The following is a 57,084-nucleotide window of genomic DNA, read 5'->3' on the forward strand; positions in this document are numbered from 1 at the left end:
TTCGCCCTTGTGCTCGCCGAAGGCGATCTTGCGGTCCGGATCGCGTTCGGCGAGGAAGATGCCCCACCGGTAGTCGGGCACGTTGACGTGGTCGAAATGCGCCCAGCCCTCGCGGCCGACGCTCACCGCCGTGCGCAGGTAGACCCCCTGGTTCTCCAGTGCCGGGCCCATTTCGCCCCACCAGTTCAGGAACTTCGGCTGCCAGCCCTCCAGCGCGCGCTGCAGCCGCCGGTCCGAGGAGAGGTCGACGTTGTTGGGGATCTTGTCCTCGTAGTTGATGGATGTCGTCATACCGGCCTCACACCCGCTTCCTGTCGAAGATCGCTTTCGTTCCGGTGCCGTACCGGCGCAGCGCGCCCTCGGGCCCGGAGGCGTTGGGACGAAGGAAGATCCAGTTCTGCCAGGCGGTGAGCCGCCCGAAGATCTTGGTCTCGATGGTCTCCGGGCCGACGAACCGGTGGTTGGCCTCCATCCCGGTGAGCGCGTCCGGCGACAGCGCCGCCCGGCTTTCGATCACCAGGCGGACTTCGTCCTCCCAGTCGATGTCGTCCGGGGCGTCGGTGACCAGCCCGAGCTCCTTGGCCTCCGCCGGGGTGATCGGCCTGCCGGTTTCGTTTGCGCGCAACCAGTCCAGGTGCTCGCCGTGGCCGTAGAACCGCGACTCCAGCCGCGAGAGTCCGTTACCCATCGGCAACGCACCGAAGTTGACGGCCGTCAGCCGGATCGACGCGCGCTCGTCGGAGTCTTCGTCGCCGATCGGCGGGCCGTCCAGGATGTACTGGCGATCGCACGCCAGTGCCAGCTCCGTCAGCATCCCGGTGAAGCAGCTGCCCGGTTCGGCCAGCGCGATCAGGCTGCGGCTGGTCACGTCGAGCCGTTTGAGCGTGCGCTTGTAGTACTGCACGACTTCGCCTGCGAGCCAATGGGTTTCGGCGTTGCCGAGCAGCAGCCGCTCGTAGCCCTCGACCAGGTCCGGGTCGCCCTCGGTCCGCAGCACCCAGGTACCGAGGTCCGTTTCGTTGGTCCGCAGCCGCAGGATCAGGTCGTCCAGCTCACGGGTCATCGCCAACGGCCAGAAGGCAGCGTCCAAACCGTCCATCGTGGACGGTGCGGGCTCGCCGGGCGCCCGGACGGTCACCGTCACCACGGAGTTCCCGCGGTCGAACTCGGCCGTCACATACTCGTAGCGGATCCCGTCCGCCGTGCTGACCCGGTTCAACGGCCGCAGCTCGACGCCCCGCGCACCCGCGGGACGGTTCGACCGCTGCGCGAGCTCGGCGGCGCGGTGGCGCACCGTTTCGTCGAACCGGCGTGGTGGCGCCAGCTCGTCCACCAGGCCCCAGTCCAGAGCGGTCTTGCCGCGCACTCCGTCGGACCGGGTGGCGAAGACGTCGGCGCGGTCCTTGCGCACACCGCGCTTGTCGACCACCCGGGTCAGCCCGCCGGTGCCCGGCAGCACGCCCAGCAACGGCACCTCCGGCAGCGAAACGGCCGAGGAGTTGTCGTCCACCAGGATGATGTGCTCGGTGGCCAGCGCCAGCTCGTACCCGCCACCGGCACACGCGCCGTTCACCGCCGCCAGGTACGTCTGTCCGGAGTGGAGGGTCGCGTCCTCCATCCCGTTGCGCGTCTCGTTGGTGAACTTGCAGAAGTTCACCTTCCACGAGTGCGCCGACCCGGCCAGCATCCGGATGTTCGCGCCGGCGCAGAAGACCTTGTCCTTGCCGCTGGTCAGCACGACGGCCCTGACGCCGGGGTGCTCGAACCGCAGCCGCTGGGTCGCGTCGTAGAGCTCGATGTCGACGCCGAGGTCGTAGGAGTTCAGCTTGAGCTCGTAACCCGGTACCAGGCCGCCGTTCTCGTCCACATCCAGCACCAGCCAGGCGACATCCCCCTCGACGCGCAGCTTCCAGTGCCGGTAGCTGTCCGGGTGCGCGTCGAAGGACACCTCGGCGTCCGGTGCCTCGCGCGCCTGGGCATCCAGCCCGGTCGCGGCCTCCACAGTGACTGTCATGCGCTCTCCTCAACGTGGCCTGTTCCCACCGGACGAACGAAATACTACAAGCTCATACAGATACGTCAATATTTCGTAGCATATTGGTCCCGGAAAATAGATGTATGATGCATGTGTCAGCATCGCGGCCGACCGTCACGAGCCGGCGGAATCGAGGAGAAATGCGCGCGATCCAGTACCTGGGCGTGAACACCGTCAAGCTCACCGGCGTCGCCCGGCCCGTTCCGGAGCCCGGCCACGCCCTGGTGCGGGTGCAGGCCGCCGGGATCTGCCAGACCGATGTCCACGTGCGCGCGTCCTCGGTGGAGATGATCCCGGCGGGCACCATCCTCGGCCATGAGATCGCCGGCACCGTCGCGGAGATCAACGCCCCGGACAGCTTGCTCGCCGTGGGCGGTCAGGTGGTGGTGCATCCGGTGTGGTCCTGCGGTGTGTGCCGGATGTGCGTCGCAGGGCGGGAAAACGCGTGCCGGAACACGGCGGGCCGGTCGTCTCCCGCGCCGACGCCCGGCGTGTCCGTGAACGGCGGGCTGGCCGAGTACGTTTCGGTTCCCGTCTCCGCGCTCGTCCCCGCCGACGGCCTGGACCCCGCGTTCGCGGCCGTGCTGCCGGACGCGGGCCTGGTTCCGTTCCATTCGCTCAACGCCGTGCGGGACCTCCTTCGCCCCGGCTCGACCGCCGTGGTCATCGGGATCGGCGGGCTCGGCCAGTTCGCGGTGCAGTTGATCCGCGAACTCACCGGGGCACGGATCATCGCGATGGACGTGCGCACCGAGTCGCTCGACGTGGTCGCCGGTCAGGTGGACCGAACGCTGCTGAGCACGGACCCGGATGCCGCGGCCAAGGTGCTCGCCGCGACCGGTGGGTACGGCGCCGACTTCGTGCTGGACCTCGTCGGCAACAGCGCCACCCTGCGCCTGGCCGGCGCGATCGTGGCTCCCTACGGCGCGATCCGCGTGCCCGGCCTCTCCGACGGCGTGTTCGAGTTCGAGACCTCGCAGCTGCAGACAACGCTCCCCTGGGGCGCGTCGCTCACCCGGCCCTACAGCGGCACCCATCAGGAACTGCACGACCTGGTCGCGCTGGCGCAGGCCGGCCGCATCTCGGCCAACCTGGTCCGCTACAGCTTCGACGACGCACTGAGCGCGATCGACGACCTAGAGCAGGGCAAGGTGCGGGGCCGCGCCGTGGTGGTCCTCGACAGCTGAGCAGGACCGGCGAGGGCGGTGCTCAGCCCGGCACGAGCACCGCCTTGACGATCCGGCCGGACTCCGCGTCCGCGACGGCCTGGTTGATCTCCGCGAAAGGGTAGGTGGTGACGAGGCGGTCGACCGGGAACCGGCCCTGCCGGTGGAGTTCGAGCAGGCCCGGGATGAGCTCGTCCGGACGGCCGTCGCCCATCGTCACGCCGGTGATGGTGCGGCCGGTGGTCAGCAGCCGCGTCATATCCGCCGACAGCCTGGTGCCCTGTGGGCCGAGACCGAGGATGGCACAGGTGCCCATCGGCGCAAGGCTTTCCAACGCCTGCGCCGCGACAGCCGGAACCGCGCTCGTCTCCACTGTGTACTGCACGCCGCCCGCCACGATGTCGCGAACAGCGCCCACGACGTCGCCGGTGGCCGAGGCGTCGATCGTGTGGGTGGCACCGACCTGCTCGGCGAGCGCGAGCCGGGAGCGGTGGATGTCCACCGCGACGACGGTCGCGCAGCCGGCGACCCTGGCCGCCATGACGGCGGCCAGCCCGACCGCTCCGGCGCCGAACACGGCCAGGGCCGACCCGGGGCGCGGGGCCAGCCGGTTGATCACCGTGCCGGCGCCGGTCTGCAGCCCGCAGGCCAGTGGCCCGGCGATCGTGAGATCGGCGTCCGCGCCGATCTTGACGACGTTGCGTTCGGTGGCGATCGCGTGGGTGGCGAAGGACGACTGGGCGAAGAAGAACCCATGCACCGGGCCGTCGCCGTGCAACGCGTTGGTGCCGTCGGGTCTGCATCCGGCCGTGGTCCACGCCGCGTGGCCGACGCAGTAGGCCGGGTGCCCGCTCGCGCAGTACCGGCAGGAACCGCAGTGCCAGTAGGACATCACCACGCGGTCCCCCGGCACCACCTTCGTCACCGATCCGCCCACGGCGCGGACGATGCCGGCCCCCTCGTGGCCGAGCACGATCGGCAGTGGCAACGGCATCCACTGATCCCGCACCGCGATGTCGGTGTGACAGATCCCGGCAGCCCCGACCTCGACGAGCACCTCCCCGGGGCGCGGTTCGTCGAGGGTCAGGTCCTCGAGCACGAACGGCGCGCCTTTTTCCCTCGCGACGGCAGCACGGATACGCACGGCAGAACCATCCCTTCGAAAGCGGTCCGGATAGCGCGGAAATCGCCGGCGCGTCACACTTCCGGCAGCCAGCGGGCACTCGCGTAGACGGACTTGTACTCGGTGTAGGCCGCAAGCGCCTCCGGCCCCAGTTCGCGGCCGAGGCCACTCGCCTTCATGCCACCGAACGGTGCGCCCGGATCGAGCGCGTAGTAGTTGATACCTATCGTCCCGGTACGCACGCGACGCGCGACGTCGAGTCCACGGGCCTCATCGGAGGTCCACACCGAACCGCCCAGTCCGTAGTCGCTGTCGTTGGCGATGCGGACCGCCTCGTCGTCATCGTCATACGGGATCACGACGACGACGGGGCCGAAGACCTCCTCCCGCGCGATGGCGTCGGAATTCGAGACACCGGCGAACACCGTCGGCTCCACGAACCAGCCGCGATCGCGGTCGCCGGGCCGCCCGCCGCCCGTCACCAGCCGCGCACCACCCGCCAGGGCACCGTCGATGTGCGCCAGTACCCGGTCCCGGTGCGCGGCGCTGACCATCGGGCCGCAGGTGACCGACTCGTCGAGCGGATCGCCGACCACGAGACCGCGAGCGAACTGCCCCACGGCGCCGACCACCTCGTCGTAGCGCCGGCGCGGTGCGAGGATCCGGGTCTGCAGCGCGCAGGTCTGCCCATTGTTGCGAAAGCTGGACTCGCCCAGCCCGGCGGTGAACACGTCGAGGTCCGCGTCGTCGAGCACGATCGAGGCCGATTTGCCGCCGAGTTCCAGCGTGCAGGGCCGGATGAGGCGGCCGGATTCGGCGCCGATCGCACGGCCTGCCGCCGTGGACCCGGTGAAGGCGACCTTGTCGACGCCGGGATGCGACACCAGTGCCGCGCCGGCTTCCCGGCCGCCGGGCACGACATTGACCACGCCACCGGGGAAACCGGCCGCCGCCGCGGCTTCCCCGAACACGAAGGCGTCCAGTGCCGTTTCCGGTGCCGGCTTCAGTACCACGGCGCACCCCATGGCCAGTGCCGGGGCGATCTTCATCACCGCCAGCGTCTGCGGATGGTTCCACGGCGTGATCGCACCGACCACGCCGGCCGGCTCCCGGCGGACGATGGTGGCACCGTGCGGGCTGGGCCGTACCTCCTCCGTGCTCAGCCCGGCGGCGAGCCGCGCGTACATGCGCACGGTCTCGCCCGGCCCGATGCCGTTGGCGACGCGGGAAAGCGCGATCGGTGTGCCGTTCTCACGGCTGACGAGTGTCGCGGTGTCCTCGGCCGCGGCGTCGAGCCGGTCGGCGAAGCGGAACATCAGTTCGGCCCGCTCCGCCGGGCTCGTCCTGCCCCAAGGACCGTCGTCCAGCGCGGCACGGGCCGCCCGCACGGCGCGATCGATGTCGCGCGCGTCGCCGAGTGCCGCTCTCCCAAGGGATTCCTCCGTGGCCGCCTCGATGACGTCGACCGAGTCTCCACTGGCCGACTCGGCCCAGGTGCCACCCACGTGGATACTCCGGCTCCGGTTCACGGGTTCATCTCCAGGACCGAGCCGATGTGCGCGGAGCCGGGCAGCGTGAAGCCGGCCTGCCGGAACCAGGAGGCCTCGCGGCCGACCTGCCGGGCGGCGAGATCCGCCATGAGTTCGTTCGCGCCCGCCACACCGTCGGCCGAGAGCCGCCGGTAAAGACGTTCGACGAGGACTTTCATCGTGCGCGTCCGCTCGGTGAGCTCAGGCAGCGGAATCACCGCGTCCGTCTCGCCGGGTCCGCTCTCGTCCAGCGCGTCGAGGACGGGGCGATCCGTGGTGCCGCCCAGCCTCGCCAGCTCGCCGAGCACGGTGCGGTAGTCGTGGTGTTCCACGACCGCGTAACGGTATTCGTGCTCATGGGTCTCGATGAGGAACCCGAGCGCGGCGTCGATCAGCAGCACCTGCTCGTGCGCGAACTCCGCGCTCTCGGGCAGCTCGGGTACCACGGTCTCGGCGAGCCTGCGGCGGATCGCTTCGAGCTGCTGGGTCACAGTGGGGATCACGCGGCGGCTCCGGACACGAGGCGGTTCAGTTCACGCGAGAAGTAGGCACCCAGCCCCGGATAAACGAAGTTGTACATCACGTCGAGCTGCGTCATCCGGAGATCGGCGTTGCGGGGCGCGGTGCCGATCAGCGAGACGACCGACCAGTACAGGGCATAGACCAGGTAGTACCGCAGGCGTTCGGGATCGACGTCGAGCCCGGAGATCCGCTCGTACTCGGCGATGAAACGCTCCCGCTCGACCAGGCCCGAGTCGAGGAACTCCCCCGACTCACCGGTCGAGCCCCAGGCCGGGAGCATCGCGTATGCCAGGTCCGAATGCCGGTCACCAAGGGAGCACAGTTCCCAGTCGATGACGGCCGTGATCCGGCCACTGCGTTCGTCGAAGAGGAAGTTGCCGTTGCGGTAGTCGCCGTGCAGCAGCGAGACGCGGTCGACGACCGGCCGGTGCCGCCAGAGCCACTCCCGCGTGAGCGTGATCGTCGGGTGCGGTTCGACGGCGTCCTCGTCCCATGCACGGTCCCAAAAGGACAGTCGCCAGTCCAGAGCCTCCGTCGTGCCCGCCCGTGGGATGTCGAAGCCGGCGAGTTCCGCGGCCGACCAGTCATGGGCGTGCAGCCGCGCGAGGTGGGTCACGAACTGTGGCGCGAGCAGCTTCCGCAGCCGCGTGCCGTAAACCGTGCCCAGGCCGGTGGCGAGCGGAACCGACTCGGCAGGAGACGAGACCCCTTCCGCGAAGCCGGTGATCATGGCGGGCGATCCGAAGTCGTCCCCGTCAAGGGAAAGCCAGTACGGGACGGGCGCCGGCAGCACGGACCGCACGGCGCCGAGAATCGAGAACTCCCGCTCGACATCGGTTTCGCAGCAGGCACCCTGGGACTTGATGCGCAGCACGAGCCGCTCCGACCCGCCCGGGCGGGTCAGCCGGAACGCGTAGCACTCGTTCGCGCCGCCGCCGGAAAGCTGCACGACCTCGGTCACCTCGAAGTCCGTGTCGAGCTGTCGCGCCAGAAAACGGGTGAGGCGGCGGTGCGCGCCGGCCGGGGTCAGGCCGGGCCGGTCCTCTGCTCCCCTGGCCCGGCGGCGGGCGCGCTCGTCGAGCGCCGCCTCCAGGTTGCGCTCGATCCTGCGGGTTTCGGTCTTCACCAGTTGACTCCTCGTCGAGTTGGCTTCGCGCCTCAGACTTCTTCCAGACTGCGGTTCGAGGTCTTCCTGCCGAAAAATCCCAGTGCCACCGCGAAAATCAGGGCGCACGCGGCCATGTAGCCGAACACCGGGGTGAATCCGAACGCGCCGTAGATCCCGGCCACGATGAACCCCTGCGCGAGCCCGGCGACCCGCCCGATCCCGTTGCCGACGCCGGCACCGAGACCACGAAGGTTCGTCGGGAAGATTTCCGGCGCGTAGGTGTAGAGGACCGAGAGCGCGACGTAGGAGAACGCGGTCAGCAGGAAGCCCGAAACGACAAGGAGTGTGGTGTCGCGCGCGACGGCGAACACCACAAGGAAGATCGCGACCGCCACCATGCTCCCGGCACCCACGACCCGGCGTTCCAGCCGGTCGATGACCGGATAGGCGAGGAAGGAACCGGGCACACTCGCCACCGAGATCACGAACGCGATCCGCAGCGCGCTCTTCTGCTCGATCCCCCGTTCGACGAGCAGGGTCGCCACCCAGCCGTTGAAGCCGTAGTTGATCAGGATGAAACAGATCATGCAGACCGAAAGCACGACAAGGCGGCCGAGATACCTGCGGGTGAACAGATCACGCAGCTCGCCCGGGGCGACGGGGGCCGCGACGACCGGCTGGGGCAGCTCGGTACCGGTCTTGTCCCTCGCCTCCTGTTCGAGCTTCGCGATCAGCAGTTCCGCTTCGGCGCCCCGGCCGTTGTCGGCCTGCCACCGCACCGACTCCGGCAGGATCCGCAGACCCAGCAGCGCTCCGATCGCGCCGAGCGAACCGATCACGAAGACCCAGCGCCACATGCCGTGCCCGAGCGGAATGAGCAGGCTCGAAATCCCGGAGACGACCGGAATCCCGATGCAGCCGAGGCCGAGCAGGATGGCCTGGTACCGGCCGCGCAGGTGTTTCGGGTACATCTCGCTGACGAACACCAGCAGCACACCGGTCATCGCCTGGAGCCCGACGCCGGTGAGGATCCGGGAGACGCCGAGAAAACCCACGTTGGGCGAACAGGCGGCGGCCACGGAGAACACGGAGTAGAAGACGACCGACCCGAGGATGATCCGGCGCCGGCCGACCCGGTCGGCCAGGCGGCCACCGAGCACGGCGCCGATCATCATGCCGGCGAACGTGATGGACGACAGCGCGCCGATCGCCGAGAGGGACAATCCCCATTCGGCCCGCAACGCCGGGGCCGTGTAGCCCAGCATCGCCGCGTCCAAGGTGTCGAAGAGAAAGAAGAACGCGAGCAGGACCATCCAGCGCTTGTGCGTGGACGTCGCCACCGGCAGCCGATCGATCCGGGCCTTGAGGACGGCGGACACGTCCTGCCGCCCAGTAGAAGTCGTCATTGATCTTCTCCCGCGGTGATCGCGTTCGGGGAACGCGGCTGGTGGCCGGCCGGCTGAAGGAGCTCCGGCACAAGTGGCTCGAAGGTCATCGGCCAGTGCTTCGCTGCACGAACCATATACAGAACTATCATGGGTCGCGAACTAACTGTCAAGTGTTGGCCCGCGGGCCGGGAACTCGGGGGGAAACTAGGGTGAGGCCCATGAACGGCGAGCGCGGCATGACGGTGGACACCCCACCGATCCCAGGGCTGCTCGACCGCAACCCGGCCGGGCTGAGCCCCGCGGAGATCGCGGCGGCGAGCAGGCCACCGCTCACGCTGATCGGCAACCGGCTGCGCGAAACGAACGCGGACGCGCCGCTCAGCGCCGCCCAGAGCCTGGTGCTGAGTCAGCTCAGCGTCGCGGAATCGATGCCGGTCACGGAACTGGCGGCCGCCGACGGCCGCGCGATCTCCACGATGACCGAGATCGTCGGACGGCTCACCACGGCCGGCCTGGTCGTCAAGCGCGGCGGCGTGACCGACCGGCGCCAGGTGAGGGTCGCGATCACCGAAGAAGGCAGGCGCGCGCTGGAGAACAACCAGCGGCTCCGCCACGAAACACTCACGGCACGCATCGCGGCACTGGCCGACCACGAGCGCGTCGCACTGGCCGCCGCGCTGCCTGCGCTGTGGAAAATCGCCGAGATCGACCCCGGGTTGTGGCCACGCCTGTCGCCCCGCTCGGAGCCGCGCCGCCGCCGGAAGCCCCGCACCACTCCCGAGATATGATTCGTCCACCGAAGCAAATCTCGGGATCGCCGTCGGCTCCGCAGGGAGTACCGAAGATTCAGAGCACCGCCAGCGGCTCCTCGTAACGGGTCTCGGGAACCGTGTACAGCAGGTCCGCGTTGTACCGGACCATCGGCAGCGCGGCAGCGATCGCGGCACGTTCGTCGTCGGGCACCGTCAGTCCGGCCAGCCGCAGGAGCGACTCCGCGGCCGGGTGCGGCTCGGCTGCCGGCAGGGCGGCGGGAGCGGGTGCCTGCGAGGGCCGCATACCTTCTGGGCGCTGGAGATGCCATTGTGTGCGGGCCTGATACGCCTCACCCGCGCGCAGCACGGTGGCTTCGTCGAAGGGCGCGCCGACGACCTGCGCGGCGAGCGGCAGGCCGCCGGTGCCGAAACCGATCGGGACGCTGAGCGCCGGATTGCCGAGGCTGTTCCAGTAAGCGGTGTGGTACGCGAAATCCCGTCCCTCGAACAAGGTCCCGGTGTAGGTCGCGGCGTCGTCCACATAGGGCGCGGGCTTGGTGACGAGCGGGGTGACGATCAGGTCCACATCCTCGAACAACCCGGCGGCCATCTTCCGTCCCGCGGCCCGGACCCGTTGTGCCTGCACGTAATCCGCACCGGAGACGAAGGCGCCGAACCCCAGCGCGGCCCGGGTCGAGGCGCCGTAGTCCGACCAGCGCGTGCGGACGTCCGGAGCGTGGTACGCCAGGGCCTCGGTGACGATCGAGACGACCGCGGCGGCCGTGATCTCCCGGTACCGGGGCAGCTCGACCGGCACCACCGTCGCGCCGGCCCGCCGGAGCGTGCTCAGGAAATCGCCGAACAGGCCGTCCAGCGCGGGATCCGAAGTGGCGAAGCGAGTGAGGTCGTCCACGCCGATCCGCAGACCAGTCAGGTCACCGTCGAGCGCCGCGGTGAAGTCCGGGACCGCGCGGCCGGACGACCAGGGATCGGGTCCGTGCCCGGCCATCACGCCCAGCAGCGCGGCACAGTCGCGCGCACTCGGCGCGAGTGGCCCGATGCAGTCCAATGTGTACCCGAGCGGCACGCAGCCCGACTTGGGCACCCGGCCGAAGGTCGGCTTGAGCCCGGTCACCCCGCACAGCGCCGCCGGCATCCGCACGCTGGCACCGGTGTCCGTGCCCAGCGCGCCCAGGAACATCCCGGCGGCCACACCCGCGCCCGAGCCGGAGCTGGAACCGCCTGCCCACCGGCTCGAATCCCACGGGTTCCGCGGAATCGGGAAGGGCTTGCCGGGATCGGGTGCACCGAGGGCGAACTCCATGGTCGTGGTCTTGCCGACCAGCACCGCGCCCGCTGCCCGCAGGCGTTCGACCACCGTGGCGTCGCCCTGGCCCCACGCGCGATCGAGCACCAGGCTCTGCGCCGTGGTTTCGCCGTCCTGGGTGGTGATGATGTCCTTGACTCCCAAGGGAATGCCCAGGAGCGGACGGTCACGCGCACCGTCGGCCCGCGCCTTGTCCGCCTCCCGCGCCGCGGCGAGCGCGCTGCCGGGGAAGCGCGACACGAACACACCGAGCGCCGCGTCCTGGCGGTCGGCGGCGTCCAGCGCCTGTTCGGTCAGCTCCACGCTCGACACACTCCCGGAGTCCAGGGCGGCCAGCGCGTCGGTGATGGTCGGGAACTCGCTCATCTCTTCTCTCCGATCAGGTTCGGCCGGGCCACCGGCGCCGGGACCGCGTCCACCGCGAACGGTTCCCAGCGGACGATCGCGCACAGCAGCACACCGAGCAGCGGGGCGGCCGCGAAAATGGTGATGGTGGTGGGAACACCGATCGCATCGGCCAGCGTGGGAAACAGATACAGGCCGACGGCCCCGCCGAGGCTTTGCGCCACAGCCGAAAGCTGCCCGCCGCGGCCACGCAGCTCGCTCGGGTAGGCCATCGCGGCCATGGTGAGACTGGCCGTACCCGGCCCGGCCGCGTAGCAGAAGATGAACAACGCCGGAACGGCGAACATCAGGACCACCGGCAGCGAGTGGAACAGCAGCCCGAGCACGAGCAGCATGGCCGCGGCGGCGAGGAATCCCCACAGCGCGGCCGATCGCGCACCGAACCGGCGGCCGATCCACACCGAGCAGACACCACCGACGATGCCGAACAGGTTGAACACGATCGACCCCAGCAGCGACTGGCCGTAGCCCCGGCCGAACAGCACGACACCGATCACCGGCAGGTAGTAGGCCACCGCGTAGTAGGTGATGGCGACGAGCATGATGAGCAGGTTCACGAACAGGGTGCGGCTTCGCAGGCCCGCCGCGAACAGGGCCCGCCACCGGACAGCCGGGGTGTCCGCCCGCACCACCCGCAGCCCTTCGGGCGGCAGGGTCGCGTCGATGCGGTAGACCACGCGCAACGACCGGCGAAGCTGCGCGGACTTTCCCGCGCGGGCCAGCCATTTCGGGCTTTCCGGCAGCACGGCCCACTGTCCGAAAGCGACGATGAGGGCGAGCGCACCCGCGGCGGCCATGGCCCAGCGCCACACCGAGAGCCCGATGTCGAGGTGATACAGGCCCAGTACCACGACGATCGCGATCACCGTGGACAGAAACCACTGTGCCTGCCAGAAATTGAGCAGGTGCCGGCGCTTGCGGGGCAGGTACTCGGCCAGATAGGCCATCGCGGCGCCGAGATCCAAGCCGAACCCGGCGCCCCCGAGGCACCGGCCCAGCACGAGCTGCCCGAACCCGGGCGCCGTCGCCATCACCAGCAGGGCCACGCAGGTCACGAACTTCGCCACGACCATCAGCGGCACGCGGCCCCACCGGTCGGCCAGCAGGCCGCAGGTGAAGGCGGTGACCAGGGTCGCGGCGTAGCCGTAGGCGCTGACCAGGCCCACCTGGTTGGCGCTCAGGCCGAGTTGTCCGGTCATCGGGCTGGTACCGGAGCTGAGCACCGCCAGGTTGAACGCCTCGAACGCGATCCCGGCGAGCCCGAGCACCAGCAGTGATCTGTGCCGGGTGGTACGGATGTCGGTCTCGTCGACGATCGCGTCGACCTCGGCCGTGTCGTTGACCTGAACCACGCTGTTCATGCCACTCCTGTCAGAAAGCGCCGCCGCTGGCAGCGGTACGGATGTCGATGTCGAACTCGTATCCGGCCAGCGCGCTCTTCACTTTCTGCGCCTGCTCCGACGAATCCAGCGTCAGCACGGCCACCGGGCGCAGTCCCGAATGCTCGACGGTGACCTGGTAGCGGGCGGAGTCGCCGAGTAGTTCACCGGCCACGGCGCTCACGACGCGCTCGATCGCGTCCCTGCGCAGGGCCGGTTTGGAGATCTTGCCGACGGGTGTCAGCGGCATCCGGTCGAGCACGATGATCTCCACGGGCACCGAGGCCCGCTCGTGGATCCTCGTCCGGCAGAACTCGACGAGCTCGGCCGGGCCGGCGCTCGCTCCCTCGTTGAGCTGCACATACGCGACGGGCAGTTCGCCCTTGAGCGGGTCGGGACGCCCGATCGCGGCGGCCAGGTGCACGGCGGGATGTGCCGCGATGGCCTCTTCGACCGGCGCCGGGTCGATGTTGTGCCCGCCCCGGATGATCAGATCCTTGGCCCGCCCGAAGATCCAGACGTAACCGTCTTCGTCGACGGTGCCCAGATCGCCGGTGCTCGCCCACGGCCCGCCGTCGAGCCCGTGCACGAAAAGTTCGCTCTGCTGCGCGGGTTCCAGATAGCCGGGGGTCACCGTGTCCGTGCCGAACACGAGCAGACCGCGTTCCCCTGGCGCACATTCGCGGACCACGGTGTTGTGTTCGTCGACCTCGACCGCTTTCACCCGGACGAACGGAAGCGGGATCCCGGCGGAGCCGACGCGGGGTTCGCGGTCGCAACCGGGATGCCCGGTCATGGTCCCGTGCACCTCGGTCATTCCCCAGTTCTCCCGGAGCCAGATGCCGAACCGGTCGTGGAACGCGCGCACCAGCGCCAGCGGCACCGTGCTGCCACCGCAGTGGAAATCGGTGATGCTGTGCCCCTCCGACGTGGTGCCGGGAACCGCCAGCAGCGCGGCGGCGGTGGTGGGGGTGGCCAGCAGGGAGGTCATGCGGTAGCGCCGCGCGATGTCCCAGAAGTTCGCCACGACGCCCTTGTCCCGGAAACCGTCGGGGGTCAGCGTGAGCAGAGTCTGGCCGTAGAGAAAAGTGCGCAGCCCCAAGGACAACGTCCCGCCGCAGTGGAAGTTCGGCATCCCGTGCCCGACCACCCCGTCGGGATCGGCTCCCATCAGCGCGCCGACGTTCCAGGCCACGTTCAGCTGACCGCGATGGGTCATCCGCACCAGCTTCGGCGTGCCGGTGGTCCCGCCGGTGGGCATCCGCATGACCTCGGTGTCCGGATCGTCGGCGGGGGTGAAGGTGAACCGGCCGGCCGGGTACGCGGCGATCGCGGTGGCGAAGTCCTCGCCGGAACCGGCGCCGTCGACCAGCAGCACCCGGCGCAGAGTCGGCACGGCGGCCTGGATTCCGGGCATCCGCTCCACCTGCGCCGGGGTGGTGACGAGCACCGTCGCCTTGGTGGCGTTCAGGATTCCCGCCACCGCCCCGGGTTCCAGATAGGGGTTGACGGGCACGGCGGTGCCCGCGGTGACCGCTCCCCAGGTGGCGATCATCCCCTCGGGCACCATCGGCAACAGCAGGCCGACCGAGCTCGGACCGGTGCCCGCCGCCTCGCGGAAGAGGTTCGCGGAGCGTTCGATCGCGTCGATCAGCTCCCGGTAGGTGATCGTCCGGGGCGGCTCGTCGAGGTGGTGCGTCGCGAGCTGGATGATCGCGGCCTTGTCCGGGTGTTCGGCCGCGGCCGCGCGGATGGCCTGATACACCGTGGCACCCTCGCGCAGCATCTCTGTCCGATATTCCTCGATCCCGCGCACATCCGCCGGCGAGCGGAGCCGCGCCCTGGCTATCCGCCCCTGCCCCGGTGCGGCTCCCGGTAGCCAGAGTGGGTCCACCGCACGAAAATCGGGTCGCACCATGGGATTTTGCGCCTCCTCGAGCACCGTCATTGGCCTGGGACACAAGATTTGGAGTGACCATAACAAAGGACTGACCAAATGAGGAGTACGCCAAGACACTCGACAATTTGCGTGACTCAATGTTGTCAGGCGTCAAATGACGTTCTATGCTGAGCTCTGCTGAACCGACCGGAAGGGACTTACGCGATGACCGACTCCGTACCGCGCGCCGACGAGGGCTTCGACTTCTCCGGCAGTGGGGTGCTGATCGCGGGCGGCACCTCCGGGGTGGGTCTGGCCACCGCTGTCGCGTTCGCGCAGGCGGGCTGCCGCCGGCTCATGCTCTTGGGACGCAACGAAGAACGCGGCAAACGCGCCCTCGACCACGTCCTCGGCGCCGTGCCCGGAGCACACGCGGAGTTCCTGTCCGCGGACGCGAACGACCCGGCGTCGGCCACCGAAGCCGCGAGCGAAACGCATCGCCGGCTCGGCGGGATCGACGTGCTGGTCAACTCCGTGGTGGCGCCCTACCAGCCGACACCGTTGCACGAGATCCCGGTCGAGGAGGTCCGCGACATCCTCACCCAGCAGGCACTGGGTCCGCTGGTGATGAGCCGTGCCGTGCTCCCGTTCCTGCGCGAACAGGGGTCCGGGTCGGTCATCAACATCGCCTCCGACGCCGCGAAGGTGCCCACCCCGGGCGAAACCGTCCTCGGCGCGGCGATGTCCGCGATCGTCACTTTTTCGCGCACGCTCGCGCTGGAGGCCAAGCGCTACGGGGTGCGGGTCAACGCCATCACCCCGTCGCTGATCGCCAACACCGGCTCCTACGACCGCGCGATGGCGCAGCCGTTCAGCAAGAAGATCTTCGGGAAGATCACCAGCCAGGCCCATCTCGGCCTCACCGAGCCCGAAGACCTCGCCAACCTCACCCTGTTCCTCGCCTCGCCCCTGTCCCGGCTCATCACCGGGCAGGTGGTCAGCGTGAACGGCGGGATCTCCGTCGCCTGACCGCCACTCCCTTACGGGGTAATCCGTTCTCCCTTTGGAGAGCAAACACGGTACCGCGGTGTCCTTCGTGCCGTGACAGGGTGACAATCGGCCGGACAGGGCAATGCCGCTCTGGGCGGACGAACGAGGAGACGGTTTGTGGACACCTGCGCCGAACCTGGCGAGCTGATCCGGCGCTCCCGGGACACGCTACGAGAAGTCGCGGCGCTCACCGGCGGAGACTTCCCGCAAGCCGCCGTCCGCGATCTCCGGTCCGCGGAAATCTTCCTGCGTAGCGGGGAAAGCGGGCTTCTCCGTGAGCTGTCCGGGTTCGACGGACAGGGCCCGGCGGGCGCCCGGATCGCCGCGGCGCTGGCGCGGGTCAGCGCGTTGCGGACAGCCATCCGCGACAGCAGGCTGGCGGCGCACACCGCCGCGATGTCCGATCTGCAACGCTGCCTGGGCCGGCTGCGCTCGGCGTCGTCCCTGCAGGATCTCGCACAGCGCGTACCGGCCGAGATCAACCGGCTCGGGTACCGGCGGGCACTGTTCTCCAGCCTGACCGGGCCGAACTGGAGCGCGCGCTCGGCGTATGCCTACGCCGATCCGCAGCTGAGCGCGGACCTCGTGCGGGTGGGCACGGCCATCCCCGGCCAGCTCGGCCGGGAGCTGCCGGAGACCGAGGTGGTCCGCAACCGCACCCCGGTGCTGGTCGAGGACGCGCAGCACAACCCGCACGTGCACCACCGGCTCATCAACCTGGCGCGTACCAAGGACTACGTCGTCGCGCCTTTGGTCGGGCGGGGCCAGGTGATCGGCCTGCTGCACGCCGACCAGCACGTGGACCACGACCACGTGGACGAGTTCGACCAGCGACTGCTCGGGCTGTTCGCCGAGGGCCTCGGCTGCGTATTCGAGCGGGTGGTCTTCCACGAACAGCTCGCCGCGATGCGGGAACGGCTGCGCGAGCAGGCCGATGCGGTCGACGACGTGCTCGACGGCCTGCCCGAAGCCGCCGAACCGCCACGGCGCGCGGATCCGCTGGAACAGCTGGAAGGTCCCTTCGCCGAGCTGACCCGCCGCGAACTCGACGTGCTGCGGCACCTCGTGCGCGGGGAGAGCAACAGCCAGATCGCCGCGGAGCTGTTCGTCTCACCCGGCACCGTCAAGACGCACGTGAAGAACGTGCTGCGCAAACTGGGTGTCGCCAACCGAGCGGAGGCGACGGCGCGCTATCACGCGCTCGTGCGGCGGCGCTGATCCGAGTTAGCGACCTGCTCAGCGGCGACGCGGGAGCCCGTCGCGAAGCTTCGCCCTGGCCTCGCGTCCCGGCGCACCGGCGCGCGCCGGAGGGCTGACCGCCCTGGCGGTGCGCCGTTTCGAGTTCCGCACTCGCTTCGTCGAGCGACGCCTTCGGGAGAGGCCCCCACCAGCGGGGCAGAAATCCGGGGGGAGAAATCTCTTCCTGCCGGGTGATGCACGCCACGTCCTGTTGGCCCAAAGATTGGACCACAACGTGCAACGAAGCCGTCACCCCGGAGGGAACATGACCACCACGCCCGAACTGTCCACCCGCCCCGTCCCGGACGAGATCGCCAGGCAGGTCGTTCTGCCCGAAGGCCACCGCGACGACGGGCCGCTGTTCGAGGCCTACCGCTGGCTGCGCGAGAACAACCCGCTCGGCCAGGCCCACGTCGAGGGCTACGACCCGGTCTGGCTGGTCACCAAACACGCCGACATCATGGAGATCGAGCGCCAGCCGCACGTGTTCACCAGCGGCGGCGGTGCCGAGCCCGGCTCGCACAACCCGATCCTGCAGAACCAGGCCGGGGACGCCTTCACCAAACAGCTCACCGGCGGCAGCCTGCGGATTCTGGACACCCTGACCTACCTCGACCCGCCGGAGCACACCGAGATCAAGGACATCGCCAACGACTGGTTCCGGCCCGCGAACCTGAAGAAGTGGGAGGACCGGATCCGGGCACTGGCGAAGGAGGCCATCGCCAAGTACCTCCGCAGCGGCACCAACGACCTCGACTTCGTCCAGCAGTTCGCGCTCTACTACCCGCTGCACGTGATCATGAGCCTGTTCGGTGTCCCGGAGTCCGACGAGCCGCGGATGATGACGCTGACCCAGGAGTTCTTCGGCACCGCCGACCCGGACGCCCAGCGCGAGGACGTCGAGCCGCTGACCCCCGAAGCCGCCGCGCAGCAATGGTCCGCCGCGATCAACGACTTCTACGCCTACTTCGACGAACTGGTCGAGGACCGGCGCGCGAACCCCCGCGACGACCTGGCGACCATCATCGCCCGGGCCCGTGGCGGAGACGGCGAGTACTACCGCAAGGAGTTCGCCTACGGCTGGTTCATCGCGATCGCCACCGCCGGGCACGACACCACGTCCAGCACGATGGCCGGCGCGATCGAGGCACTGGCCCAGTTCCCGGACCAGCTGGCGAAGGTGCAGCACCGGCCCGAGCTGATCCCGGACCTGGTCAACGAAAGCCTGCGCTGGGTCTCGCCGGTCAAGCAGTTCACCCGCCAGGCGACACAGGACTACGTGCTGCGCGGGCAGCAGATCCGCAAGGGCGACCGGTTCATGCTGCTGTACCAGTCGGCGAACCGGGACGCCGACGTGTTCGACGAGCCCGACACCTTCCGCCTGGACCGCAAGCCCAACAAGCACATCGCGTTCGGCTACGGCCCGCACATGTGCATCGGGCAGCACCTGGCGAAGCTGGAGCTGCGGATCATGTTCGAGGAGCTGCTGCCGCTGATCCAGCGGGTCGAGGTCACCGGCGAGCGCAAGCCGGTGGTGACCAACTTCGTCGGCGGGCTGCGCAAGCTGCCCGTACGACTGGAACTGGCGTGAACTCCCGGGTGCTCGTCGTCGGCGCCGGCCACGCCGGTGCCACCGTGGCCGGCCTGCTGCGGCAGGCCGGCCACACCGGGCCCGTCGAACTGTTCGGCGACGAGCTCGACCTGCCGTATCACCGGCCGCCGCTGTCGAAGAAGTTCGCCGAGGGGCAGCTGGAACAGTGGCTGCGGCCCGCGGAGTTCTACCGCGAGCAGGACATCACGGTGCGGCTCGGTGAGCACGTGACCGCGATCGAACCGGCGGAACGCCGGGTGCGCACCGATTCCGGCGAGGCCCGCGGGTACGACCACCTCGTGCTCGCCACCGGTGCCCGCCCCCGTCCGCTGCCCGCGGCGGGTGCGGAGCTGGCGATGTCGCTGCGGACCTTGGCCGACGCCCGGATCCTGCGCAAATGCGTGGCCGAGCGGCGCCGGCTGGTCATCGTCGGCGGCGGTTACATCGGGCTCGAAGTGGCCGCGGTGGCGCGGGCGAACGACCTCGAAGTCACCGTCGTCGAGCGGGAGGACCGGGTGCTGGCCCGGGTCTCCAGCGCCCGGTTGTCGGGGATTCTCGCGGAATACCACCGAAATCGCGGCACCCGCATCCTCACCGGCGCCGGGGTGAGCGCGCTCGACGGCCGGGACGGGCGAGTGCGCGCGGTGGTGCTCGACGACGGCACGGAACTCGCTTGCGACGCGGTGCTGGCCGGTGTCGGGGCGACCCCCCGCGACGAGCTGGCCGCAGCCGCGGGCCTGCGGTGCGCGCAGGGCGTCATCGTCGACTCCCACGCCCGCACGAGCGATCCGCACATCCTCGCGATCGGCGACGTCACGCGACGGCCGCTGCACACGGGTTCCCTGGCCCGGCTGGAAAGCATCCCGAGCGCGACCGAACAGGCGAGGCAGGCGGTCGCCACCATTCTCGGCACCGCACCGGTCCGCGCCGAGGTGCCGTGGTTCTGGTCGGATCAGTTCGATCTCAAGCTGAAGATCGCCGGACTCGTCCCGCCCGAGCCGGGCACCGTCGTGCGCGGGGATCCCGCCACCGGCCGGTTCGCGCTGTTCCACCATCTCGGCGGCACCGTCACCGCCGTCGAAGCGGCCAACTCCCCCGCCGAGTTCATGGCGGGCAAGAAGTTCATCGCCTCCGGGGCGCGGATCGATCCGGCCGGGCTGGCCGACGCCGGAACCCCGTTGCGCGATGCGGTCATCCACTGAAATCACGGAGCACCACCATGCCCAAAGTCAGCTACGAACTACCCGACGGAACCGTGCACGACGTCGAAGTCCCTTGTGGACAGAGCGTGATGGACGGCTCCGTCCGCAACAACCTGCCCGGGATCGTCGCCGAATGCGGCGGCAGCTGCTCGTGCGCCACCTGCCACGTGTTCCTCGAAGAGGGCGGGTCCTGTTTCGACGAACCCACCGACGAGGAACGCGAGCTGCTCGAATTCGCCGAGGGCGCCCGGCCCAGTTCCCGCCTTTCGTGCCAGCTCATCCTCACCGACGCCTGTGTGGGTGTGCGCGTCACGGTCCCCGACACCAACGGCTAGAAGGAGTTCCCATGGACGTCACCGCCGCGGTGGCCACCGAGATCGGTGGCACCTTCGACATCAGAAAGCTCACGCTCGCCGATCCCGCGCCCGGCGAAGTCCTCGTCGAGATCGCCGGGGTCGGGTTGTGCCACACCGATCTCGCCGCGAAGGACGGGCACCTGCCGTTCCCGCTGCCCGGCGTCTTCGGCCATGAGGGCAGCGGCGTCGTCACCGCCGTGGGCAGCGCCGTCACCAAGGTCGCGCCCGGCGACAAGGTGGTGCTCAGCTTCGACAGCTGCGGGCACTGCACGCAATGCCGCGGCGGAGAACCCGCCTACTGCCAGGAGTTCATGGCCTACAACTTCGGCGGCGCCCGCCAGGACGGCACCAGCCCGCTGACGGCCGACGGCGAAGCGGTCGGCTCCGCGTTCTTCGGGCAGTCCTCCTTCGCCACCCACGCGCTGGCGCGCGAACGCAACGTCGTCAAGGTGCCCGACGATGCGCCGCTGTCGGTGCTCGGGCCGCTCGGCTGCGGCATCCAGACCGGCGCCGGCGCGGTGCTGAACTCGCTTGACTGCCAGCCGGGCGGCACCCTGCTCGTACTGGGCGGCGGTTCGGTCGGGCTCTCGGCGGTGCTCGCCGGGGTCGTCCGGGAGCTGAGCCGGATCATCGTGGTGGAGCCGCACGCCGCTCGCCGCGAACTCGCGCTTTCCCTCGGCGCGACGCACGCGATCGACCCGGCGGCGGGCCCGCTCGCCGAACAGGTGCGCGCGATCGCCGCCGAGGGCGCGGACTACGCCATCGACACCACCGGCATCGCCGCCGTGCTGCAGGACGCGATGCAGGCGCTGGCGCACCGGGCCAAGGTGGGCATCATCGGCGTGCCCGCCGATCCGGAGGCGGCGCTGGCGCTCAACCTCATCCAGGCGCAGGTGCTCGGTGTGCGGGTGATGGGGATCGTCGAGGGCGACAGCGATCCCGACGTGTTCATCCCGGAGCTGCTCGAACTGCACCGCACCGGCCGGTTCCCGTTCGACAAGCTCGTCACCACCATGCCGTTCAAGGACATCAACGAAGCCGTCGCCGCCCAGCACCGCGGGGACGCTGTGAAGATCGTGCTCGTGCACGGGGAGCTGTCATGACCCTCGACTACGACCGGCTCTACCTGGCAGGCGACTGGGCCCGGCCCGCCGGCACCCACCGGATCGCGGTGCGCTCGGCAACGACCGAGGAAACACTGGGCAGCGTGCCCGACGGCACGGAAGCCGACGTGGACACCGCGGTCGCCGCCGCACGCCGGGCCTTCGACGATCCCTCGGGCTGGTCCCGGAACCCGGCGCTGCGGGCCGAAACGCTGGAGCGTTTCGCGGTGGAGCTGGAGAAGCGCGCGGCGGAGACTTCGCGCCGGGTGACCGTACAGAACGGGATGCCGATCACGCTGGCACAGCAGTTCGAAGGCGGCTTCCCGCCGGTGCTCCTGCGCTACTTCGCCGGCCTGGCAACGGGTTCCCCGCAGGAGGAAACCCGGCCGGGCATGCTCGGCGGCAGCTCACGCGTGATCCGCGAGCCGATCGGGGTGGTCGCGGCGATCGTGCCGTGGAACGTGCCGCAGGCCATCACGTTTCTCAAGCTGGCACCGGCGCTCGCGGCCGGTTGCACGGTGGTGCTCAAGCCCGCGCCCGAAACCGTGCTCGACGCGATGCTGATGTGCGAAGCCGCGGCCGAAGCCGGGCTGCCCGAGGGCGTGCTGAGTGTCGTTCCCGGCGGCCGGGAGCTGGGCGCTTACCTGATCGGGCATCCGGGCGTGGACAAGGTCTCGTTCACCGGGTCCACGGCGGCGGGCCGGTCGATCGCGGAAACCTGCGGGCGGCTGCTGCGGCCGGTCACCCTGGAGCTGGGCGGGAAATCGGCGGCGATCGTGCTCGACGACGCCGACCTCGCCTCGACCATCGAGAGCTTCTTCGCCTCGACACTGCTCAACAACGGCCAGATCTGCTGGCTGGGCACACGCGTGCTGGCTCCCCGTGCGCGGTACGCCGAGGTGGTCGACACCGTCACGGAGCTGGCCCGCTCACTCGCGGTCGGTGACCCGCTGGACGAGGCGACCCAGCTGGGCCCGCTCGTATCCGCCCGGCAACGCGACCGGGTGGAGTCCTATATCGCCAAGGGCCTCGGCGAAGGCGCCCGCCTGACCACCGGCGGGGGCAGGCCCGCCGATCGCGAACAGGGCTGGTTCGTGGAACCGACCGTCTTCGCCGACGTGGACAACAACCACACCATCGCGCAGGAGGAGATCTTCGGGCCGGTGCTCTCGGTGATCCCGTACGGCGACGAGGACGAGGCAGTCGCCATCGCCAACGCGAGCGAGTACGGCCTCGGCGGCACCGTGTGGACGGCCGACCCGGACCGCGGCGAGGCCGTCGCCCGCCGGGTCGCGTCGGGAACGATCGGTATCAATGCCTACACCAACGACCCGGTGGCCCCGTTCGGCGGGATCAAGTCCAGCGGGATCGGCCGCGAGCTCGGCCCCGAGGGACTGCACTCCTACCAGGTGTTCAAGACCATCTACCTGGACCCCAGCAAGGGGTAGGCGGCCTCTCCCCAAAGGGGTAAATCCGTACTCCCCGGCAGCCCGGCGGCGGCGGCGCTCTTGATAACGCTCGTTCACGGTCCTAGATTCGGTCGTAGCGCGGGCCCCGAGCGCCGCCGCCCTGTTCTTCCAACGCCGAAAGGAACGCGGTTTCCATGGACGAGTTCACCGACATCACGTACAAGGTCGAGGACGGCCTGGCGTGGATCACCATCAACCGGCCGGAGCGGTACAACTCGTTCCGCGCCCGCACCGTCGACGAACTGGTCAAGGCCTTCAAGAAGGCGTGGGGCAGCAGCGAGGTCGGCGTCATCTGCCTGACCGGCGCCGGTGACAAGGCGTTCTGCACCGGCGGCGACCAGAAACAGCGCGCCGAGACCGGTGACTACGGCCCCTCGGACTCCGGGTTGTTCGAGATCGACGCACTGCACCACGTCATCCGCGACGTGCCCAAGCCGGTGATCGCCGCGGTGAACGGCTTCGCCATCGGCGGCGGCCACGTGCTGCACGTGCTGTGCGACCTCACCATCGCCGCCGACACCGCGAAGTTCGGCCAGAACGGGCCGCGCGTGGGTTCGTTCGACGCCGGGTTCGGCACCGGCTATCTCGCCCGCATCCTCGGCGAGAAGCGTGCCCGCGAGGTGTGGTTCCTCTGCCGCCGCTACACCGCCGCCCAGATGGAGAACTGGGGTCTGGTCAACAGCGTCGTCCCGGCCGCGGAGCTGCACAACGAGGTCCGCGCCTGGGCCGACGAGATCCTGTCGCTGTCGCCCACCGCGCTCAAGGTGCTCAAGCAGTCGTTCAACACCGACACCGAGCAGTTCGCCAGCACCGGGCAGCTGGCGTACTCCTACCTGCACTCCTTCGGCGAGTCCGAAGAGGCGCAGGAGGGCATCAAGGCGTTCAACGAGAAGCGCAAGCCCGACTTCTCCCCGTTCCGCGGCAACTGAGCGGGAACGAGCGTTATCATCATGCGCTTCACGAAGGAACAGGAGAGTTTCGCCGCCGCGGTGCGCGCGTTCTGCGACAGCGAGTGCCGCACGCTCGCCCAGCGGGACGCGCTCACCGACGGCGGAACCCTCTCCAACAGCCCGGAAATCCTGCACAAGCTCGCCGCGCACGGCTGGCTCGGCGTCTCGATCCCCGAGGCCTACGGCGGGGGCGGGGCGGGCATGGTCGAGGAATGCCTCTTCCTCGAAGAGACCTCGCGCGGGCTCGCCCCGATCACCGCCTATTCCACCGGCCTGACCGCCGCCCAGACCTATCTCCGGTACGGCACCGAGGAGCAGAAGAAGGACATCCTGGGCGGGCTGTGCGCCGGCGAAATGGAGGCGATCGCGCTGTCCGAGCCGGGCGCGGGTTCCGATCTCGGCTCGGTGCGGATCAAGGCCACCCTCGACGGGGACCACTACGTCATCGACGGGCAGAAGACCTGGACGTCGGCGGCGCACGTCGCGAAGCACCTGCTGCTGCTCGCCCGCACCGACTCGAGCGGCCCGAAACACCAGGGCCTGACGCTGCTGATCGTGCCCACCGACGTGCCGGGCCTGGAGATCCGCCCCATCGAGACCATGGAGGCGCATACGGTCAACGACCTGTTCTTCACCGGCGTGCGGATTCCGGTGACGAACGTCGTCGGCGAGGTGGGCCAGGCGTGGAAACACCTGATGCGCGGGCTGAGCGTGGAGCGGCTCATCATCGCCGCCATGTCGCTGGGCGCGGCCGAACGCTCGCTGGAGGACGTGCTCGGCTATGTCAAGCAGCGTGAGCAGTTCGGCCGCACCATCGGCAGTTTCCAGGCGGTGCGGCACCGGATCGCCGATCTGGCCACGGAAATCGCCTACGCCAGGGCTTTCGTCTACGACGTGGCGGCCCGCATCGATGCCGGCGAGGAGGAGCAGCTCGCGCGGGAGGGCTCGATGGCGAAACTGAAGTGCACCGAGATCGCCAAGCACACCGCGCTGGAGGCCATGCAGCTCATGGGTGGCTACGGCTACGCCCGCGAGTACGGCATGGAGGGCCAGGTCCGCAAGGCGCTGGCGCCGCCGATCTACGGTGGCACCAACGAGATCCAGCGCGAGATCATCAGCAAGAGCTTCGGGCTCTGACCACGAGGGACGACCGCATGACGAAGTCCGTATTCACGCCCGACCTGCTTGCCGGCCAGCGCATCCTGATCACCGGTGGCGGGACGGGACTCGGCCGGGGCGTGGCCGCGCATCTCACCGCGCACGGCGCGCAGGTGCACCTGTGGGGCCGCCGCGAAAGCGTGCTGGCCGAGGCCGCCGCGGAGGCGGGCAAGCCGGGCACGGTGCACTTCCAGACCGTCGACGTGCGCAAGGCCGACCTCGTCGACGCCGCGATGGACGAGATCTGGTCCGCGCACGGACCGCTCACCGGGGTCATCAACAACGCCGCCGCGAACTTCATCGCGCCCACGAAGTCCTTGAGCGCACGGGGTTTCGAGGCGGTGAGCTCCACGGTGATGAACGGTTCGTTCAACACCACGCACGCCGCCGGGCGCCGGTGGATCGAGCAGGGCCTGCCCGGCGTCGTGCTGTCCACGCTGACGACATGGGTGTGGAGCGGCTCGGCTTTCGTGGTGCCCTCGGCGATGGCGAAGGCCGCCGTGCACGCCATGACGATGTCGCTGGCGGTGGAATGGGCGAAGTACGGGATCCGGTTGAACGCGCTGGCTCCCGGGCCGATCCCGACCGACTACGCCTGGGAAATGCTGAACCCGACGGACAAGAGCGCGGTCGGTGCGACACAGGCCGACCAGGTGCCGATGGGCCGGATGGGCACCGTCGAGGAGCTGGCGAACCTGACGATCTTCCTGCTGTCGGACGCCTGCCCCTACCTGACCGGCGAAACGATCGCGATGGACGGCGGGCAGCGGCTGGCGGGCCCGGGCACGTTCGCCGGGCTGACGTCACTGTCCGATGAGGACTGGGCCGAGATCAGGGAACGCAGCCAGGCCGCCAGCGCCGCGGCCAAGGCACAACGCAACGTGTGACCGGGAAGGGCCGCCCCGGACGGGGCGGCCCTTCCCTTTTCTCACCGGACAGGCAAACGTCGCCACAACGCGGCCACGGCGAACTCAGCGCCCGCAGCCGAACCCCCCGCTGGGCTCGGCATACCGAGCCTCGGCCACTTCGCCCATCGACTCCCCCAAGGCCGCCAGTGCCGCGGAAATCCCCGCGATCGCGTCCTCCTCCGACCCGTCCGCCCCGGGCATCAGCGACACCGCGCCCGGCACCGGTGGCTCGTCGAGATGGAACGTCGTCCGCTGCTGCACGGCATCACCGGCGCGGAGCACGAGCGCCTCGTCCCAGCGCCTCCCGGCCAGTGACAGTGCGAGCGGCAGCCGTTGCGCCGACAGGCCCATCGGGACCACCAGCACCGGATTACCCAGCGGATTCCAGTACGCCGTGTGCAATGCGGTCATCACGCTGGTCGGGTCGAGCCCGGACATCTCGGTCATGGGCGGCGCGCCGAGGTGCCCCATGGGGGTGGCGATCAGGTCCACGGTGTCCAGCAGCGCGTCCATCTTCGCCTGCGCCACACGGCGAACCCGCATGGCCTGCAAGTAGTGCGCCGCGGTGATCGCCCGCGCGCTGGTGAGCAGCACGCGCGTAGCCTGGCCGTAGTCGGCGCTGCGGGCGCGCAGGTCGCCTTCGTGGTAGCTCAGGCCTTCGGCGAGCATGACGAGGGAGTCGATCGCCTGGAGTTCGGGGTACATCGGCAGCTCGACCGGCACGAGTTCGGCACCGGCGTCGGCCTGAACCGCCAGCATCGCGGCGAACAAGCCGGCAGTCTCGGGATCCGCGCGCGGGGCGAAGCGGTCCAGGTCGTCGAAGCCCACGCGCACACCGCGAAGGTCGCCATTGAGGCCACCGAGGTAATCGCCCGGCGTGGTCTCCGACGCATACGGATCTGCCGGATGATGCCCGGCCGGCACCGACAGCAGCAGAGCGCAGTCCCGTGCGGTACGCGCGAGCGGGCCGACGTGGTCGAGGGTGTAGCTCAACGGCACCATGCCCGCCTTGGGCACCCGGCCGAAGGTCGGTTTGAGCCCGGTGACCCCGTTGAACCCGGCCGGCATCCGGATGCTGCCCGCGGTGTCGGAGCCGAGCGCGCCCAGCACCATCCCGGAGGCCACCCCGCTGCCGCAGCCCGAACTGGAACCACCGGCGTAGTGATCGGGGTTCCAGGCGTTGCGGGGCAACGGGAACGGTTTGGCGGGGTCGGGCGCGCCGAGGGCGAACTCCATCGTGGTGAGCTTCCCGAGGAAGATCCCGCCCGCCGCACGGAGCCGTGCGACCGCCGGGGCGTCCCCGGTCTCCTGGGCCCATGCCCTGTCCAGCACGAGACTCTGTGCCGTCGTCGGGCCACCTTCGCAGGCGAAGATGTCCTTGATGCCCAAGGGAATTCCGTCAAGCGGCCCCACCGGGCAGCCTCGTGCGAAGCGCTCGTCGGCGGCCGCGGCGGCCTGCCGGGCATCTTCGGCCTCGCGGTGCAGGAAGACGCCCAGCGTGGCATCGGAGGCGTCCGCCTTGGCGATCGCGTCGTCCACCAGTTCCGACGCGCTGACCCGGCCCGTCCGCAGGTCCGCGGCGGCGCCTGCGATCGTCCGGGTCAAGACGCCACCTGCTCCGCCGCCGCCAGAAAGGACTTCACCAGCCCGGCATCGGCGTAGTACTCGTCCCCGACGCCTTGCACCGCGCGCCTGCGGCCGTATTCGTACAGCACGGCCAGCTTCCACAGCGCCAGCGCCGTGTACCAGTCCAGAGTGGACAGATCACGCCCGGTGCGCGCGGCGTAGCGTGCGGCCAGTTCGTCCCGGGTGGGGTAACCCTCCTCCAGCGCCGCCGCTCCGAGGTCTTCGGTCGGCGTGCGGGGTTGCCCGGCCACGGGCCAGGACGCCAGGAAGTAGCCGACGTCGAACAACGGGTCGCCGAGGGTGGCCAGTTCCCAGTCCAGCACCGCGATGATCCGGCCCGGCGAGTCCGGGGCCACGATCACGTTGCCCAGCCGGTAGTCGTTGTGCACGATCGTCGCCCCCGCCTCCGGGGGCACGTGCGCCGCAAGCCAGGCGTCGATGCCGGCGAACTCCGCGGGCGGCTTGCCGTCGGCGTCGGCGATCAGCCGTCCCATCCGGCGGAAATGCCGGGCGTTGAAGCCTTCCGGCCTGCCCATGCCCGCGAGGCCACGCCCGGCCCAGTCCACCGCGTGCAGCGCCGCCAGAGTGTCCACAAGGGACTCCCCGATCCGGCGCCGGTCGCCGGGGTCGCTCAGCGCCTCCGGGGTCCGGTCGGTGATCACCGGGCCCTCGACGTAGCTCATCACGTAGAACGGGACGTCCAGCACCTCACCGGCCTGCCCCACGGCGAGCACCTCCGCCACCGGCACGTCGGTACCGTCCAGCGCGGCGATCAGCTTCGCCTCGCGCAGCATGTCGTGTGCGCCGGGCGGGATCGGTGGTGGCGGCGGCCGGCGCACCACGACCCGCCGCCGCCCGTCGGTGACCAGGAACGTGAGGTTGGAGTGCCCGTCGCCGATCCGCCTCGTGGTGACCGGACCCGCGCAGATCCCCCGCCTGCCCAGGAAATCCGCCAGCAGGGTGCGCTGCTCGTCACTCCAGTCCCAGCTCATCGACCGCTCTCGATCAGGTGTTGCAGGTACTGACCGGGCCAGTGCGTCTCGAACTGCCCGGCGCCCTCTTCGCCGTCGATGGTGACCCGGCAGGCGGCCTCGGTGATCACGGTGCCCATCGGATCGCGGGTGGGCAGCTTGATGATGCCGTAGGCGTCCATCACCAGGCGGGTCGTCTCACCGGTGATATCGACGACGTCGGCCTCCAGCCGCTTCTGCGTCATGTCGTCGTGGTACTCGGCGTGGTGCTTGATGTGCGAAACCGGCACGGTGACGCCGTCCTTGACGACGTAACCGGCGAAACCCCACTCACCACGCGCGATCCAGATCCACCCGTTCACGACCCGGCCGGACTCGGTGTAGGCGATGAACCACTTCCAGTGATGCGGTACGCCCCAGTCGCGGGTGCCCCAGGAATGGTCCCGGTGCCCCTTGCGGTCCCAGGTGATCCGCCGGCCGCCGGCCTCCAGGAACCCGGTCACCTGGCCGGTCTGTTCCAGCCGGTTGGCGGCGAACCACGACGGCAGACCGTCCGGATTGGACCTGTAGCTGAAAGCGTCGTGCAGCGCGGTGAAGTCGAACTGCAGGTTCACGTCGTCGCTGGTGTAGCTGACCTGCGCGGTGCGGCGCAGTTCGGGCTGCTTGACCGAGAGCCCCCGGAACTCGAAGTTGTCCAGGTCCATGTCGTCGCCGACGGTGCCCTGCTCCAGTTTCAGCGCCACCGGCTCGGCGTCCGGGCCCCAGACCGACACGTTGTAGCCGGTCTTGCCGCGGTCGGTCAGGTACAGGTACACCTGCATGCCGAGCTGTTCGTCCGGCATGATCAGTTCCCAGAACAGGGAGTCCCGCATCCGCCCGCCCGGCTCCGGCCAGTGCCGCAGATCGTCGTCCGGCCCGAAGCCGGGGTCGATATCGCCCAGTGTCACCATGTTGCTCACCGTCCCGTGAATTCCGGCGCGCGCTTGTCCTTGAACGCGGCCAGTGCCTCGGTCATGTCCTCGCAGCGGGTCAGCAGTGCCTGCCCGCGGTTCTCCAGTTCCAGTGCCCCGGCATAACTCGCGACTTCCTGGTTGCGTTGCAGTGCCCGCTTCGACATGCGGACGCCGCCGGGCGAGTTGCCCGCGATCTGGCGCGCCGTCGCCAGTGCCTCGTCCAGCAGGCTTCCGGCCGGCACCACGCGGTTGACCAGGCCGATCCGCGCCGCCTCCTCGGCCGCGACAATCCTTGCGGTATAAGCGATCTCGGCCGCCCGGCCCGGCCCGACGAGCCGGGTCAGCTGCCAGGAGGTGCCCAGTTCCCCCGCCGACAGGCCGACCTTCACGAACGCCGCGTTGAACTTGGCGGTGGGCGCGGCGAGCCGGATGTCGGCCGCCAGCGCGAGCGACAGGCCGCCGCCGGAAGCGGCGCCGTGCACGGCGGCGATCACCGGGAACGGCAGCTCGCGGATCGCGGCGAGGCCGCCGGTGGCGGTTTCCTGGAAATGCAGGAACTCACGCACGCCCATCCGCGTGATCACGTCGATCTGGTCGAGATCGAACCCGGCGCAGAAGGCCCGTTCCCCGGTGCCGGTGAGGATCAGCGCGCGGGCCTTGCTGTCCCGCATCGCCCTGGCCACCCGGAGAAACTCACCGAACATGCCGACCGTCATGGAGTTCATCCGCTCCGGCCGGTCGATCCGCAGCAGCAGCACGCCTTCCTCGGGCTCTTCGAGCACGAGGGTCCGCAGTTCGGGGACTTCGAAGTCGATCACGTGCCCTCCCTCAGCGTCCGGTGAACTTCGGCGCGCGTTTCTCCTTGAAGGCCGCGAGCGCCTCGGGCATGTCCTCACCGCGGGTGAGCAGCGCCTGCCCGCGGTTCTCCAGTTCCAGCGCGGCGGCGTAGGAGGTGACCTCCATGTTGGCCTGCAACGCGCGCTTGGACAGCTGCACGCCGCCGGGCGAGTTGGCCCGGATCAGGCGCGCCATGGCGAGCGCCTCATCCAGCAACGCCGGACCCGGTACGACACGGTTGACCAGCCCGATGCGCTCGGCCTCCTCGGCGAACACGAACCGGCCGGTGTAGGCGATCTCCGACGCCAGCGCGGGCCCGATCAGCCGTGGCAGCAACCAGGACGAGCCGAGGTCACCGGCCGACAGTCCGATCCGGACGAACGCCGCGTTGAACTTCGCCTGCTCCGAAGCCAGCCGGATGTCCGCGGCCAGCGCGAGCGCCAGGCCACCGCCGGCCGCCGCGCCGTTGACCGCCGCGATCACCGGGATGCGCAGCGACCGCAACGCCGTCAGCGCGCGGGCGGCGTGTTCCTGCCGTTCCAGCATACCCAGCGCGGTCAGCCCGGCGAGCTCGTCGGCGTCGTCCAGGTCGTACCCGGCGCAGAACGCCTTGCCCGCGCCGGTGACGATCAGCACCCGCGTTTCGTCGTCGTCGCCCAGCGTGAACGCCAGCTCCTCGATCTCGGCGAACATGCCCACCGTCATCGAGTTCAGGGACTCCGGGCGGTTGAGCGTCGCCACCAGGACGCCGTCCTCGGGCCGGGAGAGCTCGATCGTCTCCGGTTTCAGCTCCACCATCAGCGCATTCCCTCCAAAATGGACACGGTCGCCTCGTCGGCCTCTTCGGGCTTGAGTCCCCAGGGCACACTCACGAGGTTGAGATGGTCGTAGTCACGGGCGTGCACCGCGACGCGTTCCTTCAGCTCACCGGGACGGCAGGCCACGCCCACCGCGTCGATCGCCGCGTCCGGCACCGCGGCGGCCATCGCCTCGCCGTCCCGGTTCCGCGCCGCTTCCCGGATCCGGTCCTGCGCGTCCGTCCAGCCGTGCAACGCGAAAAGGCGGTCGTAGACACGGGATGCGGCGTACTGCGCGATGGCGAAGGCCAGGCGGTCCCGCGCGGCCTGCTCGTCGGCGTCCACCGCGCACATCAGGATGCCCATCAGCTTCACGTCCTCCGGCGTGCGACCGGAGTCGGCGAGTCCCTCGGCCAGTCCGGGCCGGACGAAGTCGTGGAGGTAGGCGGAGGTGAACATCGGGTGCCCGACGAGGCCGTCCGCGACCCGCCCGGCCACGCGCAGCATCCGCGGGTTGACCCCGGCGGTCCAGATCGGCAGGTGTTCCTGCACCGGCGGCGGGGTGTCGGAGGTGGGCTTGAGGTGGACGCGGTAGAACCGGCCTTCGTGTGCCACCGGGCCTTCGTGCAGGCGCCACAGCTTGCGCAGCACGGTGACCAGCTCTTCCATCCGCGCGGCCGGGGCTTCGCCGCTGACGCCGTGCCAGTCCTCCATCATCCGCGGGGTGCCGTTGCCCAGCCCGAGGGTGAGCCTGCCGCCGGAGAGCTCGTCCAGGTCACGTGCCTCGGCCGCCCACACCAGCGGGGTACGGCCGACGCCGTAGGCGATGTTGGTGCCGAGCCGGACGCGGCTGGTGGCGCCGGACAGCACGGCCAGCGGCACGGTCGCCGACCGGTTGTACAGCTCGTTGGTCCATACCGCCTCGAACCCGGCGTTTTCGGCACTGGCCGCCAGTTCGGCCAGCCGGCGGAACCGCTCGGGCCCACCGCCCGAGCTGAAGACCGTCAGTCCGTACATTTCCCGTCCTCCTAGTCAGCGACCGCGATCGCACCCGACCGCAGCCATTCGTCCAGCCGCTGCCCGCTCACTCCCCAGTCCCGCAGCGCTTGCTCAGTGTGTTCCCCCGGCGCGGGCGGCGGGTGGCCCAGCGCGGCCGGGGTCCGGCTGAACTTCGGTGCGGGTGCGGGCTGCACCAGCCCTTCTTTGTCCACAAAGGACTCTCTGGCCACGTTGTGCGGATGCCGTGGCGCCTCGTGCACGTCGAGCATCGGCGCCACACAAGGCGTTCGCCCTTCGGCGAGCGCCGTCCACTCGTCACGGGTCCGGGTGCGGACGGCGCCCGCGATCAGCTCACGCAGCCGTGGCCACGCCGCCCTGTCGTCACGGTCCGGCAGTCCCGCGGGCAGCCCGAGCAGGTCGACGAGGTCGTCGTAGAACCGTTTTTCCAGCGCCGCGACCGAAAGCCAGCGTCCGTCCGCGGTTTCGTAGACGTCGTACCAGGGGGCACCGCTGTCGACGAGGTTCATCCCGCGCTCGGGATGCCACGCCCCGGTCTGCGCGAAGCCGAAGAACGCCGTGCCCAGCAGCGCCGCGCCCTCCACCATCGCCGCGTCGACCACCTGCCCCCGCCCGGACCGCCCGCGCTCCAGCAAGGCCGCGAGCAGGCCCAGCGCGAGCAGGTAACCGCCGCCGCCGAAGTCACCGACCAGGCTCAGCGGCGGGGTCGGCGGCTGGCCGTGCCGTCCGATCAGCGACAGCACCCCGGACAGCGCCACGTAGTTCAGGTCGTGCCCGACCGCCTGCGCGAGCGGGCCGTCCTGGCCGAACCCGGTCATCCGCCCGTAGACGAGCGCGGGGTTGCGCTCCAGGCAGGCGTCCGGGCCGATCCCCAGCCGCTCGGCCACCCCGGGCCGGAACCCTTCCAGCAGCGCGTCCGCTCGCCCGGCGAGATCGAGCACCACCTCGGCACCGCCGGGGTGTTTGAGATCGACGGCGACCGACCGGCGGCCGCGGTGCAGCAGCTCGGTGCGGAAGTCCGCATTCGGCCCGACCAGCGCCGCGCCCGCCGCCCGGTCGATCCGGAGCACGTCGGCACCGAGATCGGCCAGGAGCATGGCGCAGAACGGCCCTGGGCCGATCGAGCCGATCTCGACCACCCGGATGCCGGCCAACGGTCCCGTCATGGGGTGCTCACCTCCGGTACCTCTCAGGCGAACCGTGGTGGCCGCTTCTCCAGGAAAGCCGTGAGCCCCTCCTGTGCTTCACCGGCCTCGAACAGCTCCTGCTCCTGCTCGACCTCGAACCGGAAACCCTGCTCCAGCGGCAGATCGAACGCGGCGTCGACGGTACGGATCACCGCCTGCTGCGCGGGCAGGGATGCGCCGGCCAGCTCGCCCGCGAGTTCCAAAGCCGCCTTCTCCGCCGTGCCGGCGGGCACCAGCCGGTCGATCAGCCCCATCGCGTGCGCTTCCTCGGCGGGCACCTGGCGGCCGGTGAGCATGATGTCCAGCGCGCGGCCGCGCCCGACCAGACGGGGCAGCCGCTGCGTGCCGCCCGCACCCGGGATGAGGCCGAGTTTCACTTCCGGCAGCCCGAATCTGGCCGACGCCGAGCCGACGCGCAGGGAGCACGCCATCGCCAGTTCCAGCCCGCCACCGAGGGCGAGCCCGTCCACGGCGGCGATCGTGATCCGGTCCGGGGCGGCCAGCCGGTCGAGCACGCCACGCAGCTGGTCGCCGTATTCGGTGAAGGACTTCGCATCCACGGCCGACATATGCTTGATGTCGGCGCCCGCGGCGAAGAAGCCCGGCACCTCCGACGACACGACCACGACCTTCGCGCCGGCCGCCTCGTCGAGCGCGGCGTGCAGCCCCTCGATGATGGGCAGCCCCAACGCGTTGGCGGGCGGGCGTTTCAGCGTGCAGACCTCGATACCGGCCCCGGCGGAGCGGCGGGCGACCACGGTGTCGCTCATGCGGCCTCCTCGGCGGACGCGGCAAGCCGCGGCAGTGTTGTCACGTCGGCCGGCACGGCGCTGGATGACTCGCGCGCTAGCTCGCTCATGATGAACCTTTCGTACTCAGGGACGGCGCGGGAACCGGCCGAAGTCCGGGGCGCGTTTTTCCTTGTAGGCCTCACGGCCTTCCTTGGCCTCCTCGGAGGCGTAGAACAGCAGGTTGGCGTCGTGCGCGAGCTGCTGGATGCCGGCCAGCCCGTCCTCGGCGGCGTGGAAGCTCGCCTTGAGCATCCGCAGCGCGAACGGCGAAAGCGCCAGCATCTCCCGGCACCAGCCCACGGTCTCGGCCTCCAGCTCCGCGAGCGGCACGACGGTGTTGACCAGGCCCATCTCCAGCGCCTGCCGCGCGTCGTACTGGCGGCACAGGAACCAGATCTCCTTGGCCTTGCGGGCACCGACGAGGCTGGTGAGCAGCCCGGCGCCGAACCCGCCGTCGAACGAGCCGACCCGCGGGCCGGTCTGCCCGAACCGCGCGTTGTCGGCCGCGACGGCCAGATCGCACACCAGCTGCAGCACCTGTCCCCCACCGACGGCGTAGCCCGCGACCATCGCGACCACGGGTTTGGGCAGCCGCCGGATCTGCACATGCAGGTCGGTGACATGGAACCGGCCGGGTTTGCCGGGCTCGGACACATACCCGGTGTCGCCGCGCACGCGCTGGTCGCCCCCGGAGCAGAAGGCGAGATCTCCTTGCCCGGTAAGGATGATCACGCCGATCCCGGTGTCCTCACGGGCCACGTCGAGCGCGTCGGAGATCTCGACGAGGGTCCGCGGCCGGAACGCGTTGCGCACCTCCGGGCGGCAGATCGTGATCTTGGCGATCCCGTCCCCGCTGTAGTCGAGGCGGATGTCGTCGTAGGAACCGATCTGCTTCCAGTCCACGCTCACGCCATGGTCAATCCGCCGCTGACGGACAGGGTCTGGCCAGTGATGTACTCGGCGGCGTCGGAAGCGAAGAACGCCACAGCCGCGGCGACGTCGCTCGGCTTGGCCAGCCGCTTCATCGGCACACCGCGCACCATGCCGCCCAGCACCTTGTCCGCGTCCTGGCCGGAGCTGTCGGCGAACTTGCGCAGCGCCGGGGTGTCGGTCGGGCCGGGGCACACGGTGTTCGCGGTGATGCCCTTGGTCGCCACTTCGCGGGCGAGGGTCTTGGTGAAGGCGATGATGCCACCCTTGGCCCCGGAGTACACCGCCTCCAGCGACGAGCCGACCCGGCCGGCGTCCGAGCCGATGTTGATCACCCGGCCGAAGCCGCGCTCGATCATGCCGGGCACCACGGCCTGGATGACCCGCAGCGCGCCCTTGAAGTTGATGTCCAGGATGCGGTTCCAGAACTCCTCGTCGGTGTCGACGAACTTCATGAAGTCGTCCCAGCCGGCGTTGTTCACCACGATCTCCACCGGACCCAGCTCCGCGGTCACGGTTTTGACCGCGGCCTGCACCGAGGCGGTGTCGGTGATGTCGGTCTGCACGGCCAGCGCGGTGCCACCCGCTTCGGTGATGGTCTTCGCGGTGGCCTGCGCGGCTTCGAGGTTCAGGTCGGCGATGGCCACCTTGAACTTGTGCTCGCCGAGTGCCAGCGCGATGCCCTGGCCGATGCCCTGCGCACCACCGGTGACGAGCGCGACGCGGTTGCTCATGGGGGTTCCTTTCTAGCTGTTCCGGAATCGGCGGAGCCGGTTGCGGTGGGCCGTCAGCTTGCACCGCGGCGGGTTCTCAGGCGTCCTCTCGCGAGGAAAGCGCCATTCGAAACACTCCTCAGTTCCAGGTGACGGGTCCGGCGATGATGGAATGACTGGTGAGCTTGCGGCCCAGTGTGTCCTGCGCGGAGCGGGCCGCGTCGATGAGACCGGGCAGGGAAAGCCCGGTCTCCACGCCCATCTCGTGGAACATGCTGACCAGGTCCTCGGTGGCGATGTTGCCGGTGGAGCCCGGCGGGACCGGGCAGCCGCCCAGCTCGCCGAAGCTCGACTCGAAGCTGGCGCAGCCGACTTCCAGCGCGGCGAAGGCGTTCGCCAGGCCCTGGCCCCGGGTGTTGTGGAAGTGCGCGGTGACCTCGACGCCGGGCAGCCGTTCCAGCGCCGCGGTGAAGAACTCCGTGACATAGGCCGGGTTCGCCATGCCGGTGGTGTCACCGAAGCCGATCTCGGTGGCCCCGGCCTCGGCGAAGCGTTCGGCGAGGCCGAGCACCCGGTCCAGTTCCACCTTGCCCTCGTACGGGCAGCCGAAGGACGTCGCGACCACGGCGGCGCAGTCGAGGCCTTCGGCCTTGATCCGGGCGGCCATCTTGTCGTTGTCCGCCATGGTCTCGGCGACGGTGCGGTTGACGTTCTTCTTGTTGTGCGTCTCCGACGCGGACACGAAGATCGCCGCCTCGTGGAACTTGTCCCGCACCTTCAGCGCGTTGTCCAGGCCACGGCTGTTGGGAATCAGCACCATCAGCCGCACGTCGTCCGGGACGTCGATGCCATGCAGCACCTCGACTCCGTCCGACAGCTGCGGGATCACGTCGGGGCGCACGAAGCTGGCGACCTCGATGCGCTTGAGGCCCGCGCGGGCCAGCTCGTTGATCAGCCGCACCTTGTCGGGCGTGGGGATGCGTTCGGGCTCGTTCTGGAAACCGTCGCGCGGGCCGACTTCGCGGATGTGCACGCTGCTCGGTCGCTTGGTCATGCCTGGGCTCCTCTCGACAGGGCTTCCCGGTGTTCGGGCGCGGCGACGGCGATGAGCCGCCGGGCGCGCTCGTTGAGGTCGCAGCCGCGCAGGCGGGCGGCGCCGTATTCGGTCACCACGTAGTCCACATCGGACCGTGCGGTGGTGACCACGCCGCCGTGCAGGGCCGGAACGATGGTGGAATGCGAGCCGGACCGGGCTCGCACGGCGATGATCGAGCGCGCGCCCGTCGACGCCGCGGCCCTGGTGAAGTCGGCCTGGCCGCCCACCCCGCCGATGTAGGCGCCGCGACGGACCTCGCTGCCGACCTGCCCGGACAGGTCCACCTCGATCGCCGAGTTGAGCGACACCAGCGAGCGCAGTCTGGACAAAGTGGACGGTGCGTGGGTGTAGCTGGCGGGACGGAACTCCACGGGCAGCTCCGGCAGCCGGTCGTAGAGTTCGGCGCTGCCCAGCGCCGCGCCGGTGACGATGACGCCGGGGTCGATCTCTTTGCGGGCGCCGGTGAGCACGCCCTTGTCGACGAGGCGGAGGATGCCGTCGGAGATCATGCCGGAGTGGAAGCCGAGGTCGGTGTGCCCGGTCAGGGCGTCCAGCACCGCCGAAGGCAGCGAACCCACGCCCATCTGCAGGGTGTCGCCGTCTTCGACGAGTCCGGCGACGTGCCCGGCGATGGCCAGTTCGGTGTCGTCGGGTGCTTTCGCCGGCGCTTCGGCCAGCGGCCGGTCGGTCTCCACCGTCGCGGCGAATCTGGCGAGCGGGATCTTCGGGGTGCCGGTGGTGACCGGCATCCGCTGGTTGATCTCGGCCAGCAGCACGGAGGTGTGCAGCACGGCGTCGGCCGCGTAGTCCGCGCCGACGCCGAGCGAGCACATCCCGTCCTCGTCCGGCGGCGACACCTGGACCAGGCCGACGTCGGTGGGCAGCGAGCCGTCGGCGAACAGGCTGGGCAGCGCCGAGTAGTGGCAGGGCACGACGGTCAGCCGTCCCTCCCGGCTCAGCCTGCGCAGTTCGCCGAGCGCGCCGTAGGACATCAGCTCCAGTTCCGGCGGCAGCTCGCGGGTGAGCCGCTGGTCCCAGGTGAGCCCGCAGAACGCCCGGTGCGGGCCGAGCTCGCCGATCTGGTCGAGCAGTGCGTGCACGAGCGCGGCCGGCTCGGCGCTGGCCTGGCCCCACCAGATGCCGGCGCCGTCCGGGATGAAGCGCTTGAGGTCGATCATCCGTCGATCCGCTGGATCAGGGTGGCGGTGCCCAGGCCGCCGCCACAGCACATCGTCACGAGGCCGAGTTCGGCGTCGCGTCGTTCCAGCTCCGCCAGGATCGTGGCCATCAGCCGGGAACCGGTCGCGCCGACGGGATGCCCGAGCGCGATCGCGCCGCCGTTGACGTTGACCCGGTCCATGTCCGGCTTCAGCTCGCGCTCCCACGCGAGCACGACGGAGCTGAACGCCTCGTTGACCTCGAACAGATCGATGTCGTCGACCGTCAGCCCGTTGCGCTCCAACAGTTTCCGGGTGGCGGGGATCGGGCCGGTGAGCATGATGACCGGATCGACCCCGACCGTGGTCTGGTCGAGAATCCTCGCCCGTGCCCGCAGCCCGTGCTCGGCCGCCGCGTCCCGCGAAGCGAGCACGACCGCGGCCGCGCCGTCGGAGATCGGCGACGAGCTGCCCGCGGTGATCCGCCCGTTTTCCTTGCGGAAAGCGGGCTTCAGCGCGGACAGCTTCGCCAGGTCGGTGCCGGGCCGGATGCTCTGGTCGCCGCGCAGCTCGCCGAACGGCACGGTTTCGGCGTCGAACCGGCCCGCTTCCAGCGCTTCGGACGCCAGCCGGTGCGAGCGGACCGCGAACTCGTCCATCTCGGTGCGGCCGATGTCCCAGCGGTCGGCGATCAGTTCGGCGCTTTCGCCTTGGTGCACGAAGGAATACTGCTCGCGCAGCTCCTCGGGCCACGGGTCGCCGTAGAGCTCGGAGATCTTGACCGGCGAGTCGATCGGCACGTGCCCCATGTGCTCGACTCCCCCGGCGATCACGAGATCGTGCGTGCCCGAGCCGATCAGCCCGGCGCCCATCGCGATCGCGGTCTGCGCCGAACCACAGCGGCGGTCCAGGGTCACCGCGGGCACCTCGGGCGGGTACCCGGCCTGCAGCCAGGCGTTGCGGCCGATGTTGCGGGACTGCTCGCCGAACGGCGCCGTGCAGCCGATCACGAGATCCTCGACCGCGCCGGGTTCCAGCCCGGTGCGCCGGACGAGCTCGGTGTAGCAGGCGGCGAGCAGCGCGTTCGGATGCGTGTCGCGGTACCAGCCGCGTTCGGGATGCGACTTGCCGATCGGGGTGCGCACGGCTTCGGCCAGCAGTACCTCACGGCCTGCCGCCAGCATCGGGCTGGTTTCGATCAGGCGCCGCGTGTGCTTACTCATTTACATCACCGTCCCGCCGTCGACCGGCAGCACCTGGCCGGTGACGTACCCGGCGGCGTCGGAGGCCATGAACACGAAGCTGCCCGCGATCTCGTCCGGATAGGCCCAGCGGCCGAGCGGGATGCGGGCCAGCGTTTTCGCGGCCAGTTTCTCGTTGCTGCGGATGTTTTCCGTCATCGGCGTGGCGGCCAGCGGCGCGAGCGCGTTCACCGTGACCTGCCGCCGCGCCAGCTCCTTGGCCAGCGACTTGGTGAGCCCGATGATGCCGGCCTTCGCGGCGCCGTAGTTCGCCTGGCCGATCGTGCCCTCCAGCCCGGCGGCGGAGGTGACGTTGATGATCCGGCCGGTGCCGTCCTCGGGCAGATAGGGCAGCACGGCGTGGCTGCACACGAAACTGCCGACGAGGTGGATGTCGATGATCCGCCGGAACGCTTCCTCGGTCATTTTCGGGAACATCGCGGGCGCGATCGCCCCGGCGTTGTTGACCAGGATGTGCAGCTTGCCGCCGGCGAGCGCCGCGGCCTGCTTCGCCGCCTCCTCCGCACCGGCCGCGTCGCGCACGTCGAGGGCGCGGTACTCAGCCTTGTCGCCGATGCTCTCGGCGGTCGCTTTCGCGGCCTGCTCGTCGATATCGGTGACCAGCACACGCGCCCCGGCGGTGGCGAAGGCGCGGGCGACGGCGGCGCCGATCCCGCTGCCGGCGCCGGTGACGAGCGCCGAGCGGTTGTCCAGTCCGAACATCAGTAGCTCCTCGGCAGTCCGAGCACGTGCGAGCCGAGATAGTTGAGCACCATCTCCTGGCTCAGCGGTGCGATCTTGAGCAGGCGGGCTTCGCGGAAGTACCGGGCCACGTGGTACTCCTCGGAGTAGCCCATGCCGCCGTGGGTCTGCAGTGCCCGGTCCGCGGCCTGGAAGCCCGCGTCGGCGCACAGGTACTTCGCCGTGTTCGCCTCGCGGCCGCAGGGTTTCCCGTTGTCGTAGAGCCAGGTCGCCTTGCGCAGCGCCAGTTCCGCCGCGTCCAGCCGTGCCAGCGAGTCGGCGAGCGGGAACTGCAGCCCCTGGTTCATCCCGATCGGGCGGCCGAACACCTCACGCTCGTTGCCGTAGCGCACCGCCGTGCGCAGCGCGGCCCGGCCGAGGCCGAGCGCCTCGGCGGCGACCAGCATCCGTTCCGGGTTCAGCCCGTCCAGGATGTACTTGAACCCCTGCCCTTCCTCGCCGACGCGATCCTCCACCGGGATCCGCAGGTCGTCGATGAACAGCTCGTTCGAGGTGACGGCGTTGCGGCCCATCTTCCTGATCGGCCGGATGTCCACTTTGGACCGGTCGAGATCGGTGAGGAAGAGGGTGAGCCCGTCGGTCTTCTTCTTGGCGTCCTCGAACTTCGTGGTCCGGGTCAGCAGCAGGATCTTCTCCGACTCCATCGCCTTGGAGATCCACACCTTGCGCCCGTTGACCACGTACTCGTCGCCCTCGCGGCGGGCGAACGTGGTGATCCGCGTGGTGTCCAGGCCCGCGCCCGGCTCGGTGACCCCGAAGCAGACGTGCAGGTCGCCGTTGACGATCCGCGGCAGCGTCCGCCTCTTGAGCTCGTCCGACCCGTGCACGATCACCGGGTGCATCCCGAAGATGGACAGGTGCATCGAGCTGGCGGCGTTCATCCCGCCGCCCGAGGCGGAGACCTCTTCCAGCAGCAGCGCCGCTTCGGTGATGCCGAAGCCGTGCCCGCCGTACTCCTCGGGCGTGGTGATGCCGAGCCAGCCGCCCTTGGCGAACGCGTCGTAGAACTCGGTGGGGAACTCGTGGGCAGTGTCCTTCTCCAGCCAGTACTGGTCGTCGAACTTGCCCGCCAGCTCGGCCACCGCTTTGCGGATCGTCGCCTGATCCTCCGTCAGCTCAAAGTCCACAGCAGCTCTCCCAAGCATTGGTTTGGGCTAACTATACCAAAGGACTGACCAAAACTACAGACACGCGCCGGGTCCCGGACGTCGTGCACGGATCAGGCCGCGGGCAGCAGCGGAAGCTCGCTCGCGAGCCGCTCGTTCCACACGGCCGGCGTGCCGAACAGGCGATCGTTGAGCTTGGCGCGCTTGTAGAACAGCTGCAGATCGTGTTCCCAGGTGTAGCCGATCGCGCCGTGCATGGTCAGCGCGCTGTCGGCGGCGCGGACGGCCTCGGCACACACCTGAGCCTTCGCCGCCGCGGCGTGCAGGACGAAGTCCTCGTGTTCCTGCTCGACCGCGGCCGCGGCGTAGTAGACCAGCGACCGGGCGGATTCGACGGTGACCAGCATCGTCGCCGCGGCATGTTTGACCGCCTGGAAGGAGCCGATCGGAACGCCGAACTGCTGCCGCTGTTTGCTGTATTCCACCGCGAGTTCGAGCATCCGCTCGGCGGCGCCGAGGCTGTCCGCGGCCACCAGAACCGCGGCACGCAGCGCGATCCGGGACAGTTCAGCCCGCGCGTCCACCGGCAGTTCGGTGCCCCGCGCACCGTCGAGGACGACATCGGCGACCGAGCGCGTGCGGTCCAGGAGTGCGCGCCGGGTCAGCGAAACCGCGGCCGCCTCCACCAGATACAACCGCCCGCCGGCGGGCACGACGAACCTCGCCGCCCGGTCCGCGCCCAGCACCAGCGGCACCGTCCCGCTCAAGGCTCCCCCTTCGGCGACCACCGGTCCCGGCGCGTCGACGGGTTTTCCGGCGCTCACCGCGAGCACCGCGAACTCCCCGCCGGTCAAGCAGGCTTCCGCGGGACCGGGGGGCAGCACGGGTGCCGCCAGCACCGACGCGAGCCACGCCGAAGACGGCGCCGCGGCCCGGCCCAGTTGCTCGGCGGCCAGCGCGAGTTCGAGCAGTCCACCGTCCTGCGAGCCGACGGAAAACCAGCCCTCCTCGACGAAGCGCCGCTCGAACGGCGCGGGGTCACCGCTCCCGAGCCAGCCGCGAACCGCCTCCGTCGAAGCGAAGCGTTCGAGCCAGCCACGAAAGGCGTCACGAAACAGATCCTGGTCCTCGGTCAATGTCCACCGCATTGCTCGCGCCTTTCGCCGTTGACATCACGTTTACTGGTTCAATACGACCCGACTCGAAGAAAAATGGTAACTTAGGTCAGACCTTTAGGCCAAAGTGTGGGGAGACTGACATGGCGGGCACACGCCCCCCGGCAACCAACGGCACCCGCTCGGCGGTGCGCCTGACGCCCATGGAGGTGCCCAAGGCTTCCGACGTACTGGCCGACGACCTGCGGGAACGCATCCTCGAAGGCGAGTTCGAGGAGGGCACCGCGCTGCCGACCGAACGCGACCTCGTCGCCCAGACCCGGATGAGCCGCACCACCGTGCGGGAGGCGCTGCGCATCCTCGAAGTCCAGGGCCTGGTGCGGATCAAGGCCGGCCGGGGCGGCGGCGCCTTCGTGCAGCGGCCCGGCAAGGACTCGGTCGCCAGTTCGGTGAACCTGCTCATCCGCGGCCAGCGAGTCCGCCTCGCCGCTTTGCTGGAGACCCGCGAGGCCATCGAGCCCTACTGCGCGAAGCTGGCCGCGCGGCACCGCACGCAAGCCGACCTGGCCCGGCTCGACGCCGCCAACAAGGCGATCGCGGCCGAGGACGGCAGCCTGGCCGATTTCCTGCAGGCCAACGTCGACTGGCACGTCGCGGTGGCCACCGCGAGCCACAACGAGCTGCTCACGGGGCTGATGACCGCGCTGTCCACTGCGATCTACGCCGCCACCGAGAACGAAGCCTTCGTCGACGACGAAGTCCGCCGCACCACGGTGCGCGCGCACAAATCGATCACCACGGCCATCCGGGCCCAGGACCCGGATGCCGCGGTGCGCCGGATGAACCGGCACGTGCACGCCTACGCCGAGGCGGTGCTCGAAGTGGACGAGCGGACGGAGATCCCTGTCCCCGCCGAGAACTGAGCTCACGGCCGCACGAGCGCCCGGATCTCGGCGACCGCCTCGGGGTTCTCCGCCCCGGACAGATCGCCGGGGTCCGTGCCCAGCACGGCGGCACGGACCGCGCGGCGGAGGATCTTCGCCGAACGCGTCTTGGGCAGCTGCGCCACGCGGTACACCGCGGAAGGCGCGAACGGTTTGCCGAGTTCGTGGGCGACCATTTCCTTGAGCTTCGCCGAAACGTCCTCCCCCGCGCCGGGACGCGGAACCCAGAACGCCCACACCGCCTCACCCTTCTTCGCGTCCGGCACCCCCACCGCGGCGGCCTCGGCGACCGCGGGATGGGTCGCCAGCACCGCCTCCACTTCCGCCGGGGCGAGGCGTTTGCCCGCCACGTTCATGACGTCGTCGGACCGGCCCCGCAGGAACCACTGCCCGTCCGCGTCGACGAGCGCGTAGTCGCCGTGCCGCCACATCCCGGGGAACGTCGACCAGTACGCCTCCAGGTAGCGCTCGTCGTCCTTCCAGACCCCGCGGGTCATCGCGGGCCACGGCTGGCGGCACACCAGCTCACCGATCTCGCCGCGCACCGGTTTGCCCGCGTCGTCGACCACGTCGACGTCCATGCCCAGCGACGGCCCGCCGAGCGAGCAGCTGCGGATCTCCTCCACGGGGTAGGGCGCGAGGAACGAGCCGCCGACCTCGGTGCCGCCGGAGAAGTTGATGATCGGCACCCGGCCGCCGAAGACGTCGCGCGCGAGCCATTCGTAGGAGTCCGGGTCCCACGGTTCGCCGGTCGAGCCGAGCACGTGCACCGAGGACAGGTCGAACCCGCTCAGATCGGCCTGCTCGCTCGTGCGCAGGGTGCGGATGAGCGTCGGCGACACGCCGAGCATCGCCACCCGGTGCCGCTGCGCGAGGTCCCACAGCCGGTTGAGGTCCGGCACATCCGGCGAACCTTCGTAGAGCAACAGGGTGCCGCCGTTGGCGTGGGTGCCGATGATCGACAGCGGGCCCATGATCCAGCCCATGTCGGTGACCCAGCAGAAGACGCCACCTTCGTTCAGGTCGAAGGAATAGGCCACTTCGCTCGCGGTCTTCACCAGGAAACCGGCGTGCGTGTGCACCGCGCCCTTGGGTTTTCCGGTGGTGCCGGAGGTGTAGGCCAGCAGCAGCGGGTCGGTCGCGGCCATCGCCTCGACCGGGCCGGCCTCGCCTGCCGGGAGCCGCGCCCACAGCACGTCCTTCGGTGTGCTGGTTTTCGTCTCGGCGCTGAGGTTTCCGACGAGGACCACGTGTTCCACCGCCGGGCAGGAAGCCAACGCCTCGTCCAGCAACGGTTTCATCGCGACCTCACGGCGGCGGCGCACGGTTCCGTCCGCCACGACGACAGCCTTCGCGTCGGCGTCCCGCAGGCGTGACGCGATCGCGGTCGGCGCGAATCCGGAGAACAGCGGCACCAGCACCGCGCCAAGCCGTGCGACGGCGTAACAGGCCACCACGGCTTCCGGGATCATCGGCAGAAACAGCCCGACCGCGTCACCGCGGCCGATACCCAGCGCTCGCAACCCGCCGGCGACACGCTCCACTTCGGACGCCAGCTCGCCGTAGGTGAGCGTGCGGACCGTGCCGTCCTCCGCCTCGTGCACCACGGCGGCGCGCTCCGGCGCCCGCTCCGCCCACCGGGTCAGGCAAGCGTCGGCGATGTTGAGCTCACCGCCGACGAACCAGTCCGGCCACTCGGCGCCGCGCGAGAGGTCGACGGTGCGCGAGTACGGCTTCCGGAACGGCAGGCCGAGGTCGCGCACGACGGCGTCCCAGTACCAGCCGATGTCCTCGACCGAACGCGCACGTAGTTCGGCCAGCGAGCCGGCGCCGTGCGCGCGGGCGAGGCGGGTGACGTTGGCGTTCTCGACGTAGTCGTCGGTGGGAACCCAGGTATAGACCACGGTGTCAGCTCCTCGGCATGCCGAGCATCCGCTCGGCCAGGATGTTGCGCTGGATGTAGGTGGAACCGCCCGCGATGGCGGTGCCGCGGGCCTGGTAGGCCAGCCGGAGCCAGCGGGACGATCCGGCAAGCTCGTCGTCGAGCCCGAACTGGTCGCCGAGCGGGTCGAGGGAAAGCCGGAAATCGGCCAGATCCTCCACCAGCGGGCAGAAGTAGAGCTTGCCGATCGAGGTGACCGGCCCCGGCGGGCCGCCCTCGGCGGCGAGCGTGACCACCCGCTGGCCGATCAGCCGGTGCGTCAGCGCGCGCCCGTAGAGGTCGGCCACCTTCTGCCGGATCACCGGGTCCGCGCCGAGCGGCGCACCGTCGTCACCGGTGCGGGCGGCGATGTCGGCGACGATGTCCTCCACCGCGCGGCGCGTGTTGACCCGGCCGGTCGCGATGGCGACGCGCTCGTAGCCCAGGGTGCCCATCGCCACCCGCCAGCCACCGTCGACTTCCCCGACGACGAGCTCATCAGGGATGAACACGCCGTCGAGGAAAACCTCGTTGAACTCGGCCTCGCCGAGCATGTGCGCCAGCGGCCGCACGGTCACGCCCGCGCTGTCCATCGGCAGCAGGAAGTACGTGATGCCCTTGTGCCGCGGGCCGCCACCGGTGCGGGCGAGCAGGATCGCGTGCGCGGCCAGCTGCGCCCGGCTGGTCCAGATCTTCTGCCCGTCGATCCGCCAGCCACCGTCCACTTTGGTCGCCTTGGTGCGCAGGGAGGCCAGGTCGGACCCGGCGTCGGGCTCGGAGAACAGCTGGCACCAGATCTCCTCTCCGGTCAGGATCGGGCGCAGGAACCGCTCCTTCTGCGCCGCCGTCCCGAAGTCGGCGATCGTGGGCCCGGCGAAGTCCTCACCGATGATGTTGAGCCGCTCCGGGGCGCCCGCGCGGTCGGTCTCGTCGTTGAACACCGCGCGCAGCTTCTCGTCCACCCCCCGGCCGCCGTACTCCTCCGGCCAGGACAACCCGGCGTAACCGGCGTCGGACAGCATCTGCTGCCATTGCCGCCAGAACGGCAGTTTTCCTTCCAGGTCGGGCGGTTCCGGCCAGGGCAGTTTCGGCAGCGCACTGCCGAGCCAGTCCCTGATCTCCGCCCGGAACCGGGCCTCCTCGGGCGAGTCCGCGAGCTCCATGCGTCACCCCTTCACGTCGTTTCGGGCTAATGATACTATAGGTCGGACCAAACAGGGAGGTGTGGTGGAAATCCTCGACGAGGTCTCCTTCGACGTCGAACGCGGCAAGATCCGCGAGTTCGCTCTGGCCACGCACGCCACCGACCCGGTGCACACCAGCATCGACGCCGCGCACGCCGCGGGCTTTCCCGACGTGCCCGCCACGGCGACCCACGTCGTGGTCGCCGGGCATCACCGGGATCAGCGCGCGTTCGTGGCCAAGCTCGGGCTCGCGTTCGACCGGGTCGTCGTGGGCTCGGTGAAGTGGACCTATCTCCGGCCCTTGTGCGCCGGTGACTCGCTGCGCGGAGTGCGTCGCGTGGCGAGTGACACCCGCAAGCGCGAGCTGCGCTTCGTGACACTGGAGACCGACTACCTCGACGCGTCCGGCCACTGCGCCGTCCGCGTGCGCGAGGTCCTGATCGAACGGGGAGCCCGGTGAGAAAACCCGTCACCGCGACCGTGGGCCAGTCCCTGCCCGCCGGGGAAGCGGGCCCGGTCACCCAGACCGACATCGTCCGCTTCGCCGGCGCGGGCGGGGATTTCAACCCGCTGCACCACGATCCGGAGTTCGCCCGCGCCGCCGGGTTTCCCGGTGTGCTGGCGATGGGGCAGTTCCAGGCGGGGCTGCTCGCCTCGTGGCTGACCGGCTGGTGCGGGGTCGAGCACCTGCGGGAGTACGAGGTCCGGTTCGTCGCGCCGGTCTTCCTCTCCGACCGGCTCCGGTTCTCCGGCGAGGTGACCGCCGTCGAGGACGGAGTCGCGGAGCTGGCGCTGCGGGCCTCGCGCGGCGAAGACGAGATCATCCGCGCGACCGCCGCCGTGGTGGTCGCTTGAGCTCAGGCAAACCGCTGCCTGAGCTCGAACTTGAGGATCTTCCCGCCGACCGTCTCCGGCATTTCGTCGAGCACCGGTGAGCGGTACACCGCCTCGCCGGGCTCGCCCGGTTTGCCGCGCAGGCCGGGAAACGGTCCGGCCAGAACCGGTAACACGACATCGATCCGGTCTGCCCGAACACTTCCAGCAGCGCGACATCACTGCCGCGGACCGCACGCATGCGATCGAAGAGGCCGGGTTTCACGGCGCCCCAGGAGAACATCGCGACCGTGAGGCTGTGCAGATTCCGCCTCGCCCGCGCGGGCGAGCGCTTCGCCGACCAGCTTCTGCAGCCACAGCGGCGATCCCGCCCGGATCGCCGTGGCGTGCTCGCGGGTGATCGTGTCCGCGAGCGCGCGGCGCCGGGTTGATCGGCAGGAACGTGCACAACCGGAGATCGTCCTCCTAGCGCAGTCCACGGGTCAGCGAAAGCGCTCGACCGAGTTGTCGCGGGTGAGCCGTTCGAACACGTTCCCGACGGCCATCCGGTTCCAGCGGCGATCGGCACGGCGGCCGTGCGAGGTGGCGACGTCGAAGCCCATCACCGCCTCACACGGTGGTCCCGGTGACCTTCAGCTTCTCCGCGATGTCGGCGCGCAGCCGATGCTTCTGGATCTTCCCGGTGGCGGTCATCGGCAGTTCGGACACGATTTCCAGCCGCTCGGGCATCTTCTGGATCGCCAGCCCCTGGCCCAGCAGGAAGTCCTTGATGTCGTCCAGCGTCAGGTGCTCATGGCCGGGCCGGGGCACCAGGTAGAGGCAGATCCGTTCGCCGAGCCGCCGGTCGGGCATGCCGACCACGGCCGCCGCGGCGACCGCCGGATGCCCGGTCAGCAGGTCCTCCACCTGGCGGACGCTGATGTTCATCCCACCGCGGATCACGATGTCCTTGAGCCTGCCGGTCACCCGGAGGTAGCCGTCGGCGTCCATCACCCCGAGATCACCGGAGCGTGAATAACCCTCGGGCGTGAACAGGGCCTGCGTCTCGGCGGGATTGCCGATGTACTCGAGCATGTGCATCGGGCCGCGGTAGGCGATGTCGCCCTCCTGCCCGCGCGGCACCTCGTTGCCGGCCTCGTCGACGATCTTGACCGAGCTGCCCGGCAGCACCCGGCCGTCGGAGGTCAGCGACCGCGCCGGATCGTCCTCGACGGTGCACATGCTGGTGGTCACGTTCTCGGTGCGCCCGTAGAGACTGAGCACCCGGCACCGGGGCAGCAGGGCGGCCGCCTGCTCCACGAACGCGGCCGGGATCGGCGCACCCGCGGCGACCCACAACCGCAACGTGCTCGCGTCGTGCTCGGCCGGCTCGTACACGTCCATCAGCATCTGCAGGAACGTCGTCGCGGTGACCGCGACCGTGCACCCGAACCGGCGGATGTGCTCCAGCCCCGCCTTCGGCTCCCACACCTCCATCACGTGCGACGCGGCGCCGTGCATGAGCGGCAGCAGAATACTGGTGACGAGCCCGGTGGTGTGCGTGATCGGCGACGGTCCGAATTGGACATCCGCGTCGCTGTAGCCGAAACCCTGGGCCAGCAAGCGGGATCCGCACGCCATCGTGTTGAACGTGTGCAGGCAGCCCTTCGGCCGTGACGTGGTGCCGGAGCTGTACACGATCACGAAATGGTCGTCGGGCCCCACGCCGGGACCGAGGTCCACCGGTTCGGCTTCCAGCGCTCGCAACGGCGTGGTGCCCTCGGCCTCGCCGCGGACGAGCACGATCGTCTCCAGGCCCGCCACATCCTGCTGAATGGTGCGGTACATGGCGGCGTAGTCGAACTTCTTGAAGGTGTGGCAGGTGATCGCCATCTTCGCGCCGGAGTTGCGCACGATGTAGCCGACCTCGTCGAGCCGGTAGATCGGCATGATCGGCACCATCACCGCGCCGATCCGGGACAGCGCCACGGCGATCTGCCCGAACTCGACCCAGTTCGGGATCTGCACGCAAACCCTGTCCCCACGCGAAATCCCGGCGCGGCGCAGCCCGGCCGCGAGCCGCAGTGCGCCGTCACGAAGTTCGCGGAAGGTGAGGGCGCGGGTGTCGTCGGTGAGGAAAACCTTGTCCGGGCGGAGTTCCACCTGCTGCTCCAGCAGCTCGAAGAACGTCTCCCGGCACCAGCGGCCGGTGGCGTAGAACTGCTCGATTTCCTCGGCCGAGTAACGATCTGTGACCCGCGCGAACGTCATGGGCGATCTTCCTTGATCTGAAGAAGGGAAGGCACGAAGCGGCTGTCCGGTCCAACGCTAATATGGTTGGACCAAAAATGCAACGGCGCGTCCAGGGCTGCCCGCACCGCCTTTCAGGGTGCGATCGGGCCGGTCAGCGCCGCTTCCACACCGGCGCGCGCTTCTCCCGGAACGCGGCCACTCCCTCACCGAGATCCGCTGTCGTGAAAGCCAGCGCCAGCTGCGCCTGCAACACATCCAGCGCTTCCGAGAGCCCCAGGTCACGGGTCGAGTCGATCGCGTCCTTGCCCAGTTTCATCAGCAACGGCGACTTCTCCGCCACCCGGTGCGCCCAGGAGCGCACGGTCTCGTCGAACTCGGCATCCGGGATCACCTTGTTGACGACACCCAGTCCGGCGGCCTCCGTCGCGGTGATCTTGTCGCCGAGCATCATCAGCTCGTTGGCCTTCATCCGGTCGACGTTGCGGTAGATGAGCGCGGAGATCATGAACGGGAAGGCTCCCACGTTGATCTCCGGGCAGCCGAACCGCGCGGATTCCTTGGCCAGCACCAGATCACAGGCCAAGGCGAGGCCGAACGCGCCGGCCAGCACGTCACCGCCCGCCGCGCAGATCACCGGCTTGCCGAGCGCGCCGAGCAGTTTGAACAGCCGCGGGAACCGGTCCAGCCCCGCGTACTTCTCGATCGGCGGGCGCTCGTCGGCGAAAGCCTTCAGGTTGCCGCCTGAGGAAAACACGCGCTCGTGCGACGAACCGAGCACGACGACGCGGACACCGTCGTCGTGCTTCGCCGTTTCCAGCGCCCGCAACAGTTCGTCGAGCAGTTCGTCGCTCAGCGCGTTGCGGGTCGCGGGGTCGTCGAGCGTGACGAACGCGGCGCCGGCGTCGTCGACCTCGTACCGCACCAGCGTGTCAGTCATGCCGTAGAACCACCTTTCCGAAGCCGCCACCCTGTTCCAGGTAGCGGTGCGCGGCCGCCGCGTCCTCGAGCGGGAAGGCCCGGTCGATGACCGGCGGCGCGATCGAATGACCGTCCAGCAGGGCGAGCAGCCCCGCGAAGTCCTGTGGGCTGCCCATCGTCGTGCCCAGCAGGCTGTACTGCCCGAAGTAGAACCGCCGTACGTCGAGCGGCGCCTGTTCGGCCGCCGAGGCACCCAGCACCACCAGCCGTCCCCCGGGGCGCAACGCCCGCAAGGCCTCCGCCCATGTGCCGACGGAGTCCAGCACGACGTCGAAACCCTTGCCGCCGGGCGAAAGTTCCTTCGCCCGGGGTCCCCAGTCCGCTTCGGTGTAGAGCACCCCGCCGGCGGCGCCGAGCGCCCGGGCCTGCTCGATCTTGCCCGTCGAGGAAGAGGTGACCACCACCGAAGCGCCCACGCCACAACCGAAAGCGACCGCGGTCGTCGCGACTCCCCCGCCCGCGCCCAGCACGAGCAGGGACTCCCCCGCACGCAACCCGCCGCGGGCGAACAGGGCGCGATACGTCGTCAGCCCGACCAATGGCAGCGCGGCGGCTTCTTCCCAGCTGTAGCCGGCCGGGCGGGGTGCCACGCACTCGACGGGCACGCGCACCAGTTCGGCGTACGTGCCGGGCCGGTGGTCGCCGAGGATCTCCCAGCCGGGCGCGGGCGACGATTCGTCGTCGCCCCACCACAGCGACGGCACGATGACCACTTCTTCGCCGGTGTCGGTGCGGATTCCCGCACCGTCGGCTCCGGGCACGTGCGGCAGCGGGGATCCGTACTGGCCGCGGCGGACGAGGACGTCGTGCCAGTTCAACGCGCTCGCCTTGAGCCGCACCGTGACCCAGCCCGGCCCGGGTTCCGGGTCGGGCACCTGATCCGGGCGCAGCACGTCCGCGGCACCGAACTCTCGCAGCACGACCGCCCGCACCCCGCCACCTCCATAGGTTGAACTATTGGACCATACTGTGTCGCTGGTTACCAAGTCGACCACAGTCACGGCGGAAACGGGTTTCCACCAGCAGATCGGGTGCGGCCCCGTATCCGCCCACTTTGGTCGGCTTGGTAATTCAGAAGCCGCCGTCACCCATCGTCAGCCGGAGATACTGCGAGATCGCCTCCGCCCGGTTCTCCACGCACAGCTTGCGCAGGATCCGTTTGACGTGTGACTTCACCGTACCGTCCGCGATCACCAGCTCCTCGGCGATCCGGCTGTTGGTCGCACCGGTGGCCATCAGCGCCAGCACTTCCAGCTCCCGGCCCGTGAGCAGTGCTTCGAGGGTGGCCGACGAGCGTACCGGACCCTGCGCGGGACGCAGCGACGTGATCGGCCGGGACGCGAGGTCGATCTCCGCGGACGCGAGGTCTTCGAGCACGGTCTCCACCGTCCGCATCGCCTGGCGCACCTGCTCTCGCTGCTCCCGGAGCCGGCCCAGCAGCACCGCGCGCTCGAAGATCTGGCCGAACGCGTCCGCGAACGCACCGAGGATGTCCCGGTCCAGGGCCGTGACGGCCCTGGACTCGCAGTCGGCGTGCAGGAAGCCGATGACCCGCCCGGTCGGCATGAGCGGGGCGGCGACGTAGGAGTTCAGCTCGGCGGCACGCAGCAGAGGCCGGTAGACGCGGGGGTCCTCCCCGGGTTCGGTGACCAGCGCGGGCTCGCGGCGCCGGACCATCTCGGTCTCCAGCACCAGGTTGTCCAGCCGGATCTCCGGGAGGGTGCGGATCCATTCGCGGAACGCTCGTTCAGGGTCGGCGTCGGTCACCGCGAAGCTCTTCCACGGCCGCCACGACGAACCCTCGACCTTCGACAGCATCACCCTGTCGAACCCGCACGACTCCACCACGGCCTCGCACACGCGATCGAGCAGGCCGTCCGGATCGGACACCTTCCGCAGCCGGGCCAGCCCGGCGTCGAGCCGGTCCAGCCTGCGCCGGCGCTGCCCGGAGAGCCACTCCCGGATCTCGTAGCGCAAATCCTGCGCGTCAGCCAGGATCCCGGCCAGTTCGGCCGGACGCGGCGACTCCGCCAGCTGCTCTCGCAGCGCCGCCACGAGGACGGTGAGCGGGCCGTCGAAGCCGGCCAGATCACCGGGTTCGGGCACCCTCGCCCCGGCGGCCGAAGCCGCCTCCCGCAGCAAGGCCCGGCCCCGGCCGGCCAGTTCCGCTTCCGTCCGCACGTCGCTGTGCCCTTCCGCTCAGTCCGCAGGCCGAGTCTAGACGCAATAACGATCGTTCACACCTGTGCTAGATTCGGCCGGTGGACAGGGACCGCAAAATCCTGGACACCGCGGCCGCGGTCTTCTACGAGAAGGGCTTCCACGGCGTCGGTGTCGACGAGCTCGGCAAGCGTGCCGGGCTGTCCGGGCCCGCGCTGTACCGGCATTTTTCCGGCAAGGACGAGATCCTCGCCGCGCTGTTCAACGAGGCGCTCGACGAGCTGCTCAGCGCCACCGCGCCGGTGCACGAGGATCCGGGCAAGGACCTGGAACGGCTGATCCGCCACCACGTCGGGTTCGCGGTCGGGCACCGCCACCTGGTCAACATCTACCAGCGCGAAGACCGGTCGCTGGTGGAGCCGTGGAAGCGCCAGTTCGACCGGCGCCGCCGCCAGTACATCGCCCGCTGGGAAACGGCCGTGGCCCGCTGCTTCCCCGGGGCGGCAGGCGACGAGATCGCCGCCGGCACCCAGGCCTGCCTCGGGGTGATCTTCTCGATCGCCTACTGGCCGGCGAAACTCGCGCAGACCCCGGCGCTCGCGGACCTGATCACCGGGTTCGCGGGCAACGGGCTCGCTACGTTGCGGCGCTGAGCCCGCCCTTGCGGAACCCGAACATCGACCCCGCGATCCGGCGCAGCTGCAGCTCGTCGGAGCCTTCCGTGATGCGGTAGCGGCGGTGGTGACGATAGATGTGCTCGAAGGGCTTGTGCCGGGTGTAGCCGACACCCCCGTGGATCTGCATCGCGCGGTCGGCGGCGCGGCAGGCGAGCTGGTTGCCGCGGAGGTTGACCATCGACACCTTGTCGGTCACCCCGGTGCGCCCGTGCGTGTCCATCAGCCATGCGGTCTTGTACAGGGTGTTGCGTAGCAGCTCGGCGTCCGTCTGCAGCTCGACCAGCTGCCACTGGATGCCCTGATGTTCGTGCAGCGGCTTGCCGAAGATCACCCGCTCCCCCGCGTAGCGCACGCTCTCGTCGATGCAGAACTGCGCGGCCCCCAGCGAGGACGCGGCCTGGCGGATCCGGTTCTCGTGCACGAACAGCTGCGCGCAGTCCAGCCCGCGCCCGACCTCGCCGAGCACCGCCGACGACGGGACGCGCACCCCGTCGAGCCGGACCTCCGCGTGATCGCTGGGCATGGTGAAAGTCCAGTGGTAGTACGGAATCTCGAAGCCCGGGGCGTTCGTCGGCACGAGGAACGCCGTGATGCCGGCGGCCTTGCCCGCCTCGCCGGACGTGCGGGCGAACACGAGGTCCACCTCGGCCACATCGACGACGCTGTTGAACCGCTTCGCGCCCTCGATGATCCAGTCGTCGCCGTCGCGGCGCGCGGTGGTCTCCAGGTACGTGGCGTCGCTGCCGTGCCCGGGTTCGGTGAGCCCGAAGGCCATCTCCAGCTCACCGGAGACAAGCCGCTCCAGGTACGCCTCGCGTTGCTCCGGTGTGCCGTACTCGTGCAACACCAGTGCCAGCGGCAGGTTCGCCACCACGGACGCCTCGTGGCTCAGTTCCGCGTGCAGGCCGGGGCCGAGCCCGGCGAGGTGCTCCCGGATCACCGCCATGGCGAGGTTCGTACCGTCCCGGCCGCCCAGCGCGGCGGGCAGCGGATACCGGTAGAACCCGGCGGCATCGGCCCGGCGCCGGGCTTCCCGCATCAGCTCGCGCCAGCGCCGGGTGGGGATGCCGCCGCGCTCGAGATCGGTGCGCGTGAACTCGCGGCGATGGTCGAACAGGTCCGGGTTGTCCGCCTCGAGCGGCCGGATTTCGGCTGCGATGAAGGAGTCCAGGTCCCTCACGAACCCGGTGACGTCATCGGGAATGGACCAGTCCATGGCACGGCCTCTCGGTTCCGGGGCATTCGCCGCCACGGTAGGAAAAGCCCGGACGCCGTACGTGGAAGCGGCGCGGGGGCACTGTGGATTTCTCCAGCCGCGGGCGCTACTTCCGGTGAACCAGGATTTCCCGGCCCCGTTCGATCACGTCCGGCAGGCTCGCGGCGGCCGTCTCCAGGCGCGGCTCGGGCTCGGCGGCGCGCCGGTTGCGTTTGACGAACACCGAGAGCGTCGATGCCGTCTTGTAGTGGCTGTAGGCCAGGAACCACGGCAGGTCCGGCACGGCACCGGGCCGGGTTTCGCGGTACGCGTCCAGCAAGGCGGCGCCGGACGGCATACCGCTGCCCGCCCGGACATCGGCCTCGCCGCGGGTGTCGTGGAACCGGTGCGGCGGATCGGTGTGCATCAGCAGCCAGGCCAGATCCACCCGGGGGTCCCCGGCCGACCAGATCTCCCAGTCGATGACCGCGGTCAGCCGCTCGCCGGTGAACAGCATGTTCGCCAGCCGGAAGTCGCCGTGTGACAGGCAGGGCGGCATCGGGGCCGGCGGGCGGGCGGCGAGCTCGCGGTAGAGCCGTTCGTGCCGGGGCGCGATCCGGGGGTCGACGGTGTCGAGCAGCCGGGCCCACCGGTCGAGCTCCGCACGGACCGGGACGGGCCGCTCCCCGGCTTTCGCGGGCGGGAAGTCCCGCATCCGCGCGAGCGCACGCGCGGCCGCCAGCGCGCGGGCGGTGACGACGCTGGGCGGTGGCGGCTGTGGCGTGACGTCCAGCAGCGGTTCGTAGGACTCACCGGGGGCCAGGGTCATCACGAACAGCGGCGGGTCTCCCGCGTCCTCGGTGAGCACCGTCGGCACCGGCACGGCGCCCTCCTCCCCCAGCAGGCGCAGGATTTTCGCCTGGCGCAGCACATCCCGGTTCCGCACCGGCGCCAGCCCGGGTGGCGCGACCTTGACCACGACGGGCGTGCCGGGCTTGCCCGGACGCCGCAGCACCGAGGCGAAAGTGAGGCTGGAGACCCCGCCGGGAAGGCGGCGCAGGCGGTCGAGCGTGGCGCCGGGCCACTGCCGGGCAGCTCGCCGCAGAATCTGGTCTTGATCGAGTTCCGGCACCGTTCCAGGGTGCGAAGCCCCGCCACCGCGGGCAACCGCCGGGCGGGCCGGCACTGGAGATCTCCACACCGCCGGGTTCGCGGGAACTCGGAACGGGGTGCGGCCGCGTGTTAGAAGCGGACCATGAACCGTTTCCGCCTCGACGGCAAGGTCGCGGTCGTGACCGGCGCGTCTTCCGGGCTCGGCGTCGCGTTCGCGCATGCCCTCGCCGAGGCCGGCGCGTCGGTGGCGCTCGGCGCCCGCCGCGAAGACCGCCTCGCCGAGACAGCCCGTTCCGTCGGTGAAAACGCCTTGGCCGTGCGCACCGACGTGACCCGCGTCGAGGACTGCGACGCCCTCGTCACGGCGGCACTGGACACCTTCGGCCGGGTGGACATCCTGATCAACAATGCCGGCACCGGCGGGAAGTACTTCCCGGCGACCGGGGACCCGCCCGCGCACTTCCGGTCCGTCGTGGAGCTCAACCTGCTCGGGGCGTACTGGATGGCCCAGGCGTGCGGCCGGGTGATGGGGCCGGGCTCGGCCGTGGTCAACATTTCCAGCGTGATGGCGCTGACCACGGCGAAGATGCCCGCAGCCGGGTACAGCGCGAGCAAGGCCGCGATACTGGGACTGACCCGGGACCTCGCCGCGCAGTGGGGCCCGCGCGGGATCCGCGTCAACGCCCTGCTGCCCGGGGTCTTCCCGAGCGAGGCGACCGCGAACTACAGCGAGAACTACCGGCGCGGGATCATCGACGCGAAGATCCCGCTCGGCCGGATCGGCGACCCGGCCGACGTGGCCGCCGCGGCCGTGTTCCTCGCCTCGGACGCCGCCGCCTACATCACCGGCGTGAGCCTGCCTGTGGACGGCGGGGTCCTGATCAACTGACGGCGCGGCGTGGTCACGGCCCGGAAGCAGAACGGGCACGCGGGCACTCTGGCCTCGCTGCCCGGCGCGAGGGGAACGGTCAAGTTCGGCATCGCGTTCGCGCTGCACACGCCGGGGTCATGCCCCAGCGGGCGGCACAGGCATTGGCATTCCATGGAGCCATACTTGCATCTTTGGTCTGATAATTATAAATTCAGACCAACAGGAGTGACGCGCACCACTCACTCACCGGGAAGGGCACACGCATGTCAACGCCGACCGTGCGAGATCGCTACCGCGAAGACGAGATCCGGGCCTTCTACGACTCCGGCTACTGGCACCGCGAAGGAATGTCCGAACTCCTCACCAGGAGGGCGGAAACCCACGGGGACAAGGTCTTCGTGTCCGACGGCACCACCAGCCGGACCTACTCCGCCGCGCGTGCGCAGAGCCTGCGGCTGGCCGGTGGCCTGCGCGAGCTGGGAGTCGGGCGGGGCGACCGGGTCGCCGTCCAGCTGCCCAACTGGACCGAGTTCGCCGTCATCGCCGCCGCGGTGGGCAGGCTCGGCGCCGTGCTGGTGCCGATCATGCCGATCTACCGCGCGGCCGAGGTCGGCTACATCCTCGAACACTCCGGGGCGGAGGTCGCGATCACCTGCGAGGAGTTCAAGGGCTTCGGGCACCGGGAGATGTTCTCGGCGCTGCCGGGGATCCGGCAGCTGGTCCTCGCTCGCGGCGGGCACGACTCGGCCGCCTCGCTCGACGAGCTGATGTCCGGGCCCGAACCGGACCTGCCGCCCCCGCCCTCGGCCGACGACGGGTTCCTCATCGTCTACACCTCCGGCACCACCTCTCGCCCCAAAGGCTGCTTCCACACCTTCAACACCCTGCGCGCCAGCGCCGAGGCGATCGCGAAAAGCGTCCGCTACACCGAAAACGACGTCCAGTTCGGCCCGTCGCCGATCACCCACAGCACCGGGCTCGTGACCAGCGTCGTGCTTCCACTGCTCGCCGGTGCCTCCTCCCATTTCATGGAGGCC

53 protein-coding genes and 1 pseudogene (1 of these 54 only partly in view) are annotated in these 57,084 nt (G+C 70.0%); 18 read left to right on the top strand and 36 right to left on the bottom strand.

The window, feature by feature from the left end:
* A pseudogene (locus tag VHD82_RS01590) lies at positions 1-291 on the bottom strand (benzoyl-CoA 2,3-epoxidase subunit BoxB); the annotation flags it as partial.
* Positions 292-298: 7 nt separating this feature from the next.
* Positions 299-2,014, bottom strand: a complete 1,716-nt coding sequence (gene boxC, locus VHD82_RS01595; protein ID WP_325696169.1) for a 2,3-epoxybenzoyl-CoA dihydrolase — start codon at positions 2,012-2,014, stop codon at positions 299-301.
* 161 nt (positions 2,015-2,175) lie between these two features.
* Here boxC and VHD82_RS01600 point away from each other — a divergent pair, with 161 nt between their 5' ends.
* On the top strand, positions 2,176-3,222 hold the full coding sequence (locus VHD82_RS01600) for an alcohol dehydrogenase catalytic domain-containing protein (RefSeq protein ID WP_325696171.1): 1,047 nt from the start codon (positions 2,176-2,178) through the stop codon (positions 3,220-3,222).
* 22 nt (positions 3,223-3,244) lie between these two features.
* Here VHD82_RS01600 and VHD82_RS01605 read toward each other — a convergent pair whose 3' ends face one another.
* Genes VHD82_RS01605 through VHD82_RS01625 form a run of 5 tightly spaced genes read right to left on the bottom strand, consistent with a single transcriptional unit; the run spans position 3,245 to position 8,889 of the window.
* The gene (locus VHD82_RS01605) at positions 3,245-4,345 is read right to left on the bottom strand and encodes an NAD(P)-dependent alcohol dehydrogenase (RefSeq protein WP_325696173.1); all 1,101 of its coding nucleotides are present in this window, start codon (positions 4,343-4,345) and stop codon (positions 3,245-3,247) included.
* A 53-nt stretch (positions 4,346-4,398) separates the two neighbouring features.
* The gene (locus tag VHD82_RS01610; RefSeq protein ID WP_325696175.1) at positions 4,399-5,829 is read right to left on the bottom strand and encodes an aldehyde dehydrogenase; all 1,431 of its coding nucleotides are present in this window, start codon (positions 5,827-5,829) and stop codon (positions 4,399-4,401) included.
* A 20-nt stretch (positions 5,830-5,849) separates the two neighbouring features.
* Entirely contained in the window at positions 5,850-6,356 is a 507-nt protein-coding gene (locus VHD82_RS01615) for a hypothetical protein (protein ID WP_325696177.1), read from the bottom strand.
* Entirely contained in the window at positions 6,353-7,501 is a 1,149-nt protein-coding gene (locus tag VHD82_RS01620; RefSeq protein WP_325696179.1) for a phosphotransferase family protein, read from the bottom strand. Before VHD82_RS01620 ends, VHD82_RS01615 begins: the two co-directional genes overlap by 4 nt.
* Positions 7,502-7,533: 32 nt before the next feature.
* A complete protein-coding gene (locus VHD82_RS01625) occupies positions 7,534-8,889 on the bottom strand; it encodes an MFS transporter (protein ID WP_325696181.1) in 1,356 nt (451 codons plus the stop codon).
* A gap of 200 nt (positions 8,890-9,089) precedes the next feature.
* Between VHD82_RS01625 and VHD82_RS01630 the strand changes: the two genes are divergently transcribed.
* Positions 9,090-9,659 (top strand): MarR family winged helix-turn-helix transcriptional regulator, encoded by a 570-nt coding sequence (locus tag VHD82_RS01630; protein ID WP_325696183.1) that lies wholly within the window; start codon positions 9,090-9,092, stop codon positions 9,657-9,659.
* A gap of 58 nt (positions 9,660-9,717) precedes the next feature.
* On the opposite strand, the gene VHD82_RS01635 is transcribed toward VHD82_RS01630, so the two are convergent.
* The 3 genes from VHD82_RS01635 to VHD82_RS01645 are packed head-to-tail and all read right to left on the bottom strand — an operon-like array spanning position 9,718 to position 14,628.
* On the bottom strand, positions 9,718-11,316 hold the full coding sequence (locus tag VHD82_RS01635; RefSeq protein WP_325696185.1) for an amidase: 1,599 nt from the start codon (positions 11,314-11,316) through the stop codon (positions 9,718-9,720).
* On the bottom strand, positions 11,313-12,716 hold the full coding sequence (locus VHD82_RS01640; protein WP_325696187.1) for an MFS transporter: 1,404 nt from the start codon (positions 12,714-12,716) through the stop codon (positions 11,313-11,315). Before VHD82_RS01640 ends, VHD82_RS01635 begins: the two co-directional genes overlap by 4 nt.
* A 10-nt stretch (positions 12,717-12,726) precedes the next feature.
* The gene (locus tag VHD82_RS01645) at positions 12,727-14,628 is read right to left on the bottom strand and encodes an AMP-binding protein (RefSeq protein WP_325696189.1); all 1,902 of its coding nucleotides are present in this window, start codon (positions 14,626-14,628) and stop codon (positions 12,727-12,729) included.
* Positions 14,629-14,838: 210 nt separating this feature from the next.
* Between VHD82_RS01645 and VHD82_RS01650 the strand changes: the two genes are divergently transcribed.
* From VHD82_RS01650 to VHD82_RS01695, 10 genes are all read left to right on the top strand, one after another.
* Positions 14,839-15,642, top strand: a complete 804-nt coding sequence (locus VHD82_RS01650) for an SDR family oxidoreductase (protein ID WP_325696191.1) — start codon at positions 14,839-14,841, stop codon at positions 15,640-15,642.
* Positions 15,643-15,780: 138 nt separating this feature from the next.
* On the top strand, positions 15,781-16,881 hold the full coding sequence (locus tag VHD82_RS01655) for a LuxR C-terminal-related transcriptional regulator (RefSeq protein ID WP_325696193.1): 1,101 nt from the start codon (positions 15,781-15,783) through the stop codon (positions 16,879-16,881).
* A 286-nt stretch (positions 16,882-17,167) separates the two neighbouring features.
* Complete coding sequence (locus VHD82_RS01660; protein ID WP_325696195.1) at positions 17,168-18,493, top strand: cytochrome P450; 1,326 nt, start codon at positions 17,168-17,170, stop codon at positions 18,491-18,493.
* Positions 18,490-19,695: an NAD(P)/FAD-dependent oxidoreductase gene (locus VHD82_RS01665; protein WP_325696197.1), complete on the top strand. Its 1,206-nt coding sequence runs from the start codon at positions 18,490-18,492 to the stop codon at positions 19,693-19,695. The genes VHD82_RS01660 and VHD82_RS01665 overlap by 4 nt, the downstream gene beginning before the upstream one ends.
* 17 nt (positions 19,696-19,712) lie before the next feature.
* Positions 19,713-20,030, top strand: a complete 318-nt coding sequence (locus VHD82_RS01670) for a 2Fe-2S iron-sulfur cluster-binding protein (protein ID WP_325696199.1) — start codon at positions 19,713-19,715, stop codon at positions 20,028-20,030.
* 11 nt (positions 20,031-20,041) lie between these two features.
* A complete protein-coding gene (locus VHD82_RS01675; protein ID WP_325696201.1) occupies positions 20,042-21,154 on the top strand; it encodes an NAD(P)-dependent alcohol dehydrogenase in 1,113 nt (370 codons plus the stop codon).
* On the top strand, positions 21,151-22,602 hold the full coding sequence (locus VHD82_RS01680; RefSeq protein WP_325696203.1) for an aldehyde dehydrogenase: 1,452 nt from the start codon (positions 21,151-21,153) through the stop codon (positions 22,600-22,602). The genes VHD82_RS01675 and VHD82_RS01680 overlap by 4 nt, the downstream gene beginning before the upstream one ends.
* 155 nt (positions 22,603-22,757) lie before the next feature.
* Complete coding sequence (locus VHD82_RS01685) at positions 22,758-23,552, top strand: enoyl-CoA hydratase-related protein (RefSeq protein ID WP_325696205.1); 795 nt, start codon at positions 22,758-22,760, stop codon at positions 23,550-23,552.
* A 21-nt stretch (positions 23,553-23,573) separates the two neighbouring features.
* The gene (locus tag VHD82_RS01690) at positions 23,574-24,710 is read left to right on the top strand and encodes an acyl-CoA dehydrogenase family protein (protein ID WP_325696207.1); all 1,137 of its coding nucleotides are present in this window, start codon (positions 23,574-23,576) and stop codon (positions 24,708-24,710) included.
* 17 nt (positions 24,711-24,727) lie between these two features.
* On the top strand, positions 24,728-25,618 hold the full coding sequence (locus VHD82_RS01695) for an SDR family oxidoreductase (RefSeq protein WP_325696209.1): 891 nt from the start codon (positions 24,728-24,730) through the stop codon (positions 25,616-25,618).
* Positions 25,619-25,702: 84 nt separating this feature from the next.
* Here VHD82_RS01695 and VHD82_RS01700 read toward each other — a convergent pair whose 3' ends face one another.
* The 16 genes from VHD82_RS01700 to VHD82_RS01775 all read right to left on the bottom strand — a co-directional run bounded on the left by VHD82_RS01700 (position 25,703) and on the right by VHD82_RS01775 (position 41,971).
* The gene (locus VHD82_RS01700) at positions 25,703-27,244 is read right to left on the bottom strand and encodes an amidase (RefSeq protein ID WP_325696211.1); all 1,542 of its coding nucleotides are present in this window, start codon (positions 27,242-27,244) and stop codon (positions 25,703-25,705) included.
* Positions 27,241-28,257: a phosphotransferase family protein gene (locus VHD82_RS01705; protein ID WP_325696212.1), complete on the bottom strand. Its 1,017-nt coding sequence runs from the start codon at positions 28,255-28,257 to the stop codon at positions 27,241-27,243. The genes VHD82_RS01700 and VHD82_RS01705 overlap by 4 nt, the downstream gene beginning before the upstream one ends.
* Complete coding sequence (locus tag VHD82_RS01710; RefSeq protein ID WP_325696214.1) at positions 28,254-29,186, bottom strand: DUF7064 domain-containing protein; 933 nt, start codon at positions 29,184-29,186, stop codon at positions 28,254-28,256. Before VHD82_RS01710 ends, VHD82_RS01705 begins: the two co-directional genes overlap by 4 nt.
* 5 nt (positions 29,187-29,191) lie before the next feature.
* The gene (locus VHD82_RS01715; protein ID WP_325696215.1) at positions 29,192-30,007 is read right to left on the bottom strand and encodes an enoyl-CoA hydratase/isomerase family protein; all 816 of its coding nucleotides are present in this window, start codon (positions 30,005-30,007) and stop codon (positions 29,192-29,194) included.
* Positions 30,008-30,017: 10 nt separating this feature from the next.
* Positions 30,018-30,824, bottom strand: a complete 807-nt coding sequence (locus VHD82_RS01720) for an enoyl-CoA hydratase/isomerase family protein (protein ID WP_325696216.1) — start codon at positions 30,822-30,824, stop codon at positions 30,018-30,020.
* Complete coding sequence (locus tag VHD82_RS01725) at positions 30,824-31,840, bottom strand: LLM class flavin-dependent oxidoreductase (RefSeq protein WP_325696218.1); 1,017 nt, start codon at positions 31,838-31,840, stop codon at positions 30,824-30,826. The genes VHD82_RS01720 and VHD82_RS01725 overlap by 1 nt, the downstream gene beginning before the upstream one ends.
* An 11-nt stretch (positions 31,841-31,851) precedes the next feature.
* Positions 31,852-33,006 (bottom strand): CaiB/BaiF CoA-transferase family protein, encoded by a 1,155-nt coding sequence (locus VHD82_RS01730; RefSeq protein WP_325696220.1) that lies wholly within the window; start codon positions 33,004-33,006, stop codon positions 31,852-31,854.
* A 23-nt stretch (positions 33,007-33,029) separates the two neighbouring features.
* A complete protein-coding gene (locus VHD82_RS01735; RefSeq protein ID WP_325696222.1) occupies positions 33,030-33,797 on the bottom strand; it encodes an enoyl-CoA hydratase/isomerase family protein in 768 nt (255 codons plus the stop codon).
* A 105-nt stretch (positions 33,798-33,902) separates the two neighbouring features.
* Positions 33,903-34,727 carry a 1,4-dihydroxy-2-naphthoyl-CoA synthase gene (menB, locus tag VHD82_RS01740; RefSeq protein WP_325696224.1) on the bottom strand — a complete coding sequence of 275 codons (825 nt, stop codon included), beginning with the start codon at positions 34,725-34,727 and terminating at the stop codon, positions 33,903-33,905.
* On the bottom strand, positions 34,724-35,482 hold the full coding sequence (locus tag VHD82_RS01745) for an SDR family NAD(P)-dependent oxidoreductase (RefSeq protein WP_325696225.1): 759 nt from the start codon (positions 35,480-35,482) through the stop codon (positions 34,724-34,726). The genes menB and VHD82_RS01745 overlap by 4 nt, the downstream gene beginning before the upstream one ends.
* Before the next feature lie 118 nt (positions 35,483-35,600).
* Positions 35,601-36,515, bottom strand: a complete 915-nt coding sequence (locus VHD82_RS01750; protein WP_325696227.1) for a hydroxymethylglutaryl-CoA lyase — start codon at positions 36,513-36,515, stop codon at positions 35,601-35,603.
* Complete coding sequence (locus VHD82_RS01755; RefSeq protein WP_325696229.1) at positions 36,512-37,735, bottom strand: acetyl-CoA hydrolase/transferase family protein; 1,224 nt, start codon at positions 37,733-37,735, stop codon at positions 36,512-36,514. Before VHD82_RS01755 ends, VHD82_RS01750 begins: the two co-directional genes overlap by 4 nt.
* Positions 37,732-38,937 (bottom strand): thiolase family protein, encoded by a 1,206-nt coding sequence (locus VHD82_RS01760; protein WP_325696231.1) that lies wholly within the window; start codon positions 38,935-38,937, stop codon positions 37,732-37,734. The genes VHD82_RS01755 and VHD82_RS01760 overlap by 4 nt, the downstream gene beginning before the upstream one ends.
* A complete protein-coding gene (locus VHD82_RS01765; RefSeq protein WP_325696233.1) occupies positions 38,938-39,678 on the bottom strand; it encodes an SDR family NAD(P)-dependent oxidoreductase in 741 nt (246 codons plus the stop codon).
* Entirely contained in the window at positions 39,678-40,844 is a 1,167-nt protein-coding gene (locus VHD82_RS01770) for an acyl-CoA dehydrogenase family protein (protein WP_325696235.1), read from the bottom strand. The genes VHD82_RS01765 and VHD82_RS01770 overlap by 1 nt, the downstream gene beginning before the upstream one ends.
* A gap of 92 nt (positions 40,845-40,936) precedes the next feature.
* Positions 40,937-41,971, bottom strand: a complete 1,035-nt coding sequence (locus VHD82_RS01775) for an acyl-CoA dehydrogenase family protein (RefSeq protein ID WP_325696237.1) — start codon at positions 41,969-41,971, stop codon at positions 40,937-40,939.
* 110 nt (positions 41,972-42,081) lie between these two features.
* On the opposite strand from VHD82_RS01775, the gene VHD82_RS01780 reads away from it, so the two are divergent.
* Positions 42,082-42,861, top strand: a complete 780-nt coding sequence (locus VHD82_RS01780) for a FadR/GntR family transcriptional regulator (RefSeq protein WP_325696239.1) — start codon at positions 42,082-42,084, stop codon at positions 42,859-42,861.
* Between the two features lie 2 nt (positions 42,862-42,863).
* Here VHD82_RS01780 and VHD82_RS01785 read toward each other — a convergent pair whose 3' ends face one another.
* Positions 42,864-44,786, bottom strand: coding sequence for an AMP-binding protein (locus tag VHD82_RS01785; RefSeq protein ID WP_325696241.1), 1,923 nt, complete (start codon positions 44,784-44,786; stop codon positions 42,864-42,866).
* Positions 44,787-44,790: 4 nt separating this feature from the next.
* Entirely contained in the window at positions 44,791-45,966 is a 1,176-nt protein-coding gene (locus tag VHD82_RS01790; RefSeq protein WP_325696243.1) for an acyl-CoA dehydrogenase family protein, read from the bottom strand.
* Positions 45,967-46,030: 64 nt separating this feature from the next.
* On the opposite strand from VHD82_RS01790, the gene VHD82_RS01795 reads away from it, so the two are divergent.
* Together VHD82_RS01795 and VHD82_RS01800 are read left to right on the top strand one after the other, a co-directional pair.
* On the top strand, positions 46,031-46,447 hold the full coding sequence (locus tag VHD82_RS01795) for an FAS1-like dehydratase domain-containing protein (protein ID WP_325696245.1): 417 nt from the start codon (positions 46,031-46,033) through the stop codon (positions 46,445-46,447).
* The gene (locus VHD82_RS01800) at positions 46,444-46,842 is read left to right on the top strand and encodes a MaoC family dehydratase (RefSeq protein WP_325696247.1); all 399 of its coding nucleotides are present in this window, start codon (positions 46,444-46,446) and stop codon (positions 46,840-46,842) included. The genes VHD82_RS01795 and VHD82_RS01800 overlap by 4 nt, the downstream gene beginning before the upstream one ends.
* Positions 46,843-46,844: 2 nt before the next feature.
* Here VHD82_RS01800 and VHD82_RS01805 read toward each other — a convergent pair whose 3' ends face one another.
* The 6 genes from VHD82_RS01805 to VHD82_RS01830 all read right to left on the bottom strand — a co-directional run bounded on the left by VHD82_RS01805 (position 46,845) and on the right by VHD82_RS01830 (position 52,212).
* The gene (locus VHD82_RS01805; protein WP_325696249.1) at positions 46,845-46,997 is read right to left on the bottom strand and encodes a hypothetical protein; all 153 of its coding nucleotides are present in this window, start codon (positions 46,995-46,997) and stop codon (positions 46,845-46,847) included.
* A 306-nt stretch (positions 46,998-47,303) separates the two neighbouring features.
* Positions 47,304-47,426 carry a hypothetical protein gene (locus tag VHD82_RS01810; RefSeq protein WP_325696251.1) on the bottom strand — a complete coding sequence of 41 codons (123 nt, stop codon included), beginning with the start codon at positions 47,424-47,426 and terminating at the stop codon, positions 47,304-47,306.
* 4 nt (positions 47,427-47,430) lie between these two features.
* Positions 47,431-49,071: an AMP-binding protein gene (locus VHD82_RS01815; RefSeq protein ID WP_325696252.1), complete on the bottom strand. Its 1,641-nt coding sequence runs from the start codon at positions 49,069-49,071 to the stop codon at positions 47,431-47,433.
* A gap of 133 nt (positions 49,072-49,204) precedes the next feature.
* The gene (locus tag VHD82_RS01820) at positions 49,205-49,990 is read right to left on the bottom strand and encodes an enoyl-CoA hydratase/isomerase family protein (protein WP_325696253.1); all 786 of its coding nucleotides are present in this window, start codon (positions 49,988-49,990) and stop codon (positions 49,205-49,207) included.
* Positions 49,983-50,963, bottom strand: a complete 981-nt coding sequence (locus VHD82_RS01825; protein WP_325696255.1) for a quinone oxidoreductase family protein — start codon at positions 50,961-50,963, stop codon at positions 49,983-49,985. The genes VHD82_RS01820 and VHD82_RS01825 overlap by 8 nt, the downstream gene beginning before the upstream one ends.
* 139 nt (positions 50,964-51,102) lie before the next feature.
* Entirely contained in the window at positions 51,103-52,212 is a 1,110-nt protein-coding gene (locus VHD82_RS01830; protein ID WP_325696257.1) for a helix-turn-helix transcriptional regulator, read from the bottom strand.
* 80 nt (positions 52,213-52,292) lie between these two features.
* Here VHD82_RS01830 and VHD82_RS01835 point away from each other — a divergent pair, with 80 nt between their 5' ends.
* Complete coding sequence (locus VHD82_RS01835) at positions 52,293-52,844, top strand: TetR/AcrR family transcriptional regulator (protein ID WP_325696259.1); 552 nt, start codon at positions 52,293-52,295, stop codon at positions 52,842-52,844.
* Here the strand turns inward: VHD82_RS01835 and VHD82_RS01840 are convergent.
* Positions 52,828-54,084 carry an acyl-CoA dehydrogenase family protein gene (locus VHD82_RS01840; protein WP_325696261.1) on the bottom strand — a complete coding sequence of 419 codons (1,257 nt, stop codon included), beginning with the start codon at positions 54,082-54,084 and terminating at the stop codon, positions 52,828-52,830. The two genes, VHD82_RS01835 and VHD82_RS01840, sit on opposite strands and share 17 nt — an antisense overlap.
* A gap of 106 nt (positions 54,085-54,190) precedes the next feature.
* Entirely contained in the window at positions 54,191-55,195 is a 1,005-nt protein-coding gene (locus tag VHD82_RS01845) for a phosphotransferase family protein (RefSeq protein WP_325696262.1), read from the bottom strand.
* 123 nt (positions 55,196-55,318) lie between these two features.
* On the opposite strand from VHD82_RS01845, the gene VHD82_RS01850 reads away from it, so the two are divergent.
* Together VHD82_RS01850 and VHD82_RS01855 are read left to right on the top strand one after the other, a co-directional pair.
* Positions 55,319-56,065: a glucose 1-dehydrogenase gene (locus VHD82_RS01850; protein WP_325696264.1), complete on the top strand. Its 747-nt coding sequence runs from the start codon at positions 55,319-55,321 to the stop codon at positions 56,063-56,065.
* Between the two features lie 245 nt (positions 56,066-56,310).
* Positions 56,311-57,084, top strand: partial view of an AMP-binding protein gene (locus tag VHD82_RS01855; RefSeq protein WP_325696266.1) — the beginning only. It continues 840 nt past the right edge of the window; only the first 774 of its 1,614 coding nucleotides appear in the window; it begins with the start codon at positions 56,311-56,313; its stop codon lies beyond the right edge, outside the window.

Source organism: Amycolatopsis sp. (assembly GCF_035546795.1).
Lineage (GTDB): Bacteria > Actinomycetota > Actinomycetes > Mycobacteriales > Pseudonocardiaceae > Amycolatopsis_E.

Excerpts from the sequence above, each read along its gene's own strand:
- boxC (WP_325696169.1), bottom strand. The coding sequence starts at position 2,014 with ATGACAGTCACTGTGGAGGCCGCGACCGGGCTGGATGCCCAGGCGCGC.
- VHD82_RS01600 (WP_325696171.1), top strand. The coding sequence starts at position 2,176 with ATGCGCGCGATCCAGTACCTGGGCGTGAACACCGTCAAGCTCACCGGC.
- VHD82_RS01625 (WP_325696181.1), bottom strand. The coding sequence starts at position 8,889 with ATGACGACTTCTACTGGGCGGCAGGACGTGTCCGCCGTCCTCAAGGCC.
- VHD82_RS01630 (WP_325696183.1), top strand. The coding sequence starts at position 9,090 with ATGAACGGCGAGCGCGGCATGACGGTGGACACCCCACCGATCCCAGGG.
- VHD82_RS01635 (WP_325696185.1), bottom strand. The coding sequence starts at position 11,316 with ATGAGCGAGTTCCCGACCATCACCGACGCGCTGGCCGCCCTGGACTCC.
- VHD82_RS01640 (WP_325696187.1), bottom strand. The coding sequence starts at position 12,716 with ATGAACAGCGTGGTTCAGGTCAACGACACGGCCGAGGTCGACGCGATC.
- VHD82_RS01650 (WP_325696191.1), top strand. The coding sequence starts at position 14,839 with ATGACCGACTCCGTACCGCGCGCCGACGAGGGCTTCGACTTCTCCGGC.
- VHD82_RS01660 (WP_325696195.1), top strand. The coding sequence starts at position 17,168 with ATGACCACCACGCCCGAACTGTCCACCCGCCCCGTCCCGGACGAGATC.
- VHD82_RS01670 (WP_325696199.1), top strand. The coding sequence starts at position 19,713 with ATGCCCAAAGTCAGCTACGAACTACCCGACGGAACCGTGCACGACGTC.
- VHD82_RS01675 (WP_325696201.1), top strand. The coding sequence starts at position 20,042 with ATGGACGTCACCGCCGCGGTGGCCACCGAGATCGGTGGCACCTTCGAC.
- VHD82_RS01680 (WP_325696203.1), top strand. The coding sequence starts at position 21,151 with ATGACCCTCGACTACGACCGGCTCTACCTGGCAGGCGACTGGGCCCGG.
- VHD82_RS01685 (WP_325696205.1), top strand. The coding sequence starts at position 22,758 with ATGGACGAGTTCACCGACATCACGTACAAGGTCGAGGACGGCCTGGCG.
- VHD82_RS01690 (WP_325696207.1), top strand. The coding sequence starts at position 23,574 with ATGCGCTTCACGAAGGAACAGGAGAGTTTCGCCGCCGCGGTGCGCGCG.
- VHD82_RS01695 (WP_325696209.1), top strand. The coding sequence starts at position 24,728 with ATGACGAAGTCCGTATTCACGCCCGACCTGCTTGCCGGCCAGCGCATC.
- VHD82_RS01705 (WP_325696212.1), bottom strand. The coding sequence starts at position 28,257 with ATGAGCTGGGACTGGAGTGACGAGCAGCGCACCCTGCTGGCGGATTTC.
- VHD82_RS01710 (WP_325696214.1), bottom strand. The coding sequence starts at position 29,186 with ATGGTGACACTGGGCGATATCGACCCCGGCTTCGGGCCGGACGACGAT.
- VHD82_RS01720 (WP_325696216.1), bottom strand. The coding sequence starts at position 30,824 with ATGGTGGAGCTGAAACCGGAGACGATCGAGCTCTCCCGGCCCGAGGAC.
- VHD82_RS01725 (WP_325696218.1), bottom strand. The coding sequence starts at position 31,840 with ATGTACGGACTGACGGTCTTCAGCTCGGGCGGTGGGCCCGAGCGGTTC.
- VHD82_RS01730 (WP_325696220.1), bottom strand. The coding sequence starts at position 33,006 with ATGACGGGACCGTTGGCCGGCATCCGGGTGGTCGAGATCGGCTCGATC.
- VHD82_RS01735 (WP_325696222.1), bottom strand. The coding sequence starts at position 33,797 with ATGAGCGACACCGTGGTCGCCCGCCGCTCCGCCGGGGCCGGTATCGAG.
- VHD82_RS01745 (WP_325696225.1), bottom strand. The coding sequence starts at position 35,482 with ATGAGCAACCGCGTCGCGCTCGTCACCGGTGGTGCGCAGGGCATCGGC.
- VHD82_RS01750 (WP_325696227.1), bottom strand. The coding sequence starts at position 36,515 with ATGACCAAGCGACCGAGCAGCGTGCACATCCGCGAAGTCGGCCCGCGC.
- VHD82_RS01755 (WP_325696229.1), bottom strand. The coding sequence starts at position 37,735 with ATGATCGACCTCAAGCGCTTCATCCCGGACGGCGCCGGCATCTGGTGG.
- VHD82_RS01760 (WP_325696231.1), bottom strand. The coding sequence starts at position 38,937 with ATGAGTAAGCACACGCGGCGCCTGATCGAAACCAGCCCGATGCTGGCG.
- VHD82_RS01765 (WP_325696233.1), bottom strand. The coding sequence starts at position 39,678 with ATGTTCGGACTGGACAACCGCTCGGCGCTCGTCACCGGCGCCGGCAGC.
- VHD82_RS01775 (WP_325696237.1), bottom strand. The coding sequence starts at position 41,971 with ATGCGGTGGACATTGACCGAGGACCAGGATCTGTTTCGTGACGCCTTT.
- VHD82_RS01780 (WP_325696239.1), top strand. The coding sequence starts at position 42,082 with ATGGCGGGCACACGCCCCCCGGCAACCAACGGCACCCGCTCGGCGGTG.
- VHD82_RS01790 (WP_325696243.1), bottom strand. The coding sequence starts at position 45,966 with ATGGAGCTCGCGGACTCGCCCGAGGAGGCCCGGTTCCGGGCGGAGATC.
- VHD82_RS01815 (WP_325696252.1), bottom strand. The coding sequence starts at position 49,071 with ATGACGTTCGCGCGGGTCACAGATCGTTACTCGGCCGAGGAAATCGAG.
- VHD82_RS01820 (WP_325696253.1), bottom strand. The coding sequence starts at position 49,990 with ATGACTGACACGCTGGTGCGGTACGAGGTCGACGACGCCGGCGCCGCG.
- VHD82_RS01840 (WP_325696261.1), bottom strand. The coding sequence starts at position 54,084 with ATGGACTGGTCCATTCCCGATGACGTCACCGGGTTCGTGAGGGACCTG.
- VHD82_RS01850 (WP_325696264.1), top strand. The coding sequence starts at position 55,319 with ATGAACCGTTTCCGCCTCGACGGCAAGGTCGCGGTCGTGACCGGCGCG.